The 57,671-nt window shown below is 54.3% G+C and carries 51 protein-coding genes and 1 pseudogene (2 of these 52 cut by a window edge); 17 read left to right on the top strand and 35 right to left on the bottom strand.

Annotation, left to right across the window (positions count from 1 at the left end; genetic code table 11):
- The 4 genes in view from DDA898_RS08265 to DDA898_RS08250 are tightly spaced (each overlapping or abutting the next) and all read right to left on the bottom strand, a layout consistent with a single transcriptional unit that may run on beyond the window.
- Positions 1-811: the beginning of an ATP-binding cassette domain-containing protein gene (locus DDA898_RS08265; protein ID WP_038910874.1), read on the bottom strand. The gene continues 2,939 nt to the left of window position 1, outside the view; only the first 811 of its 3,750 coding nucleotides appear in the window; it begins with the start codon at positions 809-811; its stop codon lies beyond the left edge, outside the window.
- On the bottom strand, positions 808-1,530 hold the full coding sequence (locus tag DDA898_RS08260; RefSeq protein ID WP_038900903.1) for a thioesterase II family protein: 723 nt from the start codon (positions 1,528-1,530) through the stop codon (positions 808-810). Before DDA898_RS08260 ends, DDA898_RS08265 begins: the two co-directional genes overlap by 4 nt.
- Positions 1,523-6,115 carry a non-ribosomal peptide synthetase gene (locus tag DDA898_RS08255; RefSeq protein WP_038910873.1) on the bottom strand — a complete coding sequence of 1,531 codons (4,593 nt, stop codon included), beginning with the start codon at positions 6,113-6,115 and terminating at the stop codon, positions 1,523-1,525. Before DDA898_RS08255 ends, DDA898_RS08260 begins: the two co-directional genes overlap by 8 nt.
- Positions 6,115-9,153, bottom strand: coding sequence for a type I polyketide synthase (locus DDA898_RS08250; RefSeq protein ID WP_050570231.1), 3,039 nt, complete (start codon positions 9,151-9,153; stop codon positions 6,115-6,117). Before DDA898_RS08250 ends, DDA898_RS08255 begins: the two co-directional genes overlap by 1 nt.
- Before the next feature lie 388 nt (positions 9,154-9,541).
- Here DDA898_RS08250 and DDA898_RS08245 point away from each other — a divergent pair.
- From DDA898_RS08245 to DDA898_RS08235, 4 genes and pseudogenes are all read left to right on the top strand, one after another.
- Positions 9,542-10,162, top strand: a pseudogene (locus DDA898_RS08245) (integrase core domain-containing protein); the annotation flags it as partial.
- Positions 10,163-10,752: 590 nt separating this feature from the next.
- Entirely contained in the window at positions 10,753-11,055 is a 303-nt protein-coding gene (locus DDA898_RS23115; RefSeq protein WP_148226870.1) for a hypothetical protein, read from the top strand.
- 693 nt (positions 11,056-11,748) lie between these two features.
- Positions 11,749-12,966: an alpha/beta hydrolase family protein gene (locus tag DDA898_RS08240; protein WP_038910872.1), complete on the top strand. Its 1,218-nt coding sequence runs from the start codon at positions 11,749-11,751 to the stop codon at positions 12,964-12,966.
- A 19-nt stretch (positions 12,967-12,985) separates the two neighbouring features.
- Positions 12,986-13,756 carry an alpha/beta fold hydrolase gene (locus tag DDA898_RS08235; RefSeq protein ID WP_236616719.1) on the top strand — a complete coding sequence of 257 codons (771 nt, stop codon included), beginning with the start codon at positions 12,986-12,988 and terminating at the stop codon, positions 13,754-13,756.
- A gap of 302 nt (positions 13,757-14,058) precedes the next feature.
- Here the strand turns inward: DDA898_RS08235 and DDA898_RS08230 are convergent, their stop codons facing one another.
- From DDA898_RS08230 to nac, 6 genes are all read right to left on the bottom strand, one after another.
- A complete protein-coding gene (locus DDA898_RS08230; protein ID WP_038910870.1) occupies positions 14,059-14,793 on the bottom strand; it encodes an amino acid ABC transporter ATP-binding protein in 735 nt (244 codons plus the stop codon).
- Positions 14,790-15,560, bottom strand: a complete 771-nt coding sequence (locus DDA898_RS08225; RefSeq protein WP_013317407.1) for an amino acid ABC transporter permease — start codon at positions 15,558-15,560, stop codon at positions 14,790-14,792. The genes DDA898_RS08230 and DDA898_RS08225 overlap by 4 nt, the downstream gene beginning before the upstream one ends.
- Positions 15,561-15,565: 5 nt before the next feature.
- Positions 15,566-16,261, bottom strand: coding sequence for an amino acid ABC transporter permease (locus DDA898_RS08220; protein WP_012770278.1), 696 nt, complete (start codon positions 16,259-16,261; stop codon positions 15,566-15,568).
- A 22-nt stretch (positions 16,262-16,283) separates the two neighbouring features.
- Positions 16,284-17,036 carry an SDR family oxidoreductase gene (locus DDA898_RS08215; protein WP_013317405.1) on the bottom strand — a complete coding sequence of 251 codons (753 nt, stop codon included), beginning with the start codon at positions 17,034-17,036 and terminating at the stop codon, positions 16,284-16,286.
- Positions 17,037-17,158: 122 nt separating this feature from the next.
- The gene (locus tag DDA898_RS08210) at positions 17,159-17,590 is read right to left on the bottom strand and encodes an acetyl-CoA carboxylase biotin carboxyl carrier protein (protein WP_013317404.1); all 432 of its coding nucleotides are present in this window, start codon (positions 17,588-17,590) and stop codon (positions 17,159-17,161) included.
- 108 nt (positions 17,591-17,698) lie between these two features.
- Positions 17,699-18,622, bottom strand: a complete 924-nt coding sequence (gene nac, locus DDA898_RS08205) for a nitrogen assimilation transcriptional regulator NAC (RefSeq protein WP_013317403.1) — start codon at positions 18,620-18,622, stop codon at positions 17,699-17,701.
- 344 nt (positions 18,623-18,966) lie between these two features.
- On the opposite strand from nac, the gene DDA898_RS08200 reads away from it, so the two are divergent.
- A complete protein-coding gene (locus DDA898_RS08200; protein WP_038910869.1) occupies positions 18,967-20,169 on the top strand; it encodes a pyridoxal phosphate-dependent aminotransferase in 1,203 nt (400 codons plus the stop codon).
- A gap of 292 nt (positions 20,170-20,461) precedes the next feature.
- Here the strand turns inward: DDA898_RS08200 and DDA898_RS08195 are convergent, their stop codons facing one another.
- The 4 genes from DDA898_RS08195 to DDA898_RS08180 are packed head-to-tail and all read right to left on the bottom strand — an operon-like array spanning position 20,462 to position 23,749.
- On the bottom strand, positions 20,462-21,229 hold the full coding sequence (locus DDA898_RS08195; RefSeq protein WP_038912494.1) for a 5-oxoprolinase subunit PxpA: 768 nt from the start codon (positions 21,227-21,229) through the stop codon (positions 20,462-20,464).
- 9 nt (positions 21,230-21,238) lie between these two features.
- Entirely contained in the window at positions 21,239-22,219 is a 981-nt protein-coding gene (locus DDA898_RS08190) for a 5-oxoprolinase subunit C family protein (protein WP_038910868.1), read from the bottom strand.
- Positions 22,216-22,905, bottom strand: coding sequence for a 5-oxoprolinase subunit PxpB (pxpB, locus tag DDA898_RS08185; protein WP_038910867.1), 690 nt, complete (start codon positions 22,903-22,905; stop codon positions 22,216-22,218). The genes DDA898_RS08190 and pxpB overlap by 4 nt, the downstream gene beginning before the upstream one ends.
- A gap of 7 nt (positions 22,906-22,912) precedes the next feature.
- Complete coding sequence (locus DDA898_RS08180; RefSeq protein WP_038910866.1) at positions 22,913-23,749, bottom strand: transporter substrate-binding domain-containing protein; 837 nt, start codon at positions 23,747-23,749, stop codon at positions 22,913-22,915.
- A gap of 289 nt (positions 23,750-24,038) precedes the next feature.
- On the opposite strand from DDA898_RS08180, the gene DDA898_RS08175 reads away from it, so the two are divergent.
- A complete protein-coding gene (locus DDA898_RS08175) occupies positions 24,039-24,956 on the top strand; it encodes a DMT family transporter (RefSeq protein WP_038910865.1) in 918 nt (305 codons plus the stop codon).
- Between the two features lie 53 nt (positions 24,957-25,009).
- On the opposite strand, the gene DDA898_RS08170 is transcribed toward DDA898_RS08175, so the two are convergent.
- Together DDA898_RS08170 and DDA898_RS08165 are read right to left on the bottom strand one after the other, a co-directional pair.
- Positions 25,010-25,438 carry a hypothetical protein gene (locus DDA898_RS08170; RefSeq protein WP_033111772.1) on the bottom strand — a complete coding sequence of 143 codons (429 nt, stop codon included), beginning with the start codon at positions 25,436-25,438 and terminating at the stop codon, positions 25,010-25,012.
- 85 nt (positions 25,439-25,523) lie between these two features.
- A complete protein-coding gene (locus DDA898_RS08165; RefSeq protein ID WP_438830419.1) occupies positions 25,524-26,429 on the bottom strand; it encodes an AraC family transcriptional regulator in 906 nt (301 codons plus the stop codon).
- A 359-nt stretch (positions 26,430-26,788) separates the two neighbouring features.
- On the opposite strand from DDA898_RS08165, the gene DDA898_RS08160 reads away from it, so the two are divergent.
- Together DDA898_RS08160 and DDA898_RS08155 are read left to right on the top strand one after the other, a co-directional pair.
- On the top strand, positions 26,789-27,937 hold the full coding sequence (locus tag DDA898_RS08160) for an iron-containing alcohol dehydrogenase (RefSeq protein WP_038910863.1): 1,149 nt from the start codon (positions 26,789-26,791) through the stop codon (positions 27,935-27,937).
- Between the two features lie 138 nt (positions 27,938-28,075).
- On the top strand, positions 28,076-29,167 hold the full coding sequence (locus DDA898_RS08155; protein ID WP_038910862.1) for an alpha/beta hydrolase: 1,092 nt from the start codon (positions 28,076-28,078) through the stop codon (positions 29,165-29,167).
- 89 nt (positions 29,168-29,256) lie between these two features.
- Here the strand turns inward: DDA898_RS08155 and DDA898_RS08150 are convergent, their stop codons facing one another.
- The 4 genes from DDA898_RS08150 to DDA898_RS08135 are packed head-to-tail and all read right to left on the bottom strand — an operon-like array spanning position 29,257 to position 33,232.
- Positions 29,257-30,258, bottom strand: coding sequence for a transketolase family protein (locus DDA898_RS08150; protein ID WP_038910860.1), 1,002 nt, complete (start codon positions 30,256-30,258; stop codon positions 29,257-29,259).
- Positions 30,258-31,103 (bottom strand): transketolase, encoded by an 846-nt coding sequence (locus DDA898_RS08145; protein ID WP_038910859.1) that lies wholly within the window; start codon positions 31,101-31,103, stop codon positions 30,258-30,260. Before DDA898_RS08145 ends, DDA898_RS08150 begins: the two co-directional genes overlap by 1 nt.
- 15 nt (positions 31,104-31,118) lie before the next feature.
- Positions 31,119-31,868, bottom strand: a complete 750-nt coding sequence (locus tag DDA898_RS08140; RefSeq protein WP_013317389.1) for an SDR family NAD(P)-dependent oxidoreductase — start codon at positions 31,866-31,868, stop codon at positions 31,119-31,121.
- A 41-nt stretch (positions 31,869-31,909) separates the two neighbouring features.
- On the bottom strand, positions 31,910-33,232 hold the full coding sequence (locus DDA898_RS08135) for an MFS transporter (RefSeq protein WP_201765900.1): 1,323 nt from the start codon (positions 33,230-33,232) through the stop codon (positions 31,910-31,912).
- Positions 33,233-33,546: 314 nt separating this feature from the next.
- On the opposite strand from DDA898_RS08135, the gene DDA898_RS08130 reads away from it, so the two are divergent.
- On the top strand, positions 33,547-34,467 hold the full coding sequence (locus DDA898_RS08130; protein WP_038912493.1) for a LysR substrate-binding domain-containing protein: 921 nt from the start codon (positions 33,547-33,549) through the stop codon (positions 34,465-34,467).
- A 136-nt stretch (positions 34,468-34,603) separates the two neighbouring features.
- Here DDA898_RS08130 and DDA898_RS08125 read toward each other — a convergent pair whose 3' ends face one another.
- A complete protein-coding gene (locus DDA898_RS08125; protein ID WP_038912492.1) occupies positions 34,604-35,191 on the bottom strand; it encodes a TetR/AcrR family transcriptional regulator in 588 nt (195 codons plus the stop codon).
- Positions 35,192-35,276: 85 nt separating this feature from the next.
- Between DDA898_RS08125 and DDA898_RS08120 the strand changes: the two genes are divergently transcribed.
- From DDA898_RS08120 to DDA898_RS08095, 6 genes are all read left to right on the top strand, one after another.
- On the top strand, positions 35,277-36,179 hold the full coding sequence (locus tag DDA898_RS08120) for an SDR family oxidoreductase (RefSeq protein ID WP_038910857.1): 903 nt from the start codon (positions 35,277-35,279) through the stop codon (positions 36,177-36,179).
- A 390-nt stretch (positions 36,180-36,569) separates the two neighbouring features.
- Complete coding sequence (locus DDA898_RS08115) at positions 36,570-37,487, top strand: metal ABC transporter substrate-binding protein (protein ID WP_038912491.1); 918 nt, start codon at positions 36,570-36,572, stop codon at positions 37,485-37,487.
- Complete coding sequence (locus DDA898_RS08110) at positions 37,484-38,380, top strand: manganese/iron ABC transporter ATP-binding protein (protein WP_038900886.1); 897 nt, start codon at positions 37,484-37,486, stop codon at positions 38,378-38,380. Before DDA898_RS08115 ends, DDA898_RS08110 begins: the two co-directional genes overlap by 4 nt.
- Positions 38,373-39,230 (top strand): metal ABC transporter permease, encoded by an 858-nt coding sequence (locus DDA898_RS08105; protein WP_038910856.1) that lies wholly within the window; start codon positions 38,373-38,375, stop codon positions 39,228-39,230. The genes DDA898_RS08110 and DDA898_RS08105 overlap by 8 nt, the downstream gene beginning before the upstream one ends.
- 1 nt (position 39,231) lies before the next feature.
- Positions 39,232-40,059: a metal ABC transporter permease gene (locus DDA898_RS08100; RefSeq protein ID WP_013317383.1), complete on the top strand. Its 828-nt coding sequence runs from the start codon at positions 39,232-39,234 to the stop codon at positions 40,057-40,059.
- A gap of 189 nt (positions 40,060-40,248) precedes the next feature.
- On the top strand, positions 40,249-41,181 hold the full coding sequence (locus DDA898_RS08095) for a LysR family transcriptional regulator (protein ID WP_038910855.1): 933 nt from the start codon (positions 40,249-40,251) through the stop codon (positions 41,179-41,181).
- Here DDA898_RS08095 and mdcH read toward each other — a convergent pair.
- The 9 genes from mdcH to DDA898_RS08050 all read right to left on the bottom strand — a co-directional run bounded on the left by mdcH (position 41,165) and on the right by DDA898_RS08050 (position 49,771).
- On the bottom strand, positions 41,165-42,073 hold the full coding sequence (gene mdcH / locus DDA898_RS08090; RefSeq protein WP_038910854.1) for a malonate decarboxylase subunit epsilon: 909 nt from the start codon (positions 42,071-42,073) through the stop codon (positions 41,165-41,167). The genes DDA898_RS08095 and mdcH overlap by 17 nt on opposite strands.
- A gap of 1 nt (position 42,074) precedes the next feature.
- Positions 42,075-42,695 (bottom strand): malonate decarboxylase holo-ACP synthase, encoded by a 621-nt coding sequence (locus DDA898_RS08085; protein WP_438830418.1) that lies wholly within the window; start codon positions 42,693-42,695, stop codon positions 42,075-42,077.
- Positions 42,696-42,713: 18 nt separating this feature from the next.
- The gene (locus DDA898_RS08080) at positions 42,714-43,673 is read right to left on the bottom strand and encodes an AEC family transporter (protein WP_013317378.1); all 960 of its coding nucleotides are present in this window, start codon (positions 43,671-43,673) and stop codon (positions 42,714-42,716) included.
- A gap of 257 nt (positions 43,674-43,930) precedes the next feature.
- Positions 43,931-44,731: a biotin-independent malonate decarboxylase subunit gamma gene (gene mdcE, locus DDA898_RS08075; RefSeq protein ID WP_038910851.1), complete on the bottom strand. Its 801-nt coding sequence runs from the start codon at positions 44,729-44,731 to the stop codon at positions 43,931-43,933.
- Complete coding sequence (locus DDA898_RS08070; protein ID WP_038910850.1) at positions 44,728-45,561, bottom strand: biotin-independent malonate decarboxylase subunit beta; 834 nt, start codon at positions 45,559-45,561, stop codon at positions 44,728-44,730. Before DDA898_RS08070 ends, mdcE begins: the two co-directional genes overlap by 4 nt.
- Positions 45,554-45,853, bottom strand: a complete 300-nt coding sequence (gene mdcC / locus DDA898_RS08065) for a malonate decarboxylase acyl carrier protein (protein WP_038910849.1) — start codon at positions 45,851-45,853, stop codon at positions 45,554-45,556. Before mdcC ends, DDA898_RS08070 begins: the two co-directional genes overlap by 8 nt.
- Positions 45,854-45,862: 9 nt before the next feature.
- The gene (locus tag DDA898_RS08060) at positions 45,863-46,720 is read right to left on the bottom strand and encodes a triphosphoribosyl-dephospho-CoA synthase (protein ID WP_038910848.1); all 858 of its coding nucleotides are present in this window, start codon (positions 46,718-46,720) and stop codon (positions 45,863-45,865) included.
- Positions 46,721-48,376, bottom strand: coding sequence for a malonate decarboxylase subunit alpha (gene mdcA, locus DDA898_RS08055; protein ID WP_038900879.1), 1,656 nt, complete (start codon positions 48,374-48,376; stop codon positions 46,721-46,723). It lies immediately after the preceding gene.
- A 417-nt stretch (positions 48,377-48,793) separates the two neighbouring features.
- A complete protein-coding gene (locus DDA898_RS08050) occupies positions 48,794-49,771 on the bottom strand; it encodes a chemotaxis protein (RefSeq protein WP_013317371.1) in 978 nt (325 codons plus the stop codon).
- 708 nt (positions 49,772-50,479) lie between these two features.
- Here DDA898_RS08050 and DDA898_RS08045 point away from each other — a divergent pair.
- Complete coding sequence (locus DDA898_RS08045; RefSeq protein ID WP_038910847.1) at positions 50,480-51,691, top strand: MFS transporter; 1,212 nt, start codon at positions 50,480-50,482, stop codon at positions 51,689-51,691.
- Between the two features lie 98 nt (positions 51,692-51,789).
- On the opposite strand, the gene DDA898_RS08040 is transcribed toward DDA898_RS08045, so the two are convergent.
- The gene (locus DDA898_RS08040; protein ID WP_038910846.1) at positions 51,790-52,410 is read right to left on the bottom strand and encodes a helix-turn-helix transcriptional regulator; all 621 of its coding nucleotides are present in this window, start codon (positions 52,408-52,410) and stop codon (positions 51,790-51,792) included.
- Between the two features lie 197 nt (positions 52,411-52,607).
- Between DDA898_RS08040 and DDA898_RS08035 the strand changes: the two genes are divergently transcribed.
- Positions 52,608-53,576, top strand: a complete 969-nt coding sequence (locus tag DDA898_RS08035) for a threo-3-hydroxy-L-aspartate ammonia-lyase (RefSeq protein ID WP_038910845.1) — start codon at positions 52,608-52,610, stop codon at positions 53,574-53,576.
- 33 nt (positions 53,577-53,609) lie between these two features.
- On the opposite strand, the gene DDA898_RS08030 is transcribed toward DDA898_RS08035, so the two are convergent.
- The 4 genes from DDA898_RS08030 to DDA898_RS08015 all read right to left on the bottom strand — a co-directional run.
- Entirely contained in the window at positions 53,610-54,656 is a 1,047-nt protein-coding gene (locus DDA898_RS08030; protein WP_038910844.1) for an alginate lyase family protein, read from the bottom strand.
- A complete protein-coding gene (locus DDA898_RS08025) occupies positions 54,653-55,591 on the bottom strand; it encodes an alpha/beta hydrolase (RefSeq protein ID WP_038910843.1) in 939 nt (312 codons plus the stop codon). Before DDA898_RS08025 ends, DDA898_RS08030 begins: the two co-directional genes overlap by 4 nt.
- Positions 55,592-55,704: 113 nt before the next feature.
- Entirely contained in the window at positions 55,705-57,498 is a 1,794-nt protein-coding gene (locus DDA898_RS08020) for an ABC transporter ATP-binding protein (protein WP_038910842.1), read from the bottom strand.
- 3 nt (positions 57,499-57,501) lie between these two features.
- Positions 57,502-57,671, bottom strand: partial view of an ABC transporter permease gene (locus tag DDA898_RS08015; RefSeq protein WP_038910841.1) — the 3' portion only. Its footprint extends 751 nt past the window's final position; only the last 170 of its 921 coding nucleotides appear in the window; its start codon lies off the right edge, out of view — the gene reads right to left on this strand; it ends in the stop codon at positions 57,502-57,504.

The following is a 57,671-nucleotide window of genomic DNA, read 5'->3' as shown; positions in this document are numbered from 1 at the left end:
TATTGTTCAGCAGACCGAACAAACTATAAAGCTTTACCGTCCGAATACCGGACAACAACTGTGAAATCAGGCTCAGGCGGGCTTCTCTAAGATGAGTACGCGTATTGTCATATTTAACGAAGTGCTGCGTAATTTTCCATGCAACAGGCTGAAAAATTATTAAAACAGCCAAGGCAGCAAAGGTAGCCCATCCCAAATAACTCAGCAATACTGCGACAACCCCAATAAACAGGCTCAGTGCATAAAAACTATCGTTGACCAGATAGCCCAGCCGAGCCACTGCCTGTACATCGTTACCGACAGTATTAATCATATCACCGGAATTATATGTCGAGCGGGCAGCTACATTTAATGCCAGTATTTGTCGATAAATTAAAATATTGAGTAGGCGCTGATGAGCCTGAAAGGCAACAAAATCCCAATAAAAACAAAAATTTGTTATTATACCGCTTATAATGGTTGCGACAGCAAACAGAAAGGAATAAATGACCCCACTAGATAGACTAGATTGTGGTCCACTTATAATAACAATAAGAATCAACTTAATCATTACCGGGATACTCAACGTCAGAAGAACCCGGAACAGAGAAAAAAACAAGCCCAATAATATGGGTTTTTTATTTTTTCGGATTAGCGAGAGAATGAGTCCTCTCGTCGTAATTAAATCAACCTGTTCGCCATCACCTTTCTCATCATCCACAGGTAGTGGTGCCACATCATCGATCTGCAACAGACGATCACCACTAATATTAATAATGGGACTAACTTCCTGATAAAAAACCTTGCGAAACAAATCCTGAAGCAAATTCATTTTTCCCCAGCACTCCCTGTGGACAGCATGACTGAATTCAGATAGTGGCTTATTTCTTTATAATGTTGATCAATAAAAAAGTGCCCACCGTCAAAAAAACGATACTCGCATTTTCTCATACTTAAAGCCTGCCAGCCTGTTATCTCTTCTGGAAACAAGTCATCCGATTTGCCATTTAAAATGGTAAATGCCACATCAATAGGCCGAGGTGGTGCCTGAAATAAATAGGTTGCGAGCATCCGATAGTCTGCACGAATGATTGGCAAAAACAATGCTAATAAATCACAGTCGGCAAAGAGTTCGTCGGCAGTTCCCCCCAGCAAACGTAATTCAGCAATAAACTCATCCTCAGAAAGTAAGTGCATCTTTTTTACCGGACGCACAGATTGGGGGGCACGGCGTCCAGAAATAAATAAATGCATCGGCAGACGCTGAGCGTGGCGGACAAGCTTTTGTGCTACTTCAAAAGCGATACTTGCTCCCATACTGTGTCCCAGTAACGCATATGGCATATTCAAGCCATGCTGGATAATCTTATCGTATACCTCATTTATACAATCCTGAAATATTTCATAAGGAGCTTCATTTAAGCGACTACCGCGTCCGGCTAGTTCAAGAGGAACCCACTCAATTAATGGATGAATAGTAGACTGCCATTTGCGATATATACTGGCTGATCCACCAGCATATGGTAGACAAAATATTTTCATCTTATACATACCGCCCCCAGGCTGCAATTTTTGCGTCAGGGTTATTCACCATAAAAATGAGCGCTGAATCAATAGAAGAAAATATTTTCTCAGCAGTCTCTGGATAAAAAATTCTCTCCCGATACTCAAGAATGAGCGTCAGGCTGGATTGCTCTCGATAAGCCTCCAAACGAAGATCGAAACGCCCCATGATGTTATCATTCGGTATATCTTTGACATTAAAACCTGCCTGAGAAAAATTAAATGCATCATGTTCAACCCAGACCATCGTCGTATCAAAATAACCATTACTCCAATTACCATCCTGCTCTGATCGTTCTTCATAAAGCAGAATGGCCGGATATTCTCGTTTCTCATAGGATTGGCGTGAATGATATTGTGTTTGAACTAAAAGTTGCGTTACTGACTGGGCTACATCGATCTGTTGCCACACAGGGAGCGAATCAAATACCAGCCCGACAATGTTGTCATATTCCGGCTGGTCACGATCGGTCACCAGTGAAAGCAAAAAGAACTCACGTTGGTTGAACTGACTGGCCAAGGCAAGGGAAAAAGCTGCCTGGCAAATATTGTGTTCGCTAACGCCGCTGATTTTAGACAGCGCACTGATTTGTCCCAGTCGCGTCTCATCCAGCCTGAGCGTGAGATGCTTCGCTTTTTCTGCACTGACCTCGGTCAGTGTTTGCGCATCAGTACTCTGTAAACGCAATGCCCCCCGGCTAAACATGCGTTGCCATGCGTTCCTTTGCGCCAGTGCTATCGCACTGTTTGCCCGCGCCAAACGTTGTTGCACATAGGTTGGATAATCCATCCCAGGCTGCGGCAAGGAATGCCCGAGATATAAACTGACAAACTCGCGTAAAATTAGCGCTTTTGACGTAAAATCCGCAGCTATAGTGTGGTTATCGAAGAAAAAATAATGCCGCTGTGGGTTCACCGTCAGTAACTGCATCCTGAAGAGGGGCTCATCAGCAATGGCAAAGGGACGGACAAACTGATGCCACCGATACTCAATATCTTCTTCAGTGCTATCCGAGTAAGAGAAAGCAATATCAGCCGCAGAATTGGGAAACAAGCTTAACTCACCATTATTATCTGACACGATGTTCGCCGTCATCATCCAGTGACGCCTGCAGACAGCCCGGAAGGCTGCTTCAACCTTCTGCGCATCCAACGCGCCTTCCACTAATAAGCGATACGGCATGTTGAATACGGCTTCCCTTGGCATCTGGCCTTCCATACGATAAATACGCTGATGTTCGGGCAACGCAGGGATACGAAACGTATAATGCCGTGCAGAATTCAGCGGCTGTGGAGCCTGACTGGATTGCCTGGCCTGCTGATATAACTCAGTAAATCCCTGCAAAATAGAGTTGGCAAAAATCGCCGAGAAAGGCATTCCAACCCCGGTTTCCCTTTTGATCCGAGAAACCAGCCGCATCGCTTTCAACGAGGTTCCACCAAGTTTGAAAAATTCATGCTGTAAACCGATACCTGCCGCATCCAGATCCAGCACGTCGGCCCAGAACTTAGCCATCAGACGCTGCTCTTCGGTGACAGGTACAATTAAAGGGATAGCGGTGGACTCATCTGCTTTAGGATACGGAAGCGCTTTACGATCAACTTTACCATTAACCAACAAAGGTAGTGATGACAGGCATACCCAAAAAACAGGGGTCATATAACCTGGCAGGATTGACTCAATCTCGTTCTGCAAAAGAGCCAGTTCATTGCCGGCTTTCAATACCACATAAGCACAGAGCTGCTTGAGCGGTAAATGGCCCCATTGTCCTGCGACCACAACAGCCTCACGCACCCGCCCTGTCGCCAGTAACGCATGTTCAATTTCACTCAGTTCCACACGCATGCCATTAATTTTAACCTGATGGTCGCGACGTCCTAAGTATTCGAGCGAGCCATCAGCAAGCTCACGTACCAGATCACCGGTTTTGTACATACGTTTTGTTGGGTCCACCACGAAAACATCGGGCAAAAAAGCAGCCGCCGTCTTCTCTGGATCATCTAAATATCCGCGGCCGACACCTATTCCGCCGATATAGAGTTCACCAACACAGCCGCGGGGAACCAGTTGCAAATATTCATCAAGGACATAGAGCCACATTCCTCTTACCGTGTCACCGATGGGAATGGCAGAGCGTTCCAAGGGGGAAGACTTTGTTATTAGATGGTGAGTAACATCATCAGAACACTCGGTCGGACCATACGCATTGATTAGCGGAATATCCGGGTAACAAACGAACCAGCGGCGACAAAGTTCAGACAACAGTTGTTCACCATTCAGCATCAGCCAGCGCAACGGCAGCGCACCTGTAGCCGATAGAGAATCCTCGATTTCATCCAGCAACACAATCAGATGGCTGGGCACCGTTTCAAATACCGTGACACGATGTTTACAAATGCCTTCCAGCACCAGACTAGGCTGCCATGCACTGACACCATTAAAAATAACGGTCACACCGCCAGTCATCAGTGCAGAAAGAAACTGCCAGACGGATACGTCGAAACTTTGCGTTGCAGTTTCAGCCACTCGATCATGATGAGTGAGCTGCAAAACATCGATTTTCGCCCGCAGGTGATTGAGCATGCCCCGATGTTCGACCATTGCACCTTTCGGTTTACCCGTCGAACCTGAGGTGAAAATTATGTAAGCAAGCTGCTCTGGCACTACCGGAATGTCGGGATTGGTTGAGAGCTCCCCTCTTGTCAGAAGGGTTTCAATCAAAACTATTTCTACATTCGGACCAGCGATTTCACGCGCAATCGACAGATATTGCTTTTCAGTAATAATTAAACGACTTTTACTCTCGGCCAACAACGTGCGAATACGTGCATGCGGCAACGCCGGATCCACTGGCATATAACTGTATGACGCCTTAAAAACCCCTATCATGGCCGCCAGAAACTCAAGCTCCCGGTCCAGCCAGAGTGCAATAAGTGTTTCCCTGGGAAATTCTTTCCCAATCAGGCCACGAGCAACACTATTGGCCCAGCTATTTAATTCTGCGTAACTAAGCTGACGTTTATCACAAATGGCCGCAAGAGCATTCGGTGTTTGCTCCACTTGCTGTTCAAATACCTGTGTAAATACACAATCTTCTGCAATTACCGCCGGACCGCGATGCCTTGCCAGCGTCTCTGCCTGTTCTGCTGCATCCAAAAGTTTCAGTGCAGAAATAGCCTGCTCTGGTTTATCGACTAACTGGCGCGCGAGGTACCGGAAGTGGCTAGCCATACGTTGTATGGTTTCTTCGATAAACAGTTGAGTGTTATATTCCAGTCGGAACTCAATGCACTGATTCTCTTCCGTCATATACAACTCAAGGTCAAAATTGGCCACATTGCGTTGAAACGGATACGGGCTAATGCTCAGTTCCTTAAATTGTGATGTCGTTTTCTTCATATTGCTAAGCGAAAACATGACATCAAAAAGCGGATTACGATTAATACTGCGGGTAGCGCGAGTTTTCTCGACTAATGCTTCGAATGGATAGTCTTGTGCTTCAAGTGCAGAGGAAACAGTAATACCCAACTCTTTGATATAGTCAGCAACGCGTTTTGTTGCTTCAGGCTTGCAGCGTAATGCAATCGTATTAACGAACATCCCTACCAGTTCCTGCAATGCAATCTGGCGCCGTCCGGCAACAGGCGAACCTACAACAATATCATCTTGCCCGGAATCTTTAGCCAATAGCAGGGAGAATACACCGAGGAACAAGGTATAAGTGGTGACATTCAATTGTCTCGCCAGAGACTTCATCGAATCAGTTTCATTTGCCGTAAAAACAAATTCATAGTGCGCACCCACCGACGTCAGAATATCCGGGCGCGGGAAATCAGTTGCTAAATCCAGCACTGGCACGTCTGTTGCGTACATTTCCAGCCAAAAATGCTGCTGTTTTTGCGCCGCCGCAGATAAAAGCCATTGTTCCTGCCAAACAGCATAATCCCGATAGCGTAGTGGCAGTTGTGAAAGCGTCATTCCGTTATATAAGAACATCAAATCACGCAAAATGATTTGTTGAGAAATACCATCGGCAATGATGTGGTGCATATCTAGCAATAATAAATATCGCTCTCTTTCCACTGTTGCTAGCGCAATACGAGCCAAAGGTGGCTTGGCAAGATCAAAAGGCTGGCTGAACGCTTTCATCAGTGCTGGAATATCGTCGTCACGTACGTCCGTGTAGTGAATAGCAAGCGCAGCATTCTGTTCGATGGATTGCATGATCTCCTGCTCAACCAGGTAAATCCCGCTACGCAAGCATTCGTGGCGCTCTGTAAGCTGCTTTACTGCAACAGTAAAACGCTCAATATCGATTTTTCCTTCTATATAAAGTGCAAGCGGCAGGTTATAGGCGGTAGATTTAGGATCCAACTGATGCAAGAGGTACATCCGCTTTTGCGCAAACGACACAGGATAAAAAGGGCGATTGTCCACCCTGATAATATCCCCATTGCCCGGCACAACACTTGCCAACTGCTTTATCGCCGGATGCGCCGACTTTCCCGACGAAGTCTGGCTACGTAGCGTTGCTAAAAGCTGAGATTTTGCGTTACCTTTAGTATTATCCATTACTTATCCGCTCTATCTAACCAGGCTGCTAAAGTCTTCTGCACTTCATTCGCCTCTTCTTCGGTTAATGTACTAAGCTTATCCAGCATCTGGGCAGCCAAATTGCTAACTGTCGGAGCAGCAAAAAGGTCATTTACTGACACCTCAACCATGAAGGTCGCCCGAATCCGTTCCAGTAGTTGAATCCCAATAAGAGAATTGCCGCCAAGTTCGAAAAAATCATCATTTCGGCCGACAGGAGAAATCTGAAGCAGTGCTTGCCACATTTCGGCAAGGATCCACTCCAATTCATTCTCAGGTTCCACATAATCATTTCTGACATGATGTTGCCTTTGGCTCACATCGGGTTGCATAACAGATTGTTGCGTCGTAGTCAGTGCGCAAGGGGCAACGGCTTTACTCAAGCTGTAACGCTGCCTGTCAAAGGCATACAAGGGAAGTGCTACTTTGCACCGTACCTCATGGTGGTAAACCGAACGCCAGTCCACGTGAAAACCCACAGACCACAGGCGACCAATTGTCTCCATCAGGTAAGAGACATTGCTCTGCTGAGCACGGACAGATGACAGCAGTGGCATTACCGTTGCTGTACTGAGAATCTGACGGGACAATGATGTCAGCACCTGACCTGGTCCGACCTCGACAAAATGTGTAAACCCTTCGTCTTCCAGTAATCCAATCATCGCTGCGAAGCGTACCGGCTGTCGCAGATGTAAGGCCCAGTACGCCGGAGAACAGGCTTGCTCCTGAGTAATCCAACTGCCAGTAACATTTGACAGAAAGGGTCTAGTTGGTGGAGAAAGACGAATATTGCGTAACAATTCAGTAAATGGCGCCAAAATTGGCTCCATCATCGCGGAGTGGAACGCATGTGAAGTGTGGAGTAATGTTGAGGCAATACCGCTTTCTTTGAGCACCACACGAAGTGTCTCTACATCCGCCAGCGGCCCAGATATCACACAATTGCTCTGACTATTAACCGCTGCAATGTCCAGACTTGGGAATTCCTCAAGACGCTGCTGCAACGCCTCTTCCGCCAAAGCAACAGACAGCATGCTTCCGGTAGGTAACCCTTGCATCAAACGCCCGCGATGCACCACTAACATCAGTGCATCCGGCAACGACATAACCCCCGCCAGAGTAGCCGCCACATATTCACCAATGCTGTGACCTAGCATGGCAGCAGGCTCTATTCCCCATGACAGCAACAAACGAGCCAGGCAATACTCAACAACAAACAATGCAGGTTGTGCTATGGCAGTATTCTTTAGTTCCGCGGAGGCGAGCTCTGTATTCCCCGCCGAGGAAAAAATAGCCTGCCTGATGTCCTTACCAGCCAAATGCGGTTCCAGCAGCGCACAGCAACGATCAAACTCATTGTGGAAAAAAGGCTCTGACGAATAAACCTCACGTGCCATGCCAATATGCTGAGACCCCTGACCGCTGAACATCCAGACCATTCGGTTCTTATGTTCAATACTACCCACATTATCAACGGTATCCGCCAGTTTCGTAATAACTTCATCGATAGTATTGCCGACAATTGCCCGACGATATTCAAATTCCTGTCGCCCTGTTTGCATAGTGAAAGCAATATCTTCCAAAGCAAGATCTCTGTTTTTTTGCAGAAAATGTTGAAGATCATTGCAGTAACGCACAACGGAATTTTTTGTTTTTGCCGAGATGGTTAGAATGTGTGACTGACGTAGAGAGGGTATTGTATTAATCGATGATGGCGCCTCGGACAACACTATATGCGCATTAGTGCCACCAATGCCAAAAGAACTCACTGCGGCACAACGCGTATCTTTACTACTCGTCCAGGGTGTACTGCATGAATTGACGTAGAAAGGGCTATTATCAAAATCAATATTCGGATTTGGAGTCGAATAATTAAGACTTGCTGGAATGTATTTATTTTTAAGGGATAATACCACCTTAATTAACCCGGCAACGCCTGCTGCCGAATTAAGATGACCCAAATTGCTTTTCAGCGATCCCAGCGCACAATATCTGATCTTATCAGTATGTTGTCGAAAGGCATTAGTCAATGCAGCTATTTCAATGGGATCTCCGAGTGGAGTCCCGGTGCCGTGTGTTTCTACATATGAAATATGACCAGCATCTACACCAGCAATATCTAATGCCTCACTAATAACTTCAGTCTGCCTGACAACACTCGGTGCCGTATAACCAATCTTTTCTGCACCATCGTTATTTATTGCGCTGCCTCGAATTACCGCACAAATGCGATCATTATCCGCTATCGCGTCTTCCAATCGCTTTAGCAGAACAACACCAGCCCCATTGCCTTCAACCGTTCCGGCAGCATGCTTATCAAACGGGCGACAATGACCATCAGGTGAGAAGATCATGCCCTTCTGGTAGAGGTAGCCTCTGCTGTGCGGGAAGCTCACCGAAGCACCACCAGCCAGCGCCATATCACACTCACCATTGAGTAAACTTTGACAGGCAAGGTGTACCGCAACCAGTGAACTGGAACAGGCTGTCTGTACTGAAATACTGGGACCTGACAAATTCAATTTAAAAGAGACACGCGTAGCAATGTAATCTTTATCATTGCCAAGCATAAGCTGATAGGAATCATATTCCCGCAACAAACTGGGATTTTGCGTAAGATGATGTAACAAGTACGTGCTCATCCCGGCGGAGCCAAATACACCTACAGCCCCAGCCGCATCTAAATTACATCCTGAATCCTCGATGGCATGCCAACAACATTCGAGAAAAAGTCGATGTTGCGGGTCGATTAATGCTGCTTCAGCTGGTGATATACCAAAAAAACTCGCATCAAAATATTCTGGTTCTGTGATAGTCCCTTTAGCTCGTACATAGTCAGGGTTATTGAGCAATTGCGGATCCTCACCATCCGCTATTAATTCCTCATCAGTAAAATGGCTGATGCATTCTTTTCCTCTGATAAGCCACTGCCAGAACTCTTCTACATTTCGCGATTGCGGGAAATAGCCAGACAATCCAATAACTGCGATAGAGTGCTCATAATTTCCTTGATTCATAATATCCTGACTTATATTCACTTAATTCATAACAGCCACAAACCCGACAAGTAAGTACAATAGAATACAACGGAACATAACAATCTAAATTGTAAATAAATTGACAAAAAATAATAAAGAAAAGAAACTATTTTATCGGATCTAAAATCGAAATAATCAGAAATCAAGCTTCGATGCAATCGATAACAAGAATTTTTTTACTTAGAACCACTTGTTTATACATTAAAATTTTTTTATTTTTTTGATTTTTATCAAATTTTAAAATGCAATTTTAAAAACAATATCACCTTGATTTAAAATAAATTAAAGCTTTGTGGAAAAAATCGGATTTTGAGCAAGCACCTCTGGAGAAGAGTTGACCATCAGGCAATACGCACGCCTTCTGACATGGAACCATAAACGCATTCATCGAATTTATTGCCTGTTAAAACTGAATTTTCGTCGTAAGGGAAAGCAACGCTTGCCAGTGCGCAATCCAGCCCCACTGGAAACGCCGGAACAACTGAACCAGAGCTGATCAGTCGATTTTATGCATGATGCGCTGGTGTGCGGCAGACGTTTTCGCACGTTCAACGTGGTGGATGATTTTAATCGTGAAGTGCTGGCGATTGAGATTGACCTGAATATCCCGGCACTGCGTGTCGTTCGTGTGTTGGAGCGAATAGTGGCAAATCGCGGATATCCGTTGAAACTGCGCATGGATAACGGTCCCAAACTCGTCTCTCTGACGCTGGCGCAGTGGGCGGAAGAGCATGGTGTAACACTGGAATTTATTAAACCGGGCAAGCCGACACAGAATGCGTTTATCGAACGCTTCAACCGGACGTACCGAACAGAAATACTGGATTTTTATCTATTCAGAACACTGAACGAAGTCAGGGAAATCAAGGAGCGCTGGCTGAACGAATATAACTGCGAGCGTCCTCATGAATCCCTGAATAACCTGACACTGGAAGAATACAGATTGATGGCTGGAAACCCGGAAACCTCAAAAAGTGCGTGGAACTAAAATAGGTGTGCTTACATCTGCCAATTTCAGGGCTTCTTCGCGGAATTCCGGCGAATGCTGTTTACGGGGCTTTTTATTGGTTGATGCTGGTTTTGTCATGAGTAATCACCTCTGATTGAGAGTGTACTCACTTAGTCACGCGTCCATTATTGCTGGGTAAGATCATTCGGGTCAGGGTCAGTTAAATGGATATTTCATTAATCCAATATGCCGACTTTCTTACCGGGAATGATAATTTTATTTTATCATTCCCTACAACATAAATACCAAAAGCGTAGTCCAGACTTCCATAAATACAGTTAAAGAGCTCGCTCTTGTAAGTTATTTGTCAATAAAGATAACACTTAGAAATAATGAATGTAATGATATTTATCCGGCTTTATGTTCAGATGCTTTCCAGCAACACGGCAGCGATTCATCTTATATTCATATACATGGTAGTAAAATGATATGAAAGATGGTGATACCTTAATCCTTGTCAGTGAAGCGATATGAAGATTGTTGGACTTGTAGCCAAGCCCAATAATGGTCTGTTCCGATAACTGTCTGTTAATGAAGTCAAAAACGTACAAAAACGTAAAAGGTGAGATATGAGCAAAGCGCTGGCTTTTATTTATCTGTTTACCTTAGGATTTTCTTCCATAACCTACGCAGCTCACGACGATGTCGTCAGCCAAAATAGAGGTGAAACAAAAGACGCTTTGTTGGTTTCTGTTAGCCAGGCCGGAGGGGCTGGACTTCCGGGCGGTAAAGATGGAAAACCCGGCATGAGCGGTTGCCCCGGAGGAACATCGCCCTCTTCTGATGGAAAATATTATCTGCCGGGAACGAATCAGGAATGCAATCCAGCTCATCATCGCCATAGAGACAAAAGATCGCCCCCAACGCTGTAATCCATGGGCATTTTTTCAATTCTTTAGAGATGAGATTACGCTGATGGCTTTTTCCTGAATGCATTTCTTTTCAAGGGAAATAATTAGCAACAATCTCATCTAACAATAGATATTCTATACCCTAAATAATTCGAGTTGCAGGACAACACATTAGTGTTGAACAACGCAGTGCGTTGGTCCGACAGGGCAAAGCTCATTAAGACCGTTGTAACGCGGCAAGAGAATAGCTTACTCAGGTAAGTGCTTCGGGTAAGGGAGCGCAAGCCAACACACCTGCAACTTGAAGTATAACGGGTATACAATTTAGCCAGAGGCACATCTGGTTTATTGATGCGGATTAATTTTGTAAATAATTATGGATAACCGTTTAAATAAATAAACTTACACGATCACATTTATACAATTAAAAGTGGAACGCTCAGGTAAAAACCTAATTCAATAATAAAATGATACATCGTCAGACACCCATTCCGGCACGGTATACTCTATTTTTCGATTATGGCGGCATCGTTCAATAAACGCCTTTACACACTGAGCCATCTGAACGCTGAATATGGGAATAATCAACAGGCGTCAATGTAAACGTACCTAATCAACTGATGATTTCATCATACCGGAAACCGTAGTTAGCCATAGTAAGTCCGTTTTTTGAACACTTGTACACTACACATTCACCAATAAGGATTAGCACTGATGCAACAGATCTTCATGGCTTGTCTCAGAATAATATCGCTATCTTTCATTTTTCTTGTTTTCACAGCCTCGGCAAATGACGCGCCGACAGCCGCTTCACCGGACAGTCGGCAACAACTTGCCGGCCTGATAAGGGAACCCCTTTCACTGCAAGTGACGCTGGATAACGGTCAACCAGCAACGCTGGATGCATTCGTTACCCGTCCCGTCAGTACCGGTCGACTGCCCGTAGTGTTGATAACAAATGGCAGCTCTTCCCCAGTATTTAACCGCATGATGGCAACGCCAACCCAGTTCTCGTCTGCAGCTATTGCGTTTGCACGGCACGGCTACGCTGTAGTCTCCGTTCTTCGTCAGGGATACGGGCAATCAAGCGGAACGACGGAGGGTGAAGGGAGTTCCTGCAATGAGCCTCGGCACATGCGAGCAGGAACAATAGATAAAAATAATATCACGGCTGCGCTTGCTGCGATCCGTCGCCAGCCCTGGGCATCGCAAGACAAGGCAATCCTTACCGGAATGTCTGCGGGAGGGTTTGCTGTCATAGCGACCAGCGCGGTGAATCCGGCAGGTGTACAGGCCATTATTAGTTTTGACGGAGGAAGAGGCGCGATTGATGGAAAATCATTTTGTGATAAAGCCGGACTATTAAAAGCGTTCGAATTGTACGGACGGACGGCACGTATTCCTACGCTCTGGCTTTACACCCAGAATGACCATCTCTTTCCCCCTGACATGGCCAGAGAGATGTTGAATGCGTATCAACGTGGTGGAGGCAACGCAGAATTCATTCTGATGCCTGCTTTCGAAGAAAACGGGCACACGTTTATAGAAAGTGCACCGGAAAGTTTCTGGTGGCAGCAAGTAGCCGGGTTTCTGGAGCAGCAGCATCTTCCGTTCAAAGAAATTGTCGCGCTTCCCGAAACGCATCTGCCATATCCTGCCCACCTGAATGCCGCCGGACGTGAGAATTTCAGATATTACGACGTCAGTCAGCGTTACGAGAAAGCGTTTGCGACTGACTCGAAAGGTAACTGGGGAGCGGCATACGGTATGCGAACTATGCGGGAAGCCGCTAAACAGGCACTTAAAAACTGCCAGCAGCGCCCAGGCGCCGTCGGGTGCGCCGTGTATGCCATCGGTAATCAGGTTGTCGCCGGAGTGCCCGCCGGGAAACCTGAGCATCAACAGGCATCCACTGTCTCAGTCTCTCCATAGCATTCGTTTAAGAAAATTTATGGAAACGTGGCCTTTTGATGAAAAGAGTAATCTCCTGCGCTGGCTGGACTGCCATCCCGGCGCGTCTCCTCTCGTTTACATTCATGGCCTCGGTTGTGCATCCAGTAGTGACTACCTGCCGGTAGTCACATCCCCCCACTATTCCGATACTCGCTCCTGGCTGGTAGATCTTCCTGGTTCAGGGTTCAGTGATAAGCCTGTGACTGCGCGATATGATTCGGGCAGTCTGTCAACCATGTTGCAAACCTGGATCACCAGTACAGGGGTATCCACTATCAGCCTGTTCGGCCACAGTGCCGGCGCATTTATCGCGTTAAAAATGGCCACAACCATGTCCCCGCAACCAGAGCGACTGATTTTATGTACCCCCGGTGTGAATGATTATGGTATTGCGTTGCTTGAAAGCATCACGGCGATGAGCGAAAGCGAATTTATCGCAACAGGATTTAAGCAACTGGTGATGCAGCTTAAAAATGAAGGCGGAAATGATGTCTGGCTTGGTCCATTTCAGGTCAGCTCTCCATTGGCTATTTATCAATGGGCTGAGTCGACTCTGGATGATAATCAAAAGAATTGGCTGGAAATATTGTCCCGTCTGCCGATCGCTAAAGGCGTTATTCTGCCCGATAACGCTTCTCCGGATGACATTGAACGATACATAAGTGCCGGATGTCTGGTTGAGTTAGTGCCTGACTGTAGCCACATGATGGCTTACGATAATCCGAATGGACTGGCAGCCGCGATATCCCGGATGATGTATCACCTTTAGCAGGCATAAATAATCCGTCGTTTATTGAAGTATTATTTCCACGCGAGCCGACATCTTCCAGTAGTGGCCTTCGCCCCAACATTTGCATCGCCCTAGTGAAGTGGCCCATGCAGGCCAGCTGAGAAGTCGTGTTATTCCTCGCCAGCAAGGATGCACAATCCTGACAGGCTACAGCCTCCCCCCCCCTGATGGCGGCACGATAATTGACAGTGCACGATGCTACCACCCCATCGCTGGGTACTCTGCTCTGACATAATCGCCACCAGGATTACCCTGGTGGAAACGGACTGATGGTCTTGTCATCAATTCAATAAATCACTCAGGAAACGCTGTGCACGAGGGTGCTGCGGTGCGCTAAAGAACTGTTCCGGCTTGGCCTTTTCGAGAATTTCCCCTTGATCCATAAACCAGATGGTATCGGCCACATCGCGGGCAAAATGCATCTCATGCGTAACACACATCATGGTCATGCCTTCCTGTGCCAGCGAACGCATCACGTTTAACACCTCGCCCACCATTTCAGGATCCAGCGCCGATGTGGGCTCATCAAACAACATGACCGGCGGCTTCATCGCCAACGCACGAGCAATAGCGACTCGCTGTTGCTGGCCGCCTGAAAGCTGTGCCGGATAGGCGTTGGCTTTGTGCGACAATCCGACGCGCTCCAGCAATTCACCGGCATGTTTACGTGCTTCGGAACGCTTGACCCCCAGCACTTTCACTGGAGACATCATGATGTTGTCCATCACCGATACATGCGGGAACAGATTGAAATTCTGGAAAACAAAACCAATCCGTGTGCGTAGCTGATTCAATCGCGTACTGCTGCCGTGAATATCCATGCCATCAAACAGAATCTGCCCTTGCTCAATAGGTTCAAGGCGGTTGACCGTACGAATCAGTGTGGACTTACCTGAGCCGGATGGGCCGCAAACCACCACCACTTCCCCCATGTTGACTTCGGCGCTAAGGTCAGTCAGCGCATGGTAGTCTCCATACCATTTGTTAACCTGATTAAACAAAATCATCGGGATCATGATGCTTCCTTATTCAGATTGCGGTTAGCTAAAAAAAGGGGGCTGTTCTGCCCTTCTCCCTGTGATGGCCGCTCGTTGAGCCGTTTGTTGGCAATATAGCTTTCAAGCTTATTCGCCAGCCATGTCAGACTAAAACAGATGATGTAATAACTCAGGGCGACAATCGCAAACACCTGAAATGGTTTGGTCAACAGCTGATTGCTAACCTGATTGGCGGCATAAGTCAGTTCCGGCACGTTGATGACGTAGCCAAGCGTACTGTCTTTGATGATCGACACCAGTTGGCTCACCAGGCTTGGCAGAGAATTGAACAAAGCCTGCGGTAAAACGACCAATCGCAGGGTTTTCAGGTAACTCATCCCCAGTGCCCGCGAGGCTTCATACTGGCCGTGCGGCAACGCCTGAATGCCGCCGCGGACGATCTCGGCGATGTAGGCGCTTTCATAGATAACCAGCGTGCAAAGCATGGTGGAAAAACCACTGATATTCTGCCCAATCAGCAGAGGCACGCAGAAGTACGTCCAAAACACCACCATCATTAACGGAATACCACGCAGTGTGTAGACCCACGCGGTGGCGGCCCAGCGTAATCCGCGCCACGGCGACAGACGCGCGAGCCCGACCAACACGCCAAGCGGAAAGGAGAGCACCACAGCCAGCAGCGAGATTAAAAGGGTACAAAGCACACCGCCCAGCGGCCCGTTCGGATATTGCCCCATCAGAAGCAGCATGCTGTGGTCGTGCAGAATAGTTAAAACGTCAAACATAGCGATTACCTCGCATACACGCGTTGAAAGTGACTCCCCAGCAGCGCCCCCAGCCCCATCAACAACAGTGAAAATGCCAGATATCCCAGCGTGCCAATCACATAAGCTTCGAAGGTGTGGAAGGTCTGATTTTCAATATCGCGTGTGACATACGTCAATTCAGCCACGCCGATGACCATCGCCAGACTGGTATTTTTAAACAACAACACCGTGTGGTTAATCAATGCAGGCAGCGCATTACGGATCCCCTGCGGCAAAATCACCTCTCGCATCGCCCGCATATAACTCATTCCCAGTGCGCGCGCGGCCTCATTTTGTCCATCGGGGATGGCGCGCAGGCCGCTGCGAATGTCTTCGGAGAAATAGGCCGCCTGACATAATCCCAATGCGAACATCGAGAAAAGAAACTCGGCATTGAACGCGTTGATCCAACCTTGTACCGATTCCGGCAGCAGCGTCGGAATAGCGAAATACCACATCATCAATTGGATAAGCGTGGGCACATTGCGGTGATAGGAGATGTATGCCGCCACCAGCCGCGTGGCGACGCGGTGTTCAGTCAGACGGATAACCAACAGCAACAGTGCGATAAACATGGCCAGCAGCCAGGCACCCAGCGCCAGTTCCAGCGTAACAGTCGCGCCTTGCACGACCATCGCGCCATAATGGCCTGTTAATACAGTACTAAAATCGAGCGCCATAATGAGCCTCCTGTACACCCGGTCAAACGACGTTTTCGCCGGGCCGCATCGTAGACAGCCCGCCGGGAACCTGAAGCGTCGGCGTAATTTCTATATTGCCGATGTTCACCGCCACCGGCGCGCCAATGGCAAAGGCCACACAATCGGCAATATCTTTTGCCTGTGGCAGCTCAAAGCCATCAATAAACCGTCGGCGGGCATCCTCATGATCGCCGGATACGTTGCCGAAAATATCGGTGGCGACCCGCCCCGGACAAATTTCCGTGATGCGAACACGTTTGCCATAACAGTCAACACGCAGTTGCCGCGATAAGGCATGTACCCCGGCTTTGGTCGCGTGATAAACCGAGTTGCCGTTAAAGTTATAAATAGCGGCGATAGAGGTAATGTTGATGACGTGGCCACAGTCACGCGCCACCATGCCCGGAACCAGCAGGCGGCACAGATGCAGTACCGCGCGCAGGTTGACGCTCAACTGGGTTTCAATCACCTCTTCACTGGCATTCAGGATAGAACCGGGGTGCGAGACGCCGGCGTTATTCACCAGAATATCAACCTGCAAATCACTGCACAGGTGGGTCAACGCATCGAGGTCAGCCACGTCCAGCGCATGGGGAATACAGCCGGTACGTTCAGCCAGTACGGCCAGTTGTTCCCGCCTGCGGGCAACCGCATGCACAGTGAGACCTTCCTGGCATAAACGTTCGACGATGGCTTCCCCCATACCGGCGGACGCCCCCGTTACCAGAGCGACTTTGTAATCTGAAAATGGCATTTTGCCTCTCCTGTCATGACTGCGGTCATCAATGCCGCAGCGTATTTATTGCGTATTTTTGACTCTATTCAGTTATGCCCCGGCGGTATAAGACATAAATGGTTTGAGGCGATAAGGGGGTCTTATAATCCTGATGCCATAGTCACATCATCTTGAATTTTCAAAATTTCCTGGCCGAACTCCACCACATCGCCATCGCTGACGGTGAAAGCAATCAGCCGCCCTGATACCGTGCTTCGAACAGGTAAATAAAGGGTGCCCACCTTCAGCATCGCCAACATCTCGTGTTGGTTAACCATCGCGCCCGGCACCGCGAAATTGCCGTCGAGCAGCGGATGGCGGAGTAACACGCGCCCCGGCGCGGGGGCACACAGCGATGTTGACGGCGCCGTTACGCAAGACGGTTTCGCGGGCGCGGCGGGCAATGCAACGTGTGGAACGGTGGTAAGACGAATCGACCATGTCTCGCCCTTTAGCGCGACATGCGAAATCGACGTGGCGCGCAGGCTTCGGGCCAGTTGCTGTAACACCTTCAGTGTGATCGTTTTTCCCATATCCGAACCCGGTTACCGGTAACTATTTTCAGTGAAGGTCTTCACTCTATCCTGTACGCACGGCTGACCAGTAAGAGGGTTTGGTTTTACGGTAATAAGGGCGGCTTATTAACTCACCAGCATCAGCGGGCGGTTATCCGGCGTTCGGTTCGACACCAGTGACAACAAAATAGACTTCACGGCCTCTGCCGGTTCCGAGAGCGGCAGATGGTCGGATATGCAAAACGAGAGCGAAGCATGGACATCCGGTTCGATAATTTTCGCCATCCACGCATCGGATGCCTTCAGCATCGCGCGTGCAGCGGACTCCGGCATGATCGTACAACCCAGCCCCTCCGCCAGCGCCGCATTGAGCGTAGTCTGCGACTCGATTTCACAGGCGACCCGGTAATCCAGCCCTTTCTTAACAAAAGCGTCATCCACACACTTACGCATGATGTTGTAGATGCGCGGCACGAACAGGTCGTAGTGCGCCACCTCGGCAAGCGCTATCTCTTTTACCGGCTTACCCAGACTGTTCGGACAGACAAAACACAGGTGCTCCCTCATTAAAGGAATAAAGCGCAGCCCGTGGATGGCACGGTTATCGTAGATCACCGCCATATCCATCCGCCCGTTCATAATCAGCTCGCTTAAGGTCGTGCCGAAATTTTCGTTAAAGTAGAGCACAATGCCGGGATGTTGGCGCTGCACCTCCTTCATCAGTGGAATGGCAAGCTGCTGCGCCGCCGTGCCGGGAGCCAGGCCGACGGAAACATTGCCGCACAATTCCATTCCTGAACGGTCGATAGCACTTTGCGCCTGCGCGCACTGGCGCAAAATCGCCTGCGCATGGGTATAAAGGATGTTACCGGCGGTGGTTGGCGTCACCCCGCGCTTGGTGCGGATCAACAGTTGCTGATTCACTTCCCCTTCCAGCGTCGCCAGTTGCTGGCTGAGTGCGGGCTGGGCGATATGCAGAATATCCGCCGCCTGGGTTAAGCTGCCCACATCAACAATTTTGATAAAATATTTCAGGCGACGTAGATTCATGGCGTTTCTCCAGTGAGGACCTTCTCATCACTTAAGCAACGGATATGCCAGTTATGATGATGGCGAAACCACACCGGCTACTTATGATGTAATTCGCTCACAATCCATACAATCGTCTCCCAACCCGCATTCCACCATGGGTACGCCGCACTGCGGCGGTGCAAATCGACACCGCATTGCATCGTTGCGGGGGCTTACCGTGGTTTCTGTCATTGCTTTGTATTATGTCGCCACAATAAAGCAGTATTATCCGCTCCCCAGCGCTGTTCCCTATCCTCAAACACGCATCACCCTCCACCGTGCGCAAGCGCGGTCCCCGCTGAACCAACTGGAACACCTGTGATATGCCAGAAATTGCCGATCGACTTAAAAACATAGCCATTTCAGCGTCCGTTGCGATGACGCAAAAGGCGCGGGATCTCGCCGCGCAGGGTATTGATGTTGTTGGGCTTTCCACCGGCGAACCGGATTTCCCCACGCCCGTACATGCGATTGAAGCGGCCCATGCCGCCGCACTCGCCGGAGACACACGCTATCCCCCCATCGACGGGACGCCGGCGTTGCGGATGGCCATCCAACGCAAATTCAAACGCGACAACGGGCTGGATTACGACCTGAGCCAAATCATCACCGCAGGGGGCGCCCGGCAGATCATCTTCAACGCCATGATGGCAACGCTGAATCCCGGTGATGAAGTGGTGATCCCCACGCCGTCATGGATTAGCTATGCGGACATTGTAAAATTCGCCGGTGCTACCCCCATCCCCGTGCCCTGCCATGAAGAACATGGCTTTAAGCCGCTGCCTGCGGATATCGCCGCGGCGGTAACCGCTAAAACCAAATGGCTGGTGCTGAACTACCCCAGTAATCCCACCGGAGCCGTCGCCAGTCGTGAAGAATTACAAGGTATCGCCGATGTGATGCTCGATAATCCGCATGTCTGGATCCTGAGCGACGATATCTATGAGCACCTGATTTACGACGACTGCGTATTCCTGACGCTGGCGCAGGTAGAACCGCGGCTGTACAACCGTGTGTTGACAGTCAATGGTGTGTCGAAAGCCTATTCCATGACTGGCTGGCGTCTGGGTTTTTGCGGCGGCCCTGCGTCGCTTATCAAAGCGATGAGTAATGTGAACACCCAGAACGCCGGCGGCATTACGACGCTGACGCAGGCGGCGGCTGTCGCCGTGCTGGATGGCCCTCAGGATTTGCTCAAAGAACGCGCTGCGATTTATCGAGAGCGCCGCGATTTTGTACTGGAGAAACTGGCTGCCATTCCCGGGCTGACGTGCCATAAGCCGCAGGGAGCATTTTATCTGTTTGTGAACATCGCCGCGTTTATCGGAAAAACCAGTGCCGCCGGGCGATTGATTGCCAGCGATACAGATTTTGTGATGGCATTAATTGAAGAGCAGCATGTGGTGACTGTTCAGGGAGCGGCCTATGGTATCAGTCCCTATATTCGCCTCTCGTACGCCACCAGCATGGAGCGTCTGCAAACCGGTTGCGAACGCCTCGCCGCATTTTGCAAAGGCTGCCGGTAAACACCACCACTCTCCCCGGTAGCGCGGATGCCTGCCGGGGCGACGCCCGCACCTCCCCACCAGATTACCACGCCCTGTTAGACACCGTTCGGAGCGCCTTCGTCATGTTGCGGCTGTCATCATGGTCGTGCGGTTTAAGCGTCTGGAAGACGGAAAAAAGAAGCTGGATGAGCGCGTCGGCCGAGGATGTCGGCGCGGGTCATGTTCAGTCTGGGTAGGATGGCGTTGAAAACAGTATCGGCATGTCGGGGAGACGTCCCCTCGCTCCCCGATAAATCAAATCACAGACACGCTACTGCAACACGTGGGTAGCCGGAGCCACCACTGCGCCGCAGGCTTCAATCTCGCTGCGGACAATCTGTGCAAGCCTCAGCGAACCCGGCGTATCGCTATGCACCAGAATGGACTGGGCGCGCACGGCAAGCGAGTGCCCCTCAACGGTGGTTATCGTGCCTTGCTGCAGGAACTGGCGCACCCGGCTACGCACCGCCTCTTCTTCTGTAATCACTGCACCCGGCGCACCGCGCGGCACCAGACGCCCCGTCGCGTCGCAGGCGCGGTCAGCCAGAAACAGAGGCAGGCTGGGTAAACCCACCTGTTGGGCTGCCCGTTCAATAATGGTATCCGCCTGACAAAAAATGATCAGCGCCGGGTCAAGACGGTAAATCGCCAGCATCACTTGCTGCGCCAGCGTCTCATCCCGATTAATCATATTGCCCATCGCCGCGTGAAAACTGACGTGCGACACGCTTACGCCATCGGTTCTGGCTATCGCCTGCAGTGCGCCGATCTGATAAATCACCTGCTGACAAATCTCATCGTGGCTAAAGGCCATCTCTTTACGCCCGAATCCTAATCTGTCTGGTAAACCGGGATGCGCACCGATGCCCACCCCCCGGTGCTTTGCCAGCCGTACCATTTTTGTCATGATGGACGGATCTCCCGCATGAAAGCCACAGGCGATATTCGCCGATGAAACCACTTGCATCAGGGCTGCGTCATCGCACAGTTGATAGACACCAAACCCTTCTCCCATATCGGCGTTCACATCTATTTTCATCATCTGTCGTCATCCGTTCATGTGGTTAAAGCAACGGGAAAAATCACGCAGTTGCGCCAGCCAGCCCTCAATCGCCCGCCGCGCCGCGATGGCCTGCTTCCCATCGCCTTGCATGAATTGAATCGACTGCCCGGCCTGTAGCTGCCCGAGCCGCCATAAATCCTCCTCAATCACACAGGCGATTTTTGGGTATCCCCCTGCCGTATTGGCATCGCTTAACTGAATGATCGGCTCCCCGGCGGGAGGAACCTGCACAATGCCGGGGATCAGGCCATAGGAGCGCATTTCAATGGTGTGGGAAGGGTAAATCGGTTCGCCGGAAAGCCGGTAACCGGTACGGTTACTTTGTCTGGAAATCTGCCAGGATTGCCGCCAGAAACGCGCATGCTCGGCCGCGAACAGGGCATACTCACCGGATGGAATAGCACGCACCGGCACCACGCCCTGATTCGCCGCCGGGAACACTTCGCACAGCGCCAGTTCCGGGGGTTCAATGCCTAACCCTCCCGGCGGTAAGGTGATTCGGCCGGCACCTGTCGGTAATCTATCGCCAGCCTGTAGCGGACGTCCGTCAACACCGCCAAACCCGCCGCGCAACGCCGTACTACGCGAGCCTAATACCTCGGGAACCGTAATTCCGCCCGCGACACAGAGGTAACCACGCGTACCGGAACGCGGATAGCGCATCTCCAACACCTGCCCTTTGGCAACCCGGCAGCCCCACCAGGGCGGCAGGTCGTCATCATCAAGCCGCGCACGGCAATCCGCTCCCGTCAGGGCGATCGTCATATCCTGTTGGAAACGCACACGAAAGGGGAACATTTGCACCTCAACGGCGGCGGCGTTATCGTCATTACCCAACAACGCATTGCCCGCCCGCAGAGCCAGCGGGTCCATCACGCCGCTCACCGACACCCCCAGATGACGAAAGCCAAAGCGTCCCAAATCCTGCACCGTGTTCAGCGCACCCGTGCGCTCGATTTCAATCACAGTTCGATCCTTTCGGGTAAAAAACGGATGTTATCACCGGGCGCCATCAATGCGGGGCTGGCTGCGTAAGGGTCAAAGACCTGCAAATCCGCATAGCCGATGGCGTTCCAGCCGTTGGGTCCGGTCAACACCGACACCCCCGTCTGTGCTCCGCCAATGGTAACCGTGCCCTTGAGCATATTGAGCGACGGTACTTTTTTACGCGGCGTCGCGAGCTGCGGATCCAACCCATGCAGATAACCAAAACCGGGGGCACTACCCAGCGCAACAACCGTGTAGCTCCCCTGATAATGGCGACGAATGACCTCTTTTTCGCTCAAACCGGTATGGTGGCAAACCGCTGCCAGATCGCTTGCCAGCACGCCGCCATAGTGAACCGGAATTTCGATCAGCCGTCCTTGCGGAGTCACTTCCCGTGCCTGCCGCCAGTATTCACGCAGCCGCTGCGGGAAAGCCTCCTCCTCTTCCGGGGTACGTTTGAGCAATACCAGCAAATTGGTGACGCCGGGAATCAGCGTTTCGACATCATCACAGTGAGCGAGTATTTGCGCCAGTGACCAGATGCGCCGCTGGGCAGCCAGGCTAAATTCCCCTGGCGCTTCCACCAACCAGGCCCGGCTCCCCATGGTCGAGAGGGTGACATCCGCCTCCTGAAAAACAGACGCGTGTTGCGCTAACCAGCCCATAACTTACTTATTCCAGCGGTTCAAATTTCAGGCTCGACAACGGCTGCACACGCTCTTCGCGCACCATTTTGTATTCGGTGTTCGGCCCAATCCAGCTCTCCCAGATTTTGTCGATGGTTCCATTGTCATCCATGGTTTTCAGGCTGGTGTTGACGGCAGCCAGCAGTGCCGGTTCGTCACGTTTCATGCCCACGCCAATCGGTTCCAGCGCCATTGGTTCTTTGATCATCGCCAGTTCAATACCGTCTTTTTTCGCCTGTGAGATCATCTTGATACCGGTCATCATATTGGTGACAAATCCCACCGCTTTGTTTTGTTCCAGCGCGAGAAATGCGGACGCTGAATCCTGGAAGGTAACCGCTTTACCGCCTTTAAGGTTGATCGACTGCTCAGACGTGGTTCCTTTTGTCGCGCTGATGCGTTTGCCTTTGAAATACTCAAGGGTTTTATCTGCGTTCTCTTTCTTCACCAGCAACATCTCTTTAGCCACGTAGTACGGATCGCTGAACTGGATTTGGTTACCGCGGGTTTTCGTGTAGGCCAGATTGGCGATCAGCACATCGGCGCGCCCGGTAACAATCACGGCAATGCGGGCTTCTACCGATGTCGGCACCAGCACCAGCTTCAACCCCATTTGCTTCGCCAGCGCATTGCACAGGTCGACATCCATTCCCACCAATTGACGTGTGTTCGCATCCGGTGATGAAAACGGGGGAACATCAGAATAAACCGCACACTTCAACTCCCCCCGGGCAGTCATATCGGCCAGCAGGTCCGCCTGCGCGCCAATGCTGGTGAATAAAACCGACGACGCCAAAACGGCAGATAATTTTTTTACTGTCATGATGTTTCCCCCAAAGTGTTAATGCTTTGAATACACGACTTTTTATTACCGGAGCGGCCCAGTACGGCAGCCCGTATTCTCTGGAATATACGGACTTTGCGGTTAACGGCATAAGAGGGAAACCCTGTCGCGAGATACACAATTTATATGACCACTATCACGCCCCACAGGCGGAATCCGGTAATAAGAAAAGATTATTCGGACAGAGGGAAATTATCTTATCAGTGCACTTTACCGGCGTTTTAAGGTGAGGGCTCATCTACACCGGTAGGTTGTAAAAGGTAAGACAATGAATGCCAAACTTGGGATATTGCTGAAAATAATGTCAGCGCTGTGTGCGACATTAATGCTGGCCTGCGTCAAAGGCCTACACGGCGCCATTCCCACCGGAGAAGTCATTTTTTTCCGCTCATTCGTCGCCCTATTTCCACTGTTGTTGTGGTTAAAACTACAAGGCAGTATTAGAGAAAGCATCAAAACGCAAAATATTTTCGGCCATGTTATTCGCGGTTTATCCGGTACTGGCGGTATGTATTTCAACTATCTGGCACTGATTTACATCTCGCTGGCCGACGCCACGGCCATCAGTTATGCCGTACCGCTATTTACCGTTCTCATGGCCGCGATATTGCTGAAAGAGACAGTACGCTTTTATCGTTGGCTGGCGGTTCTGGTCGGCTTTAGCGGCATTGTGATTATGCTGTCGTCAAACCTCACTCTCGGTCACACGTTATGGGCATCCGGCTTCACCTTTGACGACGCCGCGCTGGGAACGCTCTTTGCCTTGCTTGCGGCACTCTGTTCCGCCACATCAAATGTACAAATTCGCTTCCTGAATGGCGTCGAAACGCCGGGGGCGATCGTTTTTTATTTTTCGCTGATGACGACGCTGATTGGCCTCTCGACCACATTTTGGGGCTGGGCACGTCCTGTTGGCGGGCAATGGGCGTTGCTGATTGGCTGCGGCGTATTTGGCGGGCTGGCGCAAATTCTGGTCACGCTCAGCCTGCGCTATGCCGACGCCTCACTACTCGCACCGTTTGATTACACCACGCTAGTGTGGTCGATGGTGATAGGTTATTTGTTTCTCGACAGCTTACCCGGCAACGCCACCTTGCTTGGGGCGTCGATTATCGTCATGGCTGGGATCTTCACGCTGTGGTGCGATCAGCGTCAACGCAAAAGGCCGATAATCCGCGCGTTATAACCATGATGATGCATCGTCATTGATACAGCCCCTTTTACCGAGCGAACCGCGTACTATGCCAGCGTGATCTGCTGAATATTAAGATGGTGCGATAGCTCGCGCACAATGATCAGGTAGCTGATAAAGCCCGTCTCATCCGGGAATTCACCATCACGCCAGGGGCTGCCGGAAATAACATCCGCCACCCGGTTGAACACGTTCTCGATTTGTTGCTGAGTCAACATGTCATGGCTGCCGGCGCTACGCGCTATCTCTTTAAGATAATGGTCGGCGGAAGAGAAATGTTGCGCTACCTGACGTAACGCAGGTGCTGACTGAAGCAGGTCTTCAATAGCGGCGATCGCCATTTCCACGTCATAAGGCGACGGGATGTTGTGGTGGAAAAACTGGCGAGCGATGGCGCGGTATCCCATCGGCAAGGCGAGATCGGGGGTGGAAAACCGTACATGCTCTTCGCCGATAGTGAACGACTCATTCATCATCGTGATTCCTGAAGCAGACATCGAATGACCGGAACAATAACGCTGATTAATCGGAAAAGGAAACTCTGCCCCTGGTTTTTGTGGCTTATCTGGCTCTCCGGGTGAGGAGCCCTCCCCCCTCAGGATCAGCCTTGCGCCGTAATCCTTCTATGTCACGCTTTGGCGGCGCGCCGAAAAGACGCGTGTACTCACGGCTGAATTGTGACGGGCTTTCATAGCCGACGTCGAAGGCCGCGCTGGCCGCGTCAAAATCCTCATTCAGCATCAGGCGTCGGGCCTCATTCAACCGCAGCCACTTTTGATACTGCAAGGGACTCATGGCAGTAAGCTGCCGAAAGTAATGGTGCAGGCTTGATGTGCTCATCTGCACATAGGCCGCAAGCTCATCAATCCTCAATGTGGCGGTGTAATTCATCTTCAGCCAGTCGATGGCCCTGGCGACCCGATGCCCCTGGCTTCCCACCGAGGCAATTTGCCATAACCGCGCGGCCTGATCGCTCATCAGCAGGCGATAGTGAATTTCCCGCTCGATCAGCGGTGCGAGCACCGGGATTGAGCCGGGCTCATCAAGCAAATCCAGCATCCGCCTGAAGGGTTCAATCAACACCGGCGTGACCGTACCGATGCCAATGCCTCTGTCATTTACCCGCGCGGTGGGCAACGGCAGACTGCCTTGTGCGATCAGCTCCGCCATGATGCGAAGGTCAAACTTCATGGTCAGCCCCAGGCAGGGTTTTTCCGGGCTGGCAACGTCCACTTGCGAATTGGCCGGGAGATCCAGCGACGTAATCAGAAAACGCCGGGTGTTATAAGAGTAAGCCTCGCCGCCCACCAACATTTGTTTTTCGCCCTGAACCACGAGAACAATGCAGGGCTCGACCAGACAAATGGCCGGCGGCATCAGAGCTTCTCGTCGATAGAGCGTGAGGCTCGGAATCGGGGTCGCACAATCGCTCTGGCCAGCGGTCCATCGCCCGATAACCTCAACCATCGCCTCACACGTCGCGTCGACCGCGTCGGCGTCGTACCGTCCTCTCTGTTGCTGCTGATGCGGCATACCTCGTCTCCCGTCAGTGTCTGTATGCAGCATATCCCCCCAACACGAGCGCGCCAATCGCCAATCCCGGCAGTTGGAGAATCAGGCAAGAAATGCGGAGTATCTGTCTATCGATGGGCGAACAAAATCACGAAAAATGCATTCGGCAAGCGCATTAAACGGTCAGCGCAATCCCGGTCATCCCTCAGAACGTGTTTTCGCTCCGTTCCGGTGTGTGTCGATTCAATCCGCTCATCCCCTCAGCCTGTGTCCGGCGGTCAAATGAGCAACCAGACAGATTCAAAGGACGTACTATGGAAAACTTCACTTTCTTTAACCCGACCCAAATCGAATTCGGCGTCGGCAAAGAACAGCAGATCGGCCAGCATCTGGCCGATCACGGCATTAACACAGTGCTGCTCTGCTACGGCAGTGACCGTATCAAACGCGACGGTCTTTTCAACACCGTCAGCCAGAGTCTCGCCGGGCAAGGCATCGAACTGGTCGAATGCGGCGGCATCGTCAGCAACCCGGTTATCTCGACGGTGCGGGAAGGCATTGCGCTGGCAAAAGCGCATCAGGTCGACGCCATTCTGAGCGTCGGCGGCGGCTCGGTGCTCGACAGCGTCAAGGCCATCGCGGCGGGTGTGCGTTACGACGGCGATGTCTGGGACTTGTTTACCGCTAAGGCGCCCGTCGAGTCGGCGCTGCCGCTGTTCGCCATCCTGACGCTGGCGGCAACCGGCAGTGAAATGAACCCAGGCGCCGTGGTCACCAATGACCAAACCCAGGAAAAATTCTTCATCTCGTCGACCGCACTGTTCCCCAAAGTCTCCATCGTCAACCCGGTGCTGATGCAGGGCGTACCTCGGGACTATCTGGTGTATTCCGCATCGGATGTCATCGCCCATTTGATCGAGGTGTACTTCACCGCCACCGTCCATCCCCACCTGCAATCACGGCTGGTTGAATCGCTTATCAACACGGTTATCGAAACCACGGAAGCCCTGCTTGCCGATCCAGCGGATTATGGCGCCCGCGCGCAGTTCGCATGGGCCGCGACATTAGCGTTGAATGGTCTGACTTTTTCCGGCACCGCGGGCTTTAGCTATCCCAACCACGCCATCGAACACTCGCTTTCCGCACTGTTCAACGTGCCGCATGGCGCGGGTCTGTCGGTGGTAGTCCCGGCCTGGATGAAATGGTACATCGGCCGTAACCCGGCGCAGTTCGAACGATTTGCCCGCAACGTCTTTGGCGTCGATACCGGCGAGCAAGGCATTGCCGCACTGGAGAGCTGGTTCAACACCATCGGCACCCCCACTCGCCTGCCACAGCTGGAGATTAAAGAAACCGCTCTGCCCACCATCGTTGAAAACGTACAGAGCAACGTCCGCCTCTTCGGTATTGCCGACACTTATCCCCCGGAAGTCGTGACCGCCATTCTGAAGAATGCGTTGTAGTTGTTGAGTCGTGATACCACCGCCGATAAGGCCGGTGGTGTCTTAAACATACGCCATTACTCTGCCGGTGGGTCCTCACGGTCTCCATCGCCAGAGTATGGTTCGCATCAAGCCGCTATAATCCGAGAGGTAATCCGCATGAACCGCCCGCGTTCCCGCAACACGTTGATTCAAAGCGCTATCGCTATTTGTGTCACGGTGCTATTGACCAGCGCTCAGCCCGTGCTGGCACAGACGCCTTCCTCGTCAGCCAATGGCGACGCCCTGCAACTGACCCAGACATGGGATAAAACCTTCCCGAAAAGCGATAAAGTCGACCATCGAAAAGTCACGTTCAAAAATCGTTACGGCATCACCCTGGCTGCTGACCTGTATCTGCCGAAAAACCGCGGCGACCAGCGACTGGCCGCGCTTGCTATCGGCGGCCCGTTTGGCGCGGTAAAAGAGCAGTCATCCGGTCTGTATGCACAAACCCTGGCCGAACGCGGCTATGTCACGCTGGCCTTCGACCCGTCCTATACCGGAGAAAGCGGCGGAGAGCCTCGCAATGTGGCCTCACCGGATATCAATACCGAAGATTTCAGCGCCGCGGTCGACTTTCTCGGTTTGCAGCCTTTTGTCGATCGCAACCGTATCGGCATCATCGGCATATGTGGTTTCGGCGGCATGAGCCTGAACGCCGCCGCCGTGGACAAGCGGATTAAAGCGGTGGTCACCACCAGCATGTACGACATGTCGCGCGTGATGTCTAAAGGCTATTACGATAGTCGAACCGGGCAACAGCGCACGCAGATGCTGGAACAAATGAGCCGGCAGCGCTGGGTGGATGCTGAACAAGGTTCTCCGGCCCCAGGTCCAAGAATCCTGCCTGAAACGCGGGAAGGCATCACCGACCCGGTCGTTCGCATGTACTTCGACTACTACCGCACGCCTCGCGGCTTCCACAAGCGTTCGCCGAACTCCAATGGTGCCTGGACGGCCACCATGCCGCTGTCGTTCATGAATATGCCGCTGATGACCTACATCAACGAAATATCGCCGCGTCCGATTTTGTTAATCGCCGGTGAGAACGCGCATTCACGCTACTTTAGCGAGGATGCCTACAAAGCGGCGGCGCAGCCGAAAGAACTGATGATTATCAAAAATGCCGACCATGTCGATTTGTACGACCGTCTGGATAAAATTCCGTTTGATAAGATTACTGATTTCTTCAGCAAGAACCTGAAATAACCACCACATTGCCGCCGTTTTTAGCGGCGGCAATGCTTTGGTTTAAGGCGATCTGTTACTTAAACCGATATGTTGTTTAAGACGATATGTTATTTAAGACGAGATTTGATTTTTTCGACCATCATGGCCGTTGAAATACCATAACGATCGTGCAACGTCGGCAACGCCCCGGCATGCAGGAACGCATCCGGCAGGCCGACGGTATCAAATTCCGTGCGCACGCCGTTGCGCATCAGCAAAGCGGCGACCGCTTCACCCAGGCCGCCGACGCAGGTGTGGTTTTCCGCGGTAATCACCAAACGTCCCGGTTTTGCAACCTGCGCCAGAATGGTTTTTTCATCGAGAGGTTTAATCGTCGGCACGTGCAGCACCGCGACACTGACGTTATCTTTCTGCAATTTATCCGCCGCGTCGAGCGCGCGCATGGTCATAATACCGGACGATATAATCAGAACGTCTCTGCCGTCTTCCAGCAGTTTGGCCTTGCCCAGCTCGAACTTATAGTCGTACTTATCGAGAACCACCGGCACCTTGCCGCGCAGCAGGCGCATATACACCGGCCCGTTGTGGTCGACCATCGCCGGCACGGCCTGTTCAATGTCGATAGCGTCGCAAGGGTCGATGATGGTCATGCCAGGAATGCCTCGCATAATCGCCAGATCCTCCGTGGCCTGATGGCTTGGGCCGTATCCCGTCGTCAGCCCAGGCAGCGCCGCACAAATTTTGACGTTAAGACCTTCTTCCGCAATCACCTGATGAATAAAATCATACGCGCGCCGCGTGGCGAAGACGGCATAGGTGGTGGCAAAAGGAATAAACCCTTCTTTCGCCATGCCGCCGGCGGCGCCCATCAGCAACTGTTCCGCCATTCCCATCTGGAAAAAACGCTCCGGGTAGGCCTGGGCAAAAATATGCAGGTCGGTATATTTGGACAGATCGGCGGTCATGCCGACAATTTCGGGGCGCGTTTTCGCCAGTTCGACCAGTGCATGACCGAAAGGCGCGGAGCGGGTTTCCTGACCTTCATCCGCAATAGATGCAATCATCGCGGACGTGGTTAAACGTGGCTTAGGTTGTGTGGCCTGATTCATCACTGTACTCCTTCCGGTTTGTTCGCATCCAGCACCGCTATCGCTTGCTGCCATTCATCCGCATCAACGCGGATAAAGTGATTTTTGTCGCGCGTTTCCAGGAAGGGCACCCCTTTCCCCATCAGCGTGTCGCACAGAATGACGCGAGGCTGCTTTTCCGGATGATTTTTTGCATTATCAAACGCGTTAACCACAGCCGGCACATCGTTGCCGTCCACCCGCTGCACATACCAGCCGAAAGACGCCCATTTATCATGCAGCGGCTCAAAACCCAGAATGTTGATTGAATTTCCATCCGCCTGCTGACGATTGATATCCACGATATTGATCAGGTTCGATAAACCGTAATGCGCCGCGGACATTGCCGCTTCCCAGGTCGATCCTTCATCCAGTTCACCATCGGACATGGAATTGATCACCAGCGAAGTACTCTGCTTCTGCCTCAGACCCAGCGCCATCCCCACGGCGATACTAAGCCCCTGCCCTAACGATCCGCCGGATATTTCCATCGCCGGGGTATACGTCGCCATACCGGACATCGGCAGGCGGCTATCATCGGAACCATAGGTTTCGAGTTCTTCTTGCGGAATAATGCCCGCTTCAATTAATGCGGCATAATAGGCGATAGCGTAATGCCCGTGAGACAGCAGAAAACGATCGCGGTTTTCCCATTCGGGTTCTTCAGGGCGATAATTCATGGTGTGGGCGAACGCGGTAGCCAGCACATCAGCATAGCCCAACGCCTGACCAATATATCCTTGCCCCTGAACCTCGCCCATACGCAACGCATAGCGACGAATACGCCATGCCGCCGCCGCTACTTTCTGAATATCTGATTGCAACATAACTCAACCCTTACATTAATGGATTAACATTCCGCCATTCACGTCCAACGTAATGCCCGTGGAATACGATGAAAGATCGCTGCCCAGGAAAAGCGCCGCGCGGGCAATATCGATGGCGTCGCCCAGCCGATTTAACGGAATGCCGGCCAAAATATTGTGTTTCATCTCATCTGATAATTTACCGGCGGTAATGTCGGTCTGAATAAGTCCCGGGGTGATGCAATTGACACGCACATTATCAGGGCCCAGTTCACGCGCCATGGCTTTTGCCAGACCCAGAACGCCGGCTTTGGCCGCGCTATAATGCGGCCCGCCGAAAATGCCGCCGCCGCGCTGCGCGGACACCGAGGAAATGCACACGATGCTGCCTGACTTTTGAGCGCGCATGGTGGGAATAACCGCCTGAGACATCAGCAACGTGCCCCGTAAACTGACATCCAGCACCGCATCATAATTCTCGCGTTTAATATCCATCGTTTTAATCGGTTGTGTAATGCCGGCATTATTAACCAGAATATCGATACGGCCATATTTTCCGAGTACCTGTTCAATCGCCGCATTAACCTGTTGCTCGTTCGCCACGTTTGCCGCAACGCCCAGATGCGGCGCCCCCAATATATCCGCCGCATTCTTACTGGCTTGCGCATCTAAATCGAGAATAACCACTTTCGCGCCATTCTCAGCAAACAGTTTGGCGGTGGCGAAGCCCAAACCGCGTGGGGAGGCCGCACCAGTAATAATGGCTACTTTATCTTTGAGTAACATAATTTAACTCCAGTTTTTTAGTTCATGAACATCATCATGTATTATCTTGGCTCATCAATTATCAAAATTAATACCAGTCCAATTGCTGCGCATATACCGAAATAAGTGAATACAGCATTAAAGTTCCCGGTGTAATCCAATAAAAAACCAGCCAGCATAGGAGATACAAACCCACCAAGGTTCCCACCGCTGTTAATAATCGACGCGGCAATCGGATAGGTTTTTTTATCAGCAACAGCCATGCCGTACGCTGTGAATGCAGGCCAGCCGATATTGAGACAAAGCCCGACAAAGAATAACCCTGTGCAAACCGCGACAGTACTTTGTGGGATATTAAGCATGATTAACATCATGATGACGGTGCTGATAGCGGTAAAAATCATCGTCGGTTTTCTGCGGCGACCAAGCAGCTTGTCAGAAACATAACCGCCGAAAATCGCACCGATGAATCCCCCAATGCAGGGCATGCTGGCGACCAACCCCATACTCATAAAGTTAAAGCCTTTCTCCTTAACCAGATACATAGGGATCCATGTCAGTAAGCCATACAGGACGCTGACCATCATGAAATACGCAAGGCAATCGCCCAATATATTTTTCGAGGTGAAAAGGCCTTTTACCGAGCTAATCGGCGCTAGCTCTTTCACGCGGATTAGTTTATCCAGAGAGGTAAACTTATCTTCAATAACAATGTTCTGTCTTCTGGTGTTTACATCGCCATGATCGGTATTGATATAAGCCAATTCTGCTTTGGAAACAAAATGACTCTCTGACGGTTTGGACTTAACCAGCAAATACCATGCTATTGCAACAGCAACGCCTGGAATAGCGAATGAAAAAAAGACCCACCGCCAGCCCCAGGTTAACGCAATCCAGACGGCCACCGGCGGTACAAGAATAGGAGCAAACATGGTTGCGGCGATATAAACACCCGTAGCCGTCGCTTTTTCTTTTGCCGGAAACCAGTTATTGATAGTCGACGCCAGTCCGACCGGGCACGGCCCTTCTGTTAACCCCAATCCCAACCGAATGAATTTCAAACCTAAGACCGAGGTCGCGGTTCCCATCAACCACGTAAATGCAGAGAATCCAAATATGGATAGCGATACCAGCCCGCGAATACCTTTTTTGGCAATAAAAAAACCGGCAGGAATTTGACTCAGTGCATATCCCAGAAAAAACATACTGGCAATGGCGCCTGCTTCAAAGTTGTTGATGTGAAACTCAGTAATGATGAAGGGAAGTACCGCACCGATGTTTGTACGATCAGCATAATTAATCGCATACACAATAAATATTAAAGCAAGAACAACATAACGATAATTTGTCTCTTTGGTCTTAATGTAGGGTACTGATTGTTCCATACGTGACATAGCGTGGACCTCTTTGTATGAACAACTGTTTTTATTAATAAAATTAAAATCACTGCATTTAATCTTCGTCACTCAATATAACTACCGACATAAAAAACAAAATATAAAAAAACTCATTTAACACTGAGAAAAATTTGATTCACGAATCGCATCACAAAAAAAACGTGATCAGCATCGCTGTTTTATCAATTGTCGCACTATTAAGATAAACGTGCTTATCATCACAATTTCACTCATAAAACCAACATATTTTCCACCAATCTCAATAGAATCATGACATTAGAATGAACAGGCAGGGTTTCAAAATGAGTAGTAATGAAGCATCAAAATTGCCCTTACCTTCTCTACGGAATATCCAGGCATTTCTTGAGGTAGCAAACACGCAAAGTATTAATGTTGCTGCTGAAAAATTGAATATTACCGCTTCTGCCGTCAGTCATCAGATTGCTACGCTCGAAAAGTTCCTGAATAAAAAGCTTTTCATTCGCAATGGAAAGGGCGTCACGCTGACAGAGCATGGAGAGATTTATCTAAGAGAGGTTTCCGGGGCGATCAGTATTATCGGTAGAGCAACGGACAAAATGATTAATGAATCGAGCAATGAGATTCTGCGAGTACACTCATCCCCCTCCTTCGGCATGATTTGGCTGATGCGTCGGTTAGGTAAATTCAGGACGTTGCACCCGGATATTACCATCAATCTTACCTGCTCTTATGAGAACCTCCAGTTTGCCCGCGACAATATCGACATTGATATCCGGCACGGTATACCTGACTGGGATGCATACAGAGTCATGACGATTAAGAATGAAAGACTAAAAGTCATGGCCTCGCCGGACTATATTAGTAAAAACCCAATAAACCACCCCGAGGAAATTCTTAATCATAATCTTATTTACTCTTCAACCACGCTGGCTAACTGGGATAAATGGTTTTCTTACTGTGATATAAAATACGCACGGCCTGGTTTTAACCTGAGTTTTGATCGTTCTTATATGAGTTTTGAAGCAGCGAGAATGGGGTTGGGGCTGATTCTTGAAAGCTCCATGATGGGCGAAGAGTTTCTCAAGAGTGGTTCTCTGGTGCAGGTTTTCCCACGAGAATTTGAATACCCCGTTAATGCGCACCATATTGTCATGCCGCACATTAACGAGCGTACGCATAAAGTGAAGGTCTTTATTGAATGGATGCGGCATGAACTGGCTATTGATGGCTATGTTTTATAATAGGTTCAGAAGCGCCGCTGTTGTTGCCGCAGTGTTCTGTACGCCATGGCAACAAACGGGTCTAACAACCACCGCGCGAAAGGCGCCCTCAATGTACGCGGTCGCCGTCAGCGCTATTTTTTATTCACGATTCCTTTTACGTTGCAGCGGAGACCTCCGGCCACACCAGCATCGCAACGGCGATCATACGCTCCAACTCGTCCAGACTCGCCCCCGCCGGCGGCAAGCTCACCACCGCTTGCATCACGCCGAGGAAGTGCCAGGCTAACGCATCAACGTCCGCGTTGGCGGGAAGTTCACCGGCGGCGATAGCTTCCCGTAACAGATTCACCAGCACATCGCGTTGCCGGCTCATCCCCTCAAGCACCGCCTCCCGACTCGCCGTCGGCAATTCGGCAAACTCAGCACAACTTCTTGACAGCAGGCAACCTGGGGGACGCGGCGGCGATGCCGGCAGTAGCTCACGTAACAGCGCATTAAGAGTTGCGCGGGCAGTGACGCCTTCGGCCGAATGCATACGTCGCATTAATCGGTCGGTATACGTCGCCAGTACGACCTGAAACAGGCCATCCTTATCCTGAAAGCGCTGATACAGGCTTGAACGCGACAAGCCCGTCGCTTCTGTCAGCACATTAATCGATGTAGCCGTGTAGCCATGACGCCAGAACGCATCCAGAGCGGCATCAATGACAGCGGCTTCGTTGTACTGCGGTTTTCCACTCATCTGAATAATCTCACTTGACAACATGGAACGATCGTTCCAGTGTTAATGGACCGTTCGTTCCATAATACACCCACGAGGTTCCGCCATGCCCGACTATTTATCTTCTTTACCTTCATTATCTTCACAGACACGAAAACCGCGCCTCGCCCTTGCCGGCGCCACGGGACGCGTTGGTGCTACGCTAACTACCCGGCTTGCAGCCGATCCGATAGACGTCGTCGTGCTTACCCGCAATCCCGAAGCGGCGCGTTTGCCCACCGGTATCAGTGCGGTTAAGGTCGACTTCAGGCACGAGGACAGGCTTCGCGACGCCCTGCGTGGCATCGATCGGCTGTTTATCTCTCACGGCACGTCAACCGAACAAGTTGCCAATGAGATTGCGCTGATCGACGCCGCAGTCGCCGCCGGCGTTCGCCACATCGTCAAGCTATCCGCCCTCGGTCCCGCGACCCGGCTGCTTCCCATCGCCTGGCATATGCAGATTGAAGCGCATCTGGCACAGCAGCCGATTGCCTCAACCGTTTTGCGCCCCACGGCGTTTAGCGATGTGCTCAAGCGTCTGGGGCCGCTTATTGCCGCCGGCTCCTGGACTGGCGCTGCGGGCAATGGGCGCGTGAACTTCATCGACACCCGCGATATTGCCGACGCGGCACGCATTGCACTGCTCGAAGAGATCGAACCTGAATCGCAACGGGTGTATCACCTGACAGGCCCGCGAGCATGGACGATGGCCGACATTGCGGCCGAACTAACCCGCCTGCTTGGCCACCCCGTTACCTATGTCCATCTTTCGCCCTCGCAGCAAAGAGAGGCGCTGCTCGGGAGCGGACTTTCGCCATTCACAGCCGATCTGCTAATCGGGCTTGATCGTCTGTTTCGTGAGTCTGCGATCGGCGAAACGACGTCGACAATCGAGGAAATGACGGGAAAAGCCCCGCGTTCGCTGACCGAGTGGCTGACCGACAATCTGACCATATTTCAGAAGTAGCCACGCGCTATATTGCAAGATGCCGCCGCTATCGGGAGCGTAACGCATCGCCTTTCGTGCATAGCACGGTTTGGTTATGGTGCTCACATCAAGGATTGGCCGCTGGTCAGTTGGCCGAATCCCCACTCCTTGACCGAAGACCGTGTGATGCACATTTTATATAACCCCAGCCTACGCCCCCGGTCTGGCACACCCATGACGAAGCGCTGTGGAACGCGCAGGAAACGCATGAAACTAAAACCATTTACCCCTAAAACAATTTACTTCGTGGTGTTATTGAGGTGTTAAATGTAGTCTGTTAACATAGCCCCGGATTTAAATGAAAATGGTTATCATTATCATTGTTGGGAGAGTGTTATGTTTACGGCCTTTCAGGGTTCTTTGAAAACAATGCGCAAAACGCGGTTATCCTTCCCGTTTCCCTTTTCCGCCGCTCCGTTGCTAGCTGCCCTGCTGGCGCTGCTGTTCGGTTTTTCGCTACCGGCGACGGCAAAACTCAAGGTGGTTACCACCTTTACCATCATTCAGGATATCGCCCAACATGTTGCCGGCGATGCCGCCACCGTCGAATCGATCACCAAACCGGGTGCGGAAATCCACGACTACCAGCCCACGCCGCGGGATATCGCCAAAACGCAGTCGGCAAACCTGATTTTGTGGAATGGCCTTAATCTGGAGCGCTGGTTCGGCCGGTTCTTTGAAAACATTCAGGGCGTGCCTTCCGTGGTCGTCAGCGAAGGCATCACGCCCATCGCGATCAACGAAGGCCCTTACAACGGCAACCCGAATCCCCACGCCTGGATGTCACCAAACAACGCATTAATTTATATAGAGAATATCCGGGCAGCGCTGGTGAAATACGACCCGGACAACGCGGAAACCTATAACCGTAACGCCAAAAATTACGCCGCGCAGATTATGGCGCTGGATCAACCGCTGCGCGCACGACTGAATAATATTCCGGCCGAACACCGTTGGCTGGTGACCAGTGAAGGCGCCTTCAGCTATCTGGCGCGCGACTACGGCCTGAAAGAACTGTATCTGTGGCCAATCAACGCCGACGAACAAGGCACGCCGCAGCAGGTGCGCCATGTTATTGATGAAGTGCGCCAGCACCAGATTCCGGTCGTGTTCAGTGAAAGCACGGTATCGGATAAGCCGGCACGTCAGATCAGCAAAGAAACCGGCGCGCGCTATGGCGGCGTGCTGTATGTCGATTCGCTGTCGACCAAAGACGGCCCGGTTCCCGACTACATTTCGCTGTTAAAAACCACCGTAGACACCATTGCAAAAGGCTTTAACCAATGACCCGGCACGCAGAAGACGCACAACTGACCGTGCAGGACATCACGGTCACCTACAACAACGGCCACACCGCCATCCATAACGCCAGTTTTCATCTCCACGGCGGCACTATTTGCGCGCTGGTGGGGGTCAACGGCAGCGGAAAGTCAACGCTGTTCAAAAGCATCATGGGCATCGTCCGCCCCACCACCGGCAGCGTGTCGCTCAACGGTCTGCCCGTCAGGCAGGCGCTGAAAAGCAATCTCATTGCCTATGTGCCCCAGACCGAGGAAGTAGACTGGAACTTTCCGGTGCTGGTTGAGGATGTGGTGATGATGGGGCGCTACGGCAAAATGTCGCTGTTTCGCATTCCGTCAGCGGAAGACAAAAAGCAGGTGGCGCTAGCGCTGGAGCGCGTTGGCATGGCGGATCTGCATCAACGCCAGATCGGCGAACTGTCCGGCGGGCAAAAGAAGCGGGTGTTTCTGGCGCGCGCGCTGGCGCAGCAGGCGCAAATCATCCTGCTGGACGAGCCGTTCACCGGCGTTGATGTGCAGACGGAAAACGCGATTATCAAGCTGCTGAAAACGCTGCGCGAAGAGGGCCACCTGATTCTGGTCTCCACCCATAACCTCGGTAGCGTGCCTGAGTTTTGCGATCAGGTGGTGCTGATCAACCGCACCGTGCTGGCGGTAGGCCCGACGGAAAGCACCTTCACCCACCCGAATCTGGAAAAAACCTTCGGCGGCGTGCTGCGTTATTTGCGCCTGTCAGGGCAACAACTGCATCAGGACGCCGATGCCCGCGAGTTGACGGTGCTGACGGACGACGAACGTCCGGCGGTCTTTTACGGCAAGGGCAGCCTGACGCCGCCCCATCGCTCATCCGCGGATGAGGAGGATAAGCGCCATGATTGATGCGTTGCTGGCGCCCTTCCAGTATGAATACATGGTCAAAGCCATCCTGATAAGCGCCGTGGTCGGCGGCACCTGTGCCTTTTTGTCCGCCTACCTGATGCTGAAAGGCTGGTCGCTGATGGGCGACGCGCTGTCGCATTCGGTGGTGCCGGGCGTGGCCGGGGCGTATGCGCTGGGGCTGCCCTACGCCGCCGGCGCATTTTTCGCCGGCATTCTGGCGGCGCTCGCCATGACCTTCATCCGGCATCTGACCCGCATCCGCGAAGACGCGGTGATCGGGTTTATCTTCTCCACCTTTTTTGCCGCCGGGCTGTTGATCATCTCGCTAAACCCGACCGCGGTGAACGTGCAGTCGATTATTTTCGGCAATATTCTCGGCATTGCGGATGAAGACATCCTGCAGGTGGCGCTGATTATCGGCATTTCGCTCATCGTGTTGTGCTTTATCTGGAAAGATCTGTTCGTCACCTTTTTTGACGAAATCCACGCCAGAACCATCGGCCTGTCGCCGCTGCGGCTGAAAATCATCTTCTTCACCCTGCTGAGCGCCTGCACCGTCGCCGCGCTGCAAACGGTGGGCGCCATTTTGGTGATCGCTATGGTGATTACGCCGGGCGCCACCGCCTGGCTGCTGACCGACCGCTTCCCGCGGCTGGTGCTGATCGCCATTGCGCTCGGCACCGTTACCAGCGCGGTGGGCGCCTGGCTGAGTTTCTTCCTGAACGGCGCCACCGGCGGCATCATCGTTTCATTGCAAACGCTGATGTTCCTGCTGGCGTTTGTTTTCGCGCCCCGCCACGGGTTGCTGGCCGCCCGTCGTCAACGCCGCCTGGCAATGATGAGGAAATAATATGGAATGGTTGACCTTGTTAGCCGAGCCCTTTGCCTTTCCGTTCATGGTCAAAGCTATGCTGGCGGCAGGCGTGGTCGGCATGGTGTGCGCGGTGCTGTCCTGTTTTATGGTGCTCAAAGGCTGGTCGCTGATGGGCGACGCCGTTTCTCACGCCGTGCTGCCCGGCGTGGTGCTGGCCTGGCTGGCGGGCATCCCGCTGGCGATCGGCGCGTTCGCCTCCGGTCTATTCTGCGCGCTGGCTACCGGCTACGTGAAGGAACGCTGCCGCATCAAAGAAGACACGGTGATGGGGATTCTGTTTTCCGGCATGTTCGCCGTCGGTCTGGTGCTGTTTTCTCGCGTCAATACCGAACAGCACCTGAGCCATATCCTGTTCGGCAACGTACTGGGGATCACCCGCTACGAGCTGCAACAAACGCTGGTAATCAGCCTGCTGGTGCTAGCCGTGGTTATCATCAAATGGCGCGATCTGGTGTTGTACTGCTTTGACCCCACGCAGGCGCAAATCTGCGGTCTGCCGGTAAAACTGCTGCATTATGGTCTGTTGACGCTGCTGTCGCTGACCATCGTCGCCGCGTTGCAGGCGGTCGGCGTGATTTTGGTGATCGCCATGTTGATTACCCCCGGCATTACCGGGTTTGTACTGTGCAAACGCTTCGGCGCTATGATGCTGGTGGCGGTGACCAGCGCGACCTTCTCGTCGGTTTTCGGCACCTGGCTCAGCTACTTCCTTGATGGCGCGACCGGGCCGTGCATCGTGATTATCCAGTCGCTGATTTTTATCATCGCGCAGTGCGCCGCGAAAATGCGAAAACCGCAGCAGTGACCGGGTGTGGCCCGCGTTTGGCGGGCCTCACTCTACGGCAGTTGGCGACCGCAACGGTGAAATGGCCGCCAGCCGCCGCCGCGCATCACGCGAAACATCGCCCGATTCTCCTTTTTCCGCGCTTTGCGGGTACAATTCCCTGACGGTTACCCCATTCACATCCACGCGCTATCACGCACTGAGTCCGATATGTTAAAAGACGGCGACATCACGTTCCGCAAGCTTGAGATTTTCAAAACATTCATGGAAACCGGGAATATCACCCGTACCGCCGAACTCCTCGGGCTCAGCGGCGTCAGCGTGCATCGTGCGTTGCATACGCTGGAGGAAGGGGTACGCTGCCCGCTGTTTATCCATAAAGGGCGCAATCTGGTGGCGCTGCCGGCGGCGCATACGCTGCTGGAATACAGTCAGGAAGCGATGCTGCTGATGGAGCGTGGGCTGGAGGAAACCCGCAAGACCGCGGGGGTCGGTCAGGGGCGATTGCGCATCGGCACGCTGTATTCGCTGACGCTGGAAACGGTGCCGCGCCTGATTATGGGCGTCAAGCTGCGCCGCCCGGATCTGGAGCTGGATTTGACCATGGGGTCGAATCAGCGCCTGCTCGCCATGCTGGATGACCAGCAACTGGACGCCATCCTCATCTCGCTTTCCGACAACACTATCGACCGTAACCAGCTGGAATTCCTGCCGCTGTTTGAGGATGACATTTGTCTGGCGGCGCCGGCCGCAGCGAAGCTGGATACCCGCCAGCCGGCCGATCTGCGCGACTTCCACCACCAGCGGTTCGTGTCGCTGTCCGAAGGGTTCGCCACCTATGCCGGTTTTCAGGAGGCGTTTCACATCGCCGGGTTCGAACCGGAGATCGTCACGCGGGTAGACGACATTTTCTCCATGCTGAGTCTGGTGCAGGCCGGCGTCGGTTTTACCCTCATCCCCGAGCGGATGAAAAAAGTGTACGAGAACGATGTGCAGTTGCTGAAACTGGCGCCGCCCTATCAGATGCGCCAGCTCATCGCCATTGTGTTCGCCCGCAACCGCGAGCATGACCCGAATCTGCTGGCGCTGGTGGCGGAAGGCCGCATGTACGCCCGCAGCCTCAACGCTACTGCTGTGCCCTGAGCTGATCGGCGCGGTGCACCACCACATCGATACCGCTGCGTTCCAGCGAAAACGCCTCGCCACGACTAAACGCCTGCTTCGCCAGGCAGGTCAACACGCCGCCCGGCGGCATCTCAATCGCCAGCCGAACATCGCGCTCTTCAGCCGCCACCATCGCCTCGTGCCAGCGCACGGTGCGCGCCATGTTTAGCGCCAGGTCGTCCGCGATGCGTTCCGGTTGCCAGATTGCCCGGGCGGAACTGCCGCTCAGGTAGCCGCATTGCGGAGGCGACAGCGACAGCGAAGCAAACGCCGCCGCCAGCTGTCTGGCAGGCGCATCCAGCAACGCACAGTGCGACGGCACGCTAATCTGCAACCGTTGCGCCCGGCTGGCGCCGCGTTGCAACGCCCGTTGCGCCACCCGCGCCATGCACTCGTCGCTGCCCGCGATCACGATTTGCCGCTCGGCGTTCAGGTTAGCGAGATACGCACCGCTGTCGACCAGCAACGTCTCCACCTCGGCCTGACTCAACCCCATGATGGCGGTGAGGCCATATCCCTGCGGATAAGCCTGTTCCATCAGGTCGCCGCGCAACGCCACCAGCCGCAGCGCGTCGTCAAAACGGAGCACGCCGGCGGTCACCGCCGCCGGAAATGCGCCAATCGACAAGCCGCTGACCATGTCCGGCATCACGCCGCGTTCCATCAGCGCTCTGGCCCAGGCCACGCCCGTTATCAGCAGGCACAGCTGTACCGCGCGGGTATGGCGCAGCGCCTGCGGGCTATCGAGCTGGTGAACCTCGTCGCCCAACACCGCTCGCGCTTCATCCAGTACGGCGGTATCGGACGGAAGCTGTCGCAGCATGCCGACATGCTGCGCCCCCTGTCCGGGGAAGGTAAACAGAATCTTCATCTCACCTCTCCATTGACCACGGATCGCTTACCCGTCGCGGCCCGCGGTCGGTTTTCAACAGCGCCTGTCCGTCTCTCAGCCATTCGGCCAGCGCGAAACCGCCGTGGGGCGTTTCCACTTGCGTATCGGCCCGACACAGCCGCGACGACGATAGCTGGCGTTGCCAGTCCGCCAGCGCGTCGCGGTCCAGCGCCTGAGGCGCGCGAATCAGCACATCCAGATCGCTGTCGGCATGCAGCACCGGCATCTGGGTCGCCAGCGCGTATCCCGTGCCGCCGGTGATGCCCCACTGCCACGGCCAGTGCTGCTGCGCCAGTTGAATGGCGACCTGCACCGGCGGTTGCGACACAAACGGCGAATGCAACAGCGACGGCAGATCGCACAGCATCTCCGGCGTCACCACCCGAACCATGCTCTCTGCCGTCACCCACCCGGCGGCACGCTGGTCGCGGCGCAGGCCGCGCACCCCGACCGGAATGCGCCCGGCCGGGTCAACGTCACGCCGCACTACCACCGGCAGAGCCGGCCGCCACTGGCTGTCCACCCAGGGCGCATCGATACCTTCCAGCGCCTCGCGGGACGTCAGCCATAACAGATCGTGCGGACGTGTCGTTACCATGATTCAAACTCCTGATGTTGTTCAAATTCCTGACGTTAACGTAATAAATAGCGGCAGCGACAGGATACAGAGTACCGAGCTTAACAGCAGCACCGCTTCCGCATCCGGCGACTGCACGCCAAACCGGTTACCGAACACCACACCGAAAAAGCCGGCGGACAGCGCAATCATCAGAATCGCGGTGATCGCCACCGAACCGTGCAGTCCCAACACCAGTACCACCGCCCACGCCAGCGCCGGCTGAATCAGCAGCTTGGTCAGTACCGCGGTAGTGACCACCAGGTTGATTTTCAGCTGACGCGCCGAGAGGATCACCCCGGTCAGGAACAGCGCGGTGGCGGTAGCGGATAACCCCAGCGGCTTGATCGACGCCAGCAGCAATTCCGGCATGCGGATACCAATGGCGGACAATACCACGCCCAGCAACGGCCCCAGCACGATCGGCTTTTTCAGCGAGCGCCACATCAGCACCGGCAGCATCGCCAGCGTGGAGGTCTGACTGCCGCCGGAGGCACGCGCCTTTTCACGTTCCAGAATCAGCAGGCAGAACGGCGTCATCAGCACCGAACCACAGGCGATAGACACCGCCACCGACAGCGACGTGGCCGAACCGTCACCCAGCACGCTGCCGAGAATCGGCAGGCCGAGCGCCGCGTAATTGGGCAGCGCCACGGTGAGCGTCAGCACGGCTGCGTCCTGCGGCGTTTTATGGAACACCTTAACGGCCAGAAAATAGATGGCCGCATAGGTTATCCACATCGCCAGCGTCAGCACCACGATCAGCGGAGACTGCTGGACAATGCCGGACCAGGGTGTTTGCACCGTGGCGCTGAACAGCGCCGCCGGCAGCGCAAAATCCATGACGAAAATATTGAGCAGCGCAACGTTCTTGTTATCCACCATTTTGGCTTTGCCTGCCCAGAACCCCAGCAGCATGATGATAAAAATCGGCGCAAGTGCATGAACAATTACATAAGTCATATCGTATTCACCTGTAATAAAAGAGTATGAGTTCCAGCGCGATGGTTATAGTTTTCAGGCAAAGGGCGTCTGCGGGCGCCCGATGACGCCCGTTGCCCTTTTCCGGCAGGTCTCTTTATTGGCTTACCGATATATCGGTGGCCGCCGCCCTTATCGACGAGCAGGCTGACCACCGCATAGTGGCGACTGATACGCGAGTTATGGCTACTCCGCGAGTTATGGCTACCCGCTGGTTGCGGTTTGCCCTCGAACGCGGCTTACCACTGCGCGCGCATCCGCTCACGTACCCGCGAAGAACTGCGCCGGTTGTCCGCCCCCAGTCGCGTTTTCAGCGACGGGTCGCGGCGGGCGTCGGTTATCGCCTGCTGTAACGCATCGGTCACCTGCGCCACATCGTTGGCGGACGGCGCATCCGGATTGCTGATATCCAGCAACGCCGACAGCAACCCCAGCGTGGCGTAGTTGCGAATGTCATACGCCATCGGCGGGATGGCGGCCGCCAGTTTTTCCAGCTCTTCCACGCTTCTGAGCGTGATGCGCGCCGCCGACGCTTTGCCCATCGCGTGAATCTGTACCTCCGGGTCATTGAAAGCGATCAGCCGATTGGCCTGATAGCCGTGGGCCAGAAACGCGCCGGACATCGCCTTGCCGACGATCAGCCCGATGACCGGGTGCCCGGCGAGGCGCGCCTGGGCGTAAGCCCCCGCCGCCGCCGCCAGCGCCTGATGGATGCCGAAGGCTTCTTCCCGGCGGCCATACGCCTGACTGGGCACGTCGATCACCGCCACAATCGGCCGTTTTTTGTCGCTGTGGCGGTCCGCTGCAATGGTCTCATGCACCACTTTCGCCAGCGTCCATCCCTCCAGCAGCCCCACTTCGCCCTTTGCGGCGCGTGGGTAGTGGTTAGCCGCGTCAGGGACAACGGCAATAAAACGGACCGCTTCGCCGGCGATGTCGCCATCAGCCGCCTGTACCGACGGGCACAGCCCGGTCAGCTGTGGTTTCCCGGGTGCCAGCGCGTCCAGCCACAATGCGCCGCGATGTGCTACCTGACTCATGGGTGTACCTCCCCGAAAAGCTGTTGGATCTGTTGCGTATCGGCCTGTTGACGCGTATCGGCGCCGGTTAACCGCGCCAGATACCACGCATAGTTATCCGAACGGTGTTGCGCCGGTACGCCGCTGGCGAGCGCGTCATTCACCGCCTGTTTGACCGCGTTAACGCCGTCGGCCACCAGACTATCGGCCAGGCCGCTACGGTGACGGATTTCCCCGCCGGTCATGCTCCAGATAAAGGGGCGGTCACGCGAGTCATACTCGGCAACCCCCGCTTCCTGTTCGATCACCTGCGGGCCGTTGAGCCCGAGGCGCGCCTCGCGGGTGACGATCAGATGGCTGCACAGCGCGGCGGCGATCGACATACCGCCAAAGCAGCCCACCGTCCCGGCGATGATGCCGATCACCGGCGTGTAACGGCGCAGGTCGACGATAGCCGCGTGAATATCGGCGATCGCCGCCAGCCCCAGATTGGCCTCCTGCAAGCGCACGCCGCCGGTTTCCAGGCACAGAATCGCCTGCGTCGGAATACCGTTACGCTGGTCGTCTGCGGCCAGCTCCAGCGCGGCGGCCATCTTGGCGCCGGAGACTTCCCCCATGCTGCCGCCCTGAAACGCGCCTTCAATGGCGATCACCACCGTCGGTTTGCCCTGCAACGTGCCCTTCGCCACCACCATGCCGTCGTCCGACTGCACCACGATGCCCTGCGGCCCCAGCCACGGCGAGACGATGCCGTCAAATGGGTCGAGCAATTCGCGGTAGCTGCCCTCATCCAGCAGCGCGCGGGCGCGTTCCCGTGCTTTAAGTTCGATAAAACTGTGATCGTCACGCATGATTCACCCCTTCAAAAACCTGTTCGATACGGATGCGCGCCACACCGGGCGTAGCGCCAAAATCATGAATCGTCATGGCGCCGGCAGGCAGGCCGCCGAGCGAACTTAGCCGGTCGAACAACGCCTGCCAGCGCGCCCGGCTGTTCTCCACCGAGGTGGTGATGTCGATGGTGAGCGTCTGTCCGGCGTCGACCGTCAACAGCACTTCCATATCACCGGATCCCACCACACCCGCCAGCGCGTTGCCGCTGGCCGTGCGGGTAGCCGGGAATGACAATGTAATGTGTTCCATAACACCCTCTTAATCGTATAAAGATGGCTGTGCGATACCATCGAGCAATAGCGTGGCGGCCAGCAGATCGGCCGCACCGCCCGGTGACGCATTTAGCGTCAGCATGCGCGTATCCAGTTGTTCCAGCGCCTGCCGACCGGCGGGACGAGACACGCCGCCGGCCGCCAGAACCGCCCGCGCGCCGCGTTGCATCGCCGCCAACCCGTCCAGCCCGGCGCGCGACAGCACGCAGGTATCGCTCAGCGAAGTCATAATGCTCATCAGCGCATCCAGTCGTGCATCGTCCTCGCCGGCGCCCTGCTGGCGGCTGCGCAGCAACTGCGGCAGCGCCAGCCGGGTAATGTGCGGGAACCCCTGCTGCGCCTCTTCACGCGCACCGGGGACCTGATAACGCTGCGTCGCTCGCCGTCCGTTACTAAAGACCGTCGGCGCGGCGTTATCCGTCAAGCGGGCAAGACGCGCCGCCGTGTCCGCGATAGCCTGCGCGGTGCCGACACCGCCGAGCATCGCCGCCGCGCTGACCAGCAGCCCCAGCGCCCAGATCGCGCCGCGGTGGGTATTCACGCCATCGGTCGCCAGCAGCATGCGCTGTTCGCCTTCGCGCCCCACCCGACCGACCAGTTGACGCAATGCGGCATCCGCCGGGCGCTGCCAGCTTTGAAGCGCCAGCGCATGAAAGGTGGCGGTCAGGCTGTGGGCGGAGCGTTCCATCAGCGCGAGCGTCAAATCCTGATGCGCGCCGCTGCCGCGGCTGTCGACCAGCCCCGGTTTAGGGCTGAGCCGCGCTTCCTCAATCAGGCAGCGCGTCGCGGCCCCGGCCAGCCATTGCGCATACCCGTGCGCGTCGGACTGTCGCTGCGGCTTCATTTACCAGCTCCGGAATTTCGCCGGCGGGTTGTACAGGCCGCCCGACCATTCCACCAGGTCGGCCACGCTGCCGGCCGCCAGCAGCGAGCGAGTCGCTTCGGTACGGCGGATCCCCAAATCTTCCGGGTACGCCACCTTGCCGCTGCGGCGGAATTCCGCCACGCGCTGCGCGTCCACGCCCAGCCCGATGTCGGTGATCCCGGCCACCGCCGCCACCATCGCCCGACGTTCTTCCAGGCTATTGGCGCGATAGAGGTAGGCGATGCCTTCTTCGGTCAGCACATGGGTGACGTCGTCGCCATAAATCATCACCGGCGCCAGCGGCATACCGGCGGCTTTCGCCACGTCCACGGCGTCGAGTTTTTCCACAAAGGTCGGTTTGACGCCGGCCTGGAAGGTTTCCACCATCTGCACCACCAGCTTGCGCCCGCGCTGCATCGGGTCGGGTTCGTTAATCATGGCGAGCCATGCCGGCGTGGCGTGACGGCGGCCGTGCGGGTCATGCCCCATGTTGGGCGCGCCGCCGAACCCGGAAAGGCGGCCTTTGGTGACGGTGGACGAGTTGCCCAGCCCGTCGACCTGCAATGTCGACCCGATGAACATGTCCACGGCATACTGCCCCGCCAGTTGGCAAAACGCGCGGTTGGAGCGCATGGAGCCGTCGGAGCCGGTGAAGAACACGTCCGGCCGGGCGGCGATATACGCCTCCATCCCCAGCTCGCCGCCAAAGCAGTGGACGCTGTCGACCCAGCCGCTCTCGATCGCCGGAATCAGGGTGGGATGCGGGTTAAGCGTCCAGTGTTTACAGATTTTGCCTTTCAGCCCCAGACGCTCGCCGTAGGTCGGCAGCAGCAGTTCAATCGCCGCGGTATTAAAACCGATGCCGTGGTTGAGCGACTGCACCTGATGTTCGGCGTAGATGCCTTTGATAGCCATCATCGCCATCAGAATGTGCTCTTGTTTGATCAGTCGCGGATCGCGGGTAAACAGCGGTTCGATAAAGAACGGCTTGTCGGCGACCACCACATAATCAATCCAGGAACCGGGAATATCGACGCGCGGCAGGTCGGTTTCGTCGTCCACCAGCTCATTGACCTGGGCGATGACGATACCGTCATGGAACGCGGCGGCTTCAACCAGCGCCGGCGTGTCTTCGGTGCTGGGGCCGGTGTACAGGTTGCCTTTGCGGTCGGCTTTATAACCCGCGACCAGCGCCACATTGGGGATCAGGTCAACATACAGGCGGGAATAGAGTTCGATATAGGTATGAATGGCGCCGACTTCCAGCGCGCCATCCTCCAGCAGCTGCGAAATGCGCAGACTCTGCGTGCCCGAGAAGGAAAAATCGAGCTTGTGGGCGATGCCTTTCTCAAAAATATCCAGATGTTCGCTGCGTCCGACGCTCGGCATGATCATATGCAAATCATGCACTTTCTGCGGATCAACCTCTGCCAGCGTGCGGGAGAGAAAATCGGCCTGCTTCTGGTTATTGCCTTCCAGCACCACCTTATCGCCGGGGGCGATCAGCTTTTCCAGCATAGCGGCAAGATGTTCCGTGGGAAGCACCTTGCCCGGCACGGCTATCGACGCCTTCCGCCGTTGTTTTTCACTGCGGCGCGTGTTCCAGAGCCGCGGTGACGTTTGCCCAGACAACATAATTAACCTCCTGATTCAGCTCATCATTTTGATTTGCCTTGGTCTGGTTAAAGTATGTTCCCCGGTTATTGCCGCTTCAATCAAGCCGGTATCGCAATCATTAGCTTTAGAGTAAAGATCAGTGGCACGCCCCAGGTGATTACCGTGCCAGCGCACGCGGGCCGCGGTTTTCCACAACTCCCTCATGTAATGCAAATTGTGATCGAGCCAGCGCTTTTAACGCAGCCGTATTGTTGACGGCGAAAAACCTGATGGTGGCAAAGACGGTAGCCAGGGCAGAAAAACGCCATCGTGGATGAGCAGGGAACAGCGTGAGACGCTAACGGGGAATATCGGCAGGAGTCCACACCGCCTGATACGTAGTGAGAATATCGGCCCCGTTCCGGATAAACAGTCCGGGGCCGAGCAGGAGTTACTTTATTTGGCTGATGCCGGTTTCACGCGATCCACCACGCTGTGAATCGCGGCGGCCAGTTCATTGATTTCAAATTTCGCCACATACGAATCCGCGCCCACATTACGTACGTGGTCTTCGTTAGCGGTGCCGGACAGTGAAGAGTGAATAATCACCGGGATGCTCTTAAGCACTTCATCACGCTTGATATTGCGCGTCAGCGTAAATCCATCCATCTCCGGCATTTCCAGGTCGGTCAGCACAAAGGCAATCTTGTCCGAAATCGGCCGGCCTTCCGCCTTCGCTTCCTCCGCCATCGCTTTGATCTTGTTCCAGGCTTCCAGCCCGGTGATATGCATGATGTACGGGATATTCATCACCTTCAGCCCCGTTTCCAGCATCGTTCGCGCGACTTTAGAGTCTTCGGCCACAATCGCCACCGCACCGGGCTTCAGGTGGAAGGTTTTCTCTTCGACGCTTTCAATCTTAATCTCACGCTCGGTCGGAATAATATCGTGCAGGATCTGTTCAACATCCAACACCAGCGCCAGACGGTTGCTCGACGGGTCGCTGTCCAGACGCGCAATACTGGTGATATAGGTATTGCTGACGCCCGCTTCGGCCGTGTTTACCTGACTCCAGTCCAGACGAACAATGTCGTCGACGGACTCGACCGCAAAAGCCTGGGTGCTGCGTGCATATTCCGTCACCAGCAGGATGTTACGCCCGGTACTCGCAGCACACCCCACCACCGCCGGAAGATCGATAACGGGAATAATCTGCCCGCGAATATTAATCATGCCAAGCATCGGCGGTATCATACCCGCAGCCTTGGTCAAGGTTGGCATCGGAACGATTTCACGAAGCTTGAACACATTGATACCGAACAGCTCGGACGGCCCTTCACCGGTAGCCGATCCTAAACGGAACAATAACAATTCAAACTTGTTGGATGAGGTAAGATTGGTTCTCTCCTCAATCTCTCTTTGAAATTTATCCATTCTGTCCTCAATGCAAATAATTATTAGTTGTGTGGTTACAAGGCAACATCAGTAATGCAGGCAAATCAGGGCAATACCCTACCACCTCACTCTACGCGATCGCTGGCGCGCTTCAAATAGCTCTTACTTCTTATACACCATCAAAAAGAAAAATATGTGTCTCACGTCATCCGTCGCATCTTCCTATTTTGGAAAGCATAGACCACCGGTCATTTCTCCACCATTTTCCCATGATAATTGTTCCGTATCCTGTGACCGGCGATTGGCATTATTGAATTGAGCGTCATGCGGATACTGTCCGGCGTGCGCGCCGCCAATGATTAAAAAACAACCGATGCGTCGCCCGCTTAGATAATCGATAAGCGCGCTTATTAAGCGCGGCGGCTATCGGAAAACAGACCTCGCGGCGGTATCCGCTTCTTCGCCGTTATTAACTTTATAAATAAGGTCACATTTAAAAACACCAGAGGACAGGATTTAACAAAAAGTTCATAATGAATAAGAAAAATCCCAGAGCATGAAATTCCCCGTCGTTTACGCTCATGCCCCACATTCTCCATCGATGTTATTAGCGCGACCGGTTAGCACCATAGACTGGAAATAACGGATTGGAAATAACGCCATAATTGGAAGTCATTCCAAATGATTAGAAACAACGCCGCCGGTTGGAAAAATCCACAGGCTGGAACATCACAGGGTTATCCATAAATGAAGTTTTTATTCACAAAAGATGTATTGCTACACAATAAATCCTGGTTTTTACTGGCGGGGACATTCTTATCCGTATTATCGTCATTTTTTATTATCCCCTATTATGTTGTGTATTTATACCAGTCACTGGGGATGAGCGTATTTCAGGTTTCGTTATTATTGATGCTGCGCGCCACCCTGGAAAAAGGACTCACCTTGCCTGCCGGTATGATGGCTGACAACATCGGCGCCAAAAAGGTGGCGCTGCTGGGTATCGCTTTGCGCATCATCGGGTTAATCCTGCTGGCGGATGCCCATACCTTTGCCGGGCTGGTCGCGTCCTCACTGCTCAACGGCGTCGGCCTGGCGTGCGGCATGATAGCCAGCAAGAAAGCCATGCTTGAGCTGATTGACAGCAACATGAAAGCCTTCGCGTCTATCGGCCTGGCGATCAATATGGGAGTGGCAGTCGGTCCGCTAGTGGGTTATCTGATGATCGGTTACGATTTCGCCTTTCTGTGTTACGCCAACGCCGCCTGTCTGGTGATCGTCGCGATAATCTATGCGATGACGCTCTCCAATTTCCGCAGTTATAATGCCGATCGCAAACGCGCCTCACCCTGGCAATGGTTATCAATGCTCCGGCAGGCCAATATACGTCCATTATTTCTGATGCAATTATGCTTTTTTTATTTCTATACTTTTCTCGAACTGGTATTTCCGCTTTATTCTTCTCTGAATATTTCATTACTGGCATCCGGAATGACATTTACCATCAACGCGATCACCGTGATTTTATCAAATCTGTTTATTATCAGGAGAGTAAAAACCGCCGCTATCGAACTTTCCTATGGTTTTCTGATTTTTTCCGTGGCCTTTATTTTGATTGCCATTTCGTCATTAATGGACTTCCCGTCACAGCTGTTTTTCTACGCCGCCGGTATATTTTTCTTCAGTATCGCCGAGGTACTTTTCACGGTAATGATAGATGCTCAGGCAATAGCCAATGTGCCGGTAAACGCCACCGGCACCGTCATGGGCATACTGGGGTTATTTTCGATGACGGGCGTCGGCCTCGGTTACACTCTGAACGGCATTCTGTTCGACTACTTCCATTCACGCGACATCGTCCCATGGTTCTGGGGGCTGTTTATTGCGATCAGCGGGTTATTTTTCGTTATCGCGCTCACGGTCAGCCGATTATATAAAAGGGAACGCGGCGCGCAGTAACCGCTTTCGGTCTTAAGCACCGGGGCTGAACGCGACGAATGGGCCGCGCTATGCGGCCCAATGGGGGTTATCGGAATAAGGGTTATCTGTAATAGGAGCTATCTGGCGTAGCTGTAAACCGAGGCGCGAGAGATCCCCAGATGCTGGGCGATGGTTTCCATCGATTTCTTCACGTCGAGCAGGCCGTGTTCCCGCAGTTCCTGAATCAGTTGGCGCCGTTCCGGCGCTTTGAGCGCGCGCGGCGTAGTCGCCAGACGCGCCGCAAACTGATCGATACGCTGACGAATCGCTTCGGAACCCGACGGCTCCAGGCTTTCGTTAAGCGCGCCGGTGCTGACCTGATTGAACCGGGCGAAGGCGTGCTGGATGCCGCGAAACAGCGTCATATCGACATTGAGACACAGCGATGCGACATACTCGCCGCTGGCGTCCTTGATGCCGATCGAGGTGCTTTTCACCGGCCGGCCATCGGCGAACTGGTTGGCGTAATTCGCCACGATGCGGGGAAACTCCGGCGATGCGATACGCGCCAGCCCCAGCTCTGTGGCCCGCTGCCCCACTTCCCGCCCGGAAAGGTTGTTGTAGATCGCCAGAATGGCGTGTTCCGGGTTTTTCAGGTCATGGATCACCACTTCGCAAAACGGCGCAAAGGTTTCCCCCAGCCCTTCCGCAATGGCACCCAGCTGTTCAAACAGTATCGAATCGGGCAGAGACGTCATCCCGTTTATCCTTCCATCCACTTATTTTTGGATAAAATATTTACAAATAGACATTATGTCAAATTCAACCCGGCGATCATCCGGGTGGGCAATGCCGTCAGCCCGCTAAAAACGGTTGGCAACGTCCGCAAGACAGGCTATAAAAAACAAGACATTTTGTTCAAAACTGGATAAATCGTTTACCTAAAGGAACCGCCATGGACCCGATTGTTCTGCCCTCTTATGACGACGTCGCCGCCGCCAGCGACCGGATTGCCGGTTATGCCCACCGAACGCCGGTTCTCACCTCCCGTACCGTCAACGACGCATTCGGCGCAGAGCTTTACTTCAAATGCGAAAACTTCCAGCGCATGGGCGCGTTTAAATTTCGCGGTGCGATGAACGCGTTGTTGCAATTCACCGCGGAGCAGAAGGCGGCCGGCGTAGTGGCCTTCTCCTCCGGCAACCACGCGCAGGCGATCGCCCTGTCGGCAAAGCTGCTGGGGATGCCGGCCACCATCGTCATGCCGCAGGACGCCCCCGCGGCCAAGATCGCCGCCACCAAAGGGTACGGCGCGCAGGTGGTGACCTTCGACCGTTACACGCAGGACCGCGAAGCCATCGGGCGCGAACTGGCGCAACAACACGGCATGACGTTGATTCCGCCCTTCGACCACCCGCATATCATCGCCGGTCAGGGAACTGCGGCTAAAGAGCTGTTCGAGGAAGTGGGCGAACTGGATGCGCTGTTTGTCTGTATGGGCGGCGGCGGGCTGCTGTCCGGTTCGGCACTGTCGGCGCGCAGGCTGTCGCCCGGCTGCCGGGTATACGGCGTCGAACCTGAAGCCGGCAACGACGGTCAGCAGTCCTTTCGCTCCGGCCGTATCGTGCATATCGATACGCCCCACACCCTCGCCGACGGCGCCCAAACGCAGCATCTGGGCCAGTACACCTTCGCGCTGATTCGCGCTCACGTGGATGACGTTCTGACCGTCAGTGATGATGAACTGGTCGCGGCGATGCGTTTTTTCGCCGAGCGGATGAAAATGGTGGTGGAGCCGACCGGCTGCCTCGGCTTCGCTGCGGCTCAAGCCTGCCAGAACGAACTACGGGGGAAACGCGTCGGCGTTATCGTCAGCGGCGGTAACGTCGATCTTGCCCGCTATGGTCAGCTACTGGCCGGCTAACCCACCCCGATAACACGCAGAAGCGCCGGCACTTCACCAGCACGCCGCCCACAGCCATCTGGGCGGCGTGGCATTCAGCTTACGGGCGGTTTCCAGATAGCCGGCATCCAGCAGGCTGGCCGACCAGTACAGGGCGGACGCCGTTTTGGGCGGCCATAATCCGTCGAATCCCTCCACCCCGGCCTGCCGACGCTCGATATCAAAACGCACCGTGGTACGGGCAAACTCTTCGTGGGTCTTCACACCGTCGGCATAAGGCTTAAGCCACGCCAGCGCGGTACGCAGGCTTTGTCCGTCACGACTTTTCAGATCAAGCCAGTCATGCCCCTGCGCGCGGGCGGCCAGCACCGCGCGCACCAGCGGCTCCAGGTCATACACCACATAATGCAGCGCATCGCGCTGGCTGAAATCCAGCACTTCGCCATCGGCACGGACATTGGCGTTCAACTGGCGTACAAAAGCCTCTTGCGCCGCCGCCATCAGGCGGGGATCGTCCAGCGCGGCCGCGCCCATCGTCACCAGCTTGACACGGTGACTCTGCCAGTTATTGTTCCAGGTGCCGCGCTTATCCTGTTGATGCGCCTGCATCCGTTGCAGATACCCGGTGGTCAGGTCGTTCAGAAAACGGCGGGTACGCTCCCGCGTGGCCTCCGGCAGGTCGTTTCGGGTCATCCGATAGGCATCAATCAACCCGTCAAAGCTGGTTTCATCAATAGGGTTGAAACTCAAACGGTAAGTCTTGATCCAGTCGTCCAGATAGACCGCCAGCCGTGACAGCGAGGCCGCGTCTCCAGCCATGCGCCACGCCAGCGCCAGATCGCGCATGTAACCAAAGTCGCGCCGGGCCGCGTAGGAAATGTCATAAATACCCTGATGGGGCAACGTACCTTCGATGTGCATGACCGGCAGCGCCTGCGGTTGCGGCGACGGCGGGCGGGAAGCGGCCGATAGCAGGGCGGATTTTGACGGTGCGGTTGCCGCCAGACAGCGCGATTCGCCGGCCTGCGCCGATGTCATCACGCCAGCGGCGAGTGCGCCCAGTCCCCATCGCACTGCACTCATCAGCATCGTCATTCTCATGTTACATGCTCCTTTTCAGCCACGACGGCAGGGTTCTGACGGCGCAGCCAGTTCAGGTATGTCTGCGGCCAGGCCGCGACCGGCGTACCCGGCTCACCCAGCCCGAAACCGTGCCCGCCGACCGGGTAGCGCAGCATCGCCACCGGCACCTGCGCCCGCCGGCAGGCCTGCGCCATGATCAGGGTGTTGTGCGGGTCAGACACTGTGTCATCCTCCGCCTGCACCAGAAAAAACGGCGGCGAACGCCGCGACACGTACGATTGTACCGACCACTCGGCTTCCGCCGCCGGCGTGGCATCCTGCCCCACCAATACCCGGTGGGTGGCGGTATGCTGGTAGGGGTTTTCCAGCGTAATCACCGGATAGATCAACGCGGCGTGGTCAACCTGAATCGGCAGGGTATCCAGCGCATCCTGCGGCGTATAGGCAGCATCGTGCCTGAGCGCCGCCATGCCCAACAGATGCCCGCCCGCCGAAAACCCCAGCACGCCGACCCGTTGCTCGCGACGGCGAATCAGGCGCAACGCACGCTGGGCATCCTGCAACGCCACCCGGTTGCCGTCATGCCAGCCCTCGCCGGGCAGGCGGTAGGCCAGCACATAGGCGGTATACCCCTGCGCCGCCAGCCAGGCCGCCGCCGGCCAGGCTTCTTTACCCATTTCGATGCGCTGATAGCCGCCGCCGGCCGCCACCAGTATGGCCTGACCATTGGGTTTGTCCGGCGAAAACACCTCAAGATAAGGGACGTCGACCTGGCTGAGCGCGCCTCTGGCGCTCAACCGCTGCGCGCCGGACGGTCCGCCGCCGCCCGGTGGCAATCCATCCCACAGTGGGATGCGGGGACGCGACGTCGGCAACGGCACACTGAACGCGCCCCCGGTTTTCAGGGCGACGGCGGAAAGGGTCATGGCGGTCAGAAAACGTCTGCGATTCATGATGACAGGCCTCTTTATGCCGGCTGCACTACTACTATTATTACTACTATTACTACTACTCTTCATCCCAGCGGATAGGCAGGCGCCATACGCCGCGCCATCGCTCACATCGCTCAGGATAATAGCACCAGGTGGCCGTCGCCGACCTGCTGATAACGGCGCGTCGGCGGCTGATAGTCCGCCGGGCGCAGCGGGCTGTGCAGTTCATCGGCCTGCGTCGACCGGCGCACGCGCTTTTCCGGGTCGGGCACCGGCACGGCGGCCAGCAGGCGGCGGGTATACGGGTGCTGCGGATCGTTGAATACCGCCTGACGCGGGCCGATTTCCACAATTTCGCCCTGATACATCACCGCCACCCGATGACTGATGCGCTCGACTACCGCCATGTCGTGAGAAATGAACAGATAGGCCAGCCCCAGTTGCTGTTGCAAGTCGAGCAGCAGGTTGACGATTTGCGCCTTGACGGTCATGTCCAGCGCGGACACCGCTTCGTCGGCGATAATCACCTGCGGGTTGAGCGCCAGCGCCCGCGCGATGCATAAGCGCTGACGCTGCCCGCCGGAAAACTGGTGCGGATAGCGCGCGGCCATGTCGGCCTGCAATCCGACTTTCTCCAGCAGTTCCGCCACTTTTTGCGGCGCCTGTCGTGCTGACGCCAGACCGTGGCTGATCATCGGTTCGGCAATCGCGCTGCCCACGGTCAGCCGTGGGTTGAGGCTATCGTACGGGTCCTGAAAAATCATCTGCGCCCGCCTCCGCAAGCCGGCCAACGCCGACGAGCCGGCCGTCAGCATGTTCTCGCCGCACAGCGACACCGTGCCGCCGTTCGGCTCCAGCAACCGCAGAATGGCGCGCCCGGTGGTGGACTTGCCGCAGCCGGACTCCCCCACCAGCGATAAAGTTTCCCCCGGTTGCAGACTAAAAGAGACGTTTTCCACCGCATGCACCCGGCCGGTCACCCGCCGCAGCCAGCCGCTTTTCACGTCAAAACGCTTGATCAGGTCGCGCACCGCCAACACCGGTTCTCCCGGCGTCACCGTGTCCGCCAGCGGTTCGCTCGCCGCCGCTGACTGCCCGAATAGCGCGAACCGCCGCGGCAGACGGGTATCGGCCATTTCGCCCAGCCGCGGCACCGCGGAAAACAGCGTTTTGCTGTACGGATGTTGCGGCGCGCGAAACAGCTGACGGGTGTCCGCCATTTCTACCCCGGCGCCGTGGTACATCACCATGGTGCGGTCGGCCACTTCCGCCACCACCCCCATATCGTGGGTGATGAACAAAATCGACATGCCTTCCTCGTCCTGAAGCGTTTTAATCAGCGCCAGAATTTGCGCCTGAATAGTCACATCCAGCGCCGTGGTAGGCTCATCGACAATCAACAACCGGGGATTACAGGCCAGCGCGATGGCGATCACCACCCGCTGACGCATGCCGCCGGAAAAGCTGAGCGGATACTCGTCCAGCCGGGAGCGGGCGGCGGGAATGCGCACCCTTTCCAGCAACCGCGCCGCTTCCGCCCGGGCGCCGGCGTGATCCATCCCGCGGTGACGACGCAACACTTCGGTAATCTGGGTGCCGATCTTCAGTACCGGATTGAGGCTGGTCATCGGCTCCTGAAACACCATGCCGATGCGGTTGCCGCGGATGTGCTGCATCTCACGGGCGGGCAGCGCCAGCAGGTCGCGGCCGTCGAACAGCACCCGCCCGCGGGTCTGCACCTGCGGCCCGCCCAACAGGCGCATGATGGACAGCGCGGTGACGCTTTTGCCGGAGCCGGACTCCCCCACCAGCGCCACGGTTTCCCGTTCGCCAATCTCAAACGACAGATCCTGCACCACCTTCAGCCACTCACCGTTGACCCGAAAAGCGGTGTTCAGTTGTTCAACACGCAGCACCGGCTGATTCACGCCTCACTCCTCTTGTCTGGTATTCAGCGCATCACGCAGGGCGTCGCCGATCAGGTTGATCGCCACAATCAGCAACAGCAGCATCACGCCGGGGAACAGGCTGATCCAGTAATCGCCGGACAGCAGATAGTCAAAGCCGTTGGCGATCAGCAACCCCAGCGACGGTTCGGTTA

It is taken from the genome of Dickeya dadantii NCPPB 898 (assembly GCF_000406145.1).
Classification (GTDB): Bacteria; Pseudomonadota; Gammaproteobacteria; order Enterobacterales; family Enterobacteriaceae; genus Dickeya; species Dickeya dadantii.
Note: the sequence above shows the minus strand (reverse complement) of the source record. Positions and strands in the feature narration are given on the sequence as shown.

Excerpts from the sequence above, each read along its gene's own strand:
- DDA898_RS08260 (WP_038900903.1), bottom strand. The coding sequence starts at position 1,530 with ATGTATAAGATGAAAATATTTTGTCTACCATATGCTGGTGGATCAGCC.
- DDA898_RS08255 (WP_038910873.1), bottom strand. The coding sequence starts at position 6,115 with ATGGATAATACTAAAGGTAACGCAAAATCTCAGCTTTTAGCAACGCTA.
- DDA898_RS08250 (WP_050570231.1), bottom strand. The coding sequence starts at position 9,153 with ATGAATCAAGGAAATTATGAGCACTCTATCGCAGTTATTGGATTGTCT.
- DDA898_RS23115 (WP_148226870.1), top strand. The coding sequence starts at position 10,753 with ATGAGCAAAGCGCTGGCTTTTATTTATCTGTTTACCTTAGGATTTTCT.
- DDA898_RS08240 (WP_038910872.1), top strand. The coding sequence starts at position 11,749 with ATGCAACAGATCTTCATGGCTTGTCTCAGAATAATATCGCTATCTTTC.
- DDA898_RS08235 (WP_236616719.1), top strand. The coding sequence starts at position 12,986 with ATGGAAACGTGGCCTTTTGATGAAAAGAGTAATCTCCTGCGCTGGCTG.
- DDA898_RS08230 (WP_038910870.1), bottom strand. The coding sequence starts at position 14,793 with ATGATCCCGATGATTTTGTTTAATCAGGTTAACAAATGGTATGGAGAC.
- DDA898_RS08225 (WP_013317407.1), bottom strand. The coding sequence starts at position 15,560 with ATGTTTGACGTTTTAACTATTCTGCACGACCACAGCATGCTGCTTCTG.
- DDA898_RS08220 (WP_012770278.1), bottom strand. The coding sequence starts at position 16,261 with ATGGCGCTCGATTTTAGTACTGTATTAACAGGCCATTATGGCGCGATG.
- DDA898_RS08215 (WP_013317405.1), bottom strand. The coding sequence starts at position 17,036 with ATGCCATTTTCAGATTACAAAGTCGCTCTGGTAACGGGGGCGTCCGCC.
- DDA898_RS08210 (WP_013317404.1), bottom strand. The coding sequence starts at position 17,590 with ATGGGAAAAACGATCACACTGAAGGTGTTACAGCAACTGGCCCGAAGC.
- nac (WP_013317403.1), bottom strand. The coding sequence starts at position 18,622 with ATGAATCTACGTCGCCTGAAATATTTTATCAAAATTGTTGATGTGGGC.
- DDA898_RS08200 (WP_038910869.1), top strand. The coding sequence starts at position 18,967 with ATGCCAGAAATTGCCGATCGACTTAAAAACATAGCCATTTCAGCGTCC.
- DDA898_RS08195 (WP_038912494.1), bottom strand. The coding sequence starts at position 21,229 with ATGAAAATAGATGTGAACGCCGATATGGGAGAAGGGTTTGGTGTCTAT.
- pxpB (WP_038910867.1), bottom strand. The coding sequence starts at position 22,905 with ATGGGCTGGTTAGCGCAACACGCGTCTGTTTTTCAGGAGGCGGATGTC.
- DDA898_RS08180 (WP_038910866.1), bottom strand. The coding sequence starts at position 23,749 with ATGACAGTAAAAAAATTATCTGCCGTTTTGGCGTCGTCGGTTTTATTC.
- DDA898_RS08175 (WP_038910865.1), top strand. The coding sequence starts at position 24,039 with ATGAATGCCAAACTTGGGATATTGCTGAAAATAATGTCAGCGCTGTGT.
- DDA898_RS08170 (WP_033111772.1), bottom strand. The coding sequence starts at position 25,438 with ATGATGAATGAGTCGTTCACTATCGGCGAAGAGCATGTACGGTTTTCC.
- DDA898_RS08165 (WP_438830419.1), bottom strand. The coding sequence starts at position 26,429 with ATGGTTGAGGTTATCGGGCGATGGACCGCTGGCCAGAGCGATTGTGCG.
- DDA898_RS08160 (WP_038910863.1), top strand. The coding sequence starts at position 26,789 with ATGGAAAACTTCACTTTCTTTAACCCGACCCAAATCGAATTCGGCGTC.
- DDA898_RS08155 (WP_038910862.1), top strand. The coding sequence starts at position 28,076 with ATGAACCGCCCGCGTTCCCGCAACACGTTGATTCAAAGCGCTATCGCT.
- DDA898_RS08150 (WP_038910860.1), bottom strand. The coding sequence starts at position 30,258 with ATGAATCAGGCCACACAACCTAAGCCACGTTTAACCACGTCCGCGATG.
- DDA898_RS08145 (WP_038910859.1), bottom strand. The coding sequence starts at position 31,103 with ATGTTGCAATCAGATATTCAGAAAGTAGCGGCGGCGGCATGGCGTATT.
- DDA898_RS08140 (WP_013317389.1), bottom strand. The coding sequence starts at position 31,868 with ATGTTACTCAAAGATAAAGTAGCCATTATTACTGGTGCGGCCTCCCCA.
- DDA898_RS08135 (WP_201765900.1), bottom strand. The coding sequence starts at position 33,232 with ATGGAACAATCAGTACCCTACATTAAGACCAAAGAGACAAATTATCGT.
- DDA898_RS08130 (WP_038912493.1), top strand. The coding sequence starts at position 33,547 with ATGAGTAGTAATGAAGCATCAAAATTGCCCTTACCTTCTCTACGGAAT.
- DDA898_RS08125 (WP_038912492.1), bottom strand. The coding sequence starts at position 35,191 with ATGAGTGGAAAACCGCAGTACAACGAAGCCGCTGTCATTGATGCCGCT.
- DDA898_RS08120 (WP_038910857.1), top strand. The coding sequence starts at position 35,277 with ATGCCCGACTATTTATCTTCTTTACCTTCATTATCTTCACAGACACGA.
- DDA898_RS08115 (WP_038912491.1), top strand. The coding sequence starts at position 36,570 with ATGCGCAAAACGCGGTTATCCTTCCCGTTTCCCTTTTCCGCCGCTCCG.
- DDA898_RS08110 (WP_038900886.1), top strand. The coding sequence starts at position 37,484 with ATGACCCGGCACGCAGAAGACGCACAACTGACCGTGCAGGACATCACG.
- DDA898_RS08105 (WP_038910856.1), top strand. The coding sequence starts at position 38,373 with ATGATTGATGCGTTGCTGGCGCCCTTCCAGTATGAATACATGGTCAAA.
- DDA898_RS08100 (WP_013317383.1), top strand. The coding sequence starts at position 39,232 with ATGGAATGGTTGACCTTGTTAGCCGAGCCCTTTGCCTTTCCGTTCATG.
- DDA898_RS08095 (WP_038910855.1), top strand. The coding sequence starts at position 40,249 with ATGTTAAAAGACGGCGACATCACGTTCCGCAAGCTTGAGATTTTCAAA.
- mdcH (WP_038910854.1), bottom strand. The coding sequence starts at position 42,073 with ATGAAGATTCTGTTTACCTTCCCCGGACAGGGGGCGCAGCATGTCGGC.
- DDA898_RS08080 (WP_013317378.1), bottom strand. The coding sequence starts at position 43,673 with ATGACTTATGTAATTGTTCATGCACTTGCGCCGATTTTTATCATCATG.
- mdcE (WP_038910851.1), bottom strand. The coding sequence starts at position 44,731 with ATGAGTCAGGTAGCACATCGCGGCGCATTGTGGCTGGACGCGCTGGCA.
- DDA898_RS08070 (WP_038910850.1), bottom strand. The coding sequence starts at position 45,561 with ATGCGTGACGATCACAGTTTTATCGAACTTAAAGCACGGGAACGCGCC.
- mdcC (WP_038910849.1), bottom strand. The coding sequence starts at position 45,853 with ATGGAACACATTACATTGTCATTCCCGGCTACCCGCACGGCCAGCGGC.
- DDA898_RS08060 (WP_038910848.1), bottom strand. The coding sequence starts at position 46,720 with ATGAAGCCGCAGCGACAGTCCGACGCGCACGGGTATGCGCAATGGCTG.
- mdcA (WP_038900879.1), bottom strand. The coding sequence starts at position 48,376 with ATGTTGTCTGGGCAAACGTCACCGCGGCTCTGGAACACGCGCCGCAGT.
- DDA898_RS08050 (WP_013317371.1), bottom strand. The coding sequence starts at position 49,771 with ATGGATAAATTTCAAAGAGAGATTGAGGAGAGAACCAATCTTACCTCA.
- DDA898_RS08045 (WP_038910847.1), top strand. The coding sequence starts at position 50,480 with ATGAAGTTTTTATTCACAAAAGATGTATTGCTACACAATAAATCCTGG.
- DDA898_RS08040 (WP_038910846.1), bottom strand. The coding sequence starts at position 52,410 with ATGACGTCTCTGCCCGATTCGATACTGTTTGAACAGCTGGGTGCCATT.
- DDA898_RS08035 (WP_038910845.1), top strand. The coding sequence starts at position 52,608 with ATGGACCCGATTGTTCTGCCCTCTTATGACGACGTCGCCGCCGCCAGC.
- DDA898_RS08030 (WP_038910844.1), bottom strand. The coding sequence starts at position 54,656 with ATGAGAATGACGATGCTGATGAGTGCAGTGCGATGGGGACTGGGCGCA.
- DDA898_RS08025 (WP_038910843.1), bottom strand. The coding sequence starts at position 55,591 with ATGAATCGCAGACGTTTTCTGACCGCCATGACCCTTTCCGCCGTCGCC.